Raw genomic sequence first — 57,671 nt, forward strand, 5'->3', positions numbered from 1 at the left:
CGACGGATCCGCCACCACCTGCTCCAACAACCGCACCCAACGCGCCAGCACCGACTCCACCGTCGAGCGGTCGAACAGGTCCGTCGAGTACTCGACCAGCACCTCGATGCCTACCGGGGTCTGTGCCTGGTCCTGGTGCTCGGTGAGCGAGATGAGCAGGTCGAAGCGCGAGGTGCCGGAGCCGAGGACCTCCGCGTGCACCTGGAGGCCCGGGAGTTCGAACTCCTCGCTCGGCGCGTTCTGCAGGACCAGCGCCACCTGGAAGAGCGGGTGGTGGGAGTTCGAGCGGTGCGGGTTGAGCAGCTCCACCAGGCGCTCGAACGGCACGTCCTGGTGCTCGTAGGCGGCCAGGCTCGCCTCGCGCACGCGCCGGAGCAGCTCGTCGAACGCGGGGGCGTCGGAGGTGTCGGTGCGCAGCACGAACATGTTGACGAAGAGGCCGACCAGGTCGTCGAGCGCCTCGTCGGTACGACCCGCGACACCACTGCCGAGCGCGATGTCGGTCCCCGCGCCGAGCCGGGTGAGCAGCGCCGCCATGGCGGCCTGCAACACCATGAACACGGTGGTGTTGGAGCCGCGTGCCAGCGCGACCAGGCCCCGGTGCAGCTCCGGGGTGAACTCGAACATCAACTGGTCACCCGCGTAGGTGGCCTGCGCGGGGCGCGGCCGGTCGCTGGGCAGGGTGACCTGTTCCGGAAGGTCTGTCAGACGATCAACCCAGTAGGCGACTTGCTTGGCATACAGGCTCTGCGGATCCGACTCGTCGCCGAGCATCTCCCGCTGCCACAGGGTGTAGTCGACGTACTGGACGGGGAGTTCGTCCCACTGCGGGGTGCGTCCCTCGACCCGCGCGGTGTACGCCTCCAGGAGGTCGCGGGCCAGCGGTCCCATCGACCAGCCGTCACCCGCGATGTGATGCATCAACAGCAACAGCACGAACTCGTCCGGGCCCAGCTGGAACAGCCAGGCCCGGATCGGTATCTGGGTGGCGAGGTCGAAGGTCTGGCGCGCGGCCGCCTCCAGCTCCTCGGTCAGCGCCGCCTCGGCGACCGGCCCGACCGCCCAGTCGAGGTCGAACTCGCCTGACTCCAGGACCAGTTGGTGCGGCTCACCGTCCACCTCGGGAAAGACGGTGCGCAGCGACTCATGACGCTCCATCACATCGCGAAGGGCCGCCTGCAGCGCCTCCGCGTCGACCTCGCCCTTCAGCCGCAGCGTCAGCGGCATGTTGTACGTGGCCGACGGGCCCTCCAGCTTGTGCAGGAACCAGAGGCGGCGCTGTGCGAAGGACAAGGGGATCACGAGCTGATTCCTTCTTCCTGCCCCAACACTGAGCAAAGCTGAGGCACTGGCGGACTGTCCGGGCCAAGTCGGCAGAAACGTCGAAGTAGAGCCCTCACACAGACTCATGGATCGCACACGCCAGATCGGTTGCGCGAGGGCAGGGCGGAGCGGCTGCCCAGGTGGCAGCGAATGTGCGAAGGCAGGGGAAAGCGCCGAGAGGAACACAGGAGATCCCATGGCGTCTCGGCTGAACGCGGGACGCTTCCCGGTGACCGGGCGAGGCGTGCGATCTCCCGCAGCTACCCGCCGGGGCCATCGGCTCCGCTTCCCGCTACGGGGTCCGGACGGAGGAGGTGATGACGCGGCGCGAGGCGCGAGGGAGCGGCGACGGGCGGGTGAGGATGCGCTGACCGTCCGGCCCAGCAGGCCCTGCGGCGCAACGCGGCGGGCTCATGCAAGGCGCGCCCGCGCCAAACAGCAACCGTACGTAACCATGCGGGCCAGAGCCCAAGCTGACGCCCCGCCATCGACGCCGACCGTGTTCCACCATGAACGCAAACTCCCCCGTCGAGCTTTTGGTGTTCGGTCCAACCGGGCCCGGAACCGGACCCTCGGCGCGAGTCAATCAGGCGATCCACAGCACGTCAAGGCGAGAATCCGCTTGCCGCAGCAGGGAGTTTCGCCCACGGACCACTGCCACCTCCCGATTCGGCGGCCCCACGCCGGGCAGGGTCCGCCGGCGGTCGGCCGCCCCGCCGGCATCAATTGTTCGCATACCCAGTCCAATGTGACCTGGGTCATACTGGATGCCCGAGGTATCGCCTAGCGTGATCGAGCGCTGACCGAGTGAACGTCGCCGCCTTGATCCTCCGTCGCCGCCAGACCTTCGCCTGCCCACTCGCCCGGCCGGCTGCCGTCACCCGTGCCGCAGGCAGCTCCTGCCTGCGACCGACCCGACCATCAGGGACGTGGAAAGCTTCCATGCCAGAGAACAACGCCCGGCGCCGTGCCCTTGACTCACTGGACCTGAAGCAGCGCTTCGACGCCAATCTGGCCAGGATCGACGGCCTTGAGGACTTCGACGCCTCGCTCGGTGTCGAGACCAGCAGCCCGGTGGAGCCCTGGGAGATCCAGGAGGCCGACGACAGCACCCTGGTGAACAACTCGCGCTACTCGCCCACACCGGTGCGCACCATTCGTCAGGCGATCGAGACGGCTGCCGTCGAGCAGGCCGAGGTGTCCTTCGTCGACTTCGGCTCAGGTAAAGGGCGGGTCCTGCTGGTCGCCGCCGAGTACCCTTTCAAGAAGGTCGTCGGGGTGGAGTTCTCCCTGGAGCTCTGTACGATCGCGCGAAGGAACATCGAGCGCCTGCCGCAGGGTCGCGGCAACCGGCCCGCCCTGGAGGTCCGCTGCCAGGACGCACGGGATTTCGAGATCCCCGAGGACGCCGGTTTCTTCTACTTCTACGAGCCGTTCACCCCTGCTGTCGCCGCCGTGGTGCTCGACCGCATCGAAGACTCCCTCGCCCGGGCACCGCGCGCCGCGGTGCTCTGTTTCGTCGGCTCGGCTCTGCTCCCCGTGCTCGACGGGCGCACCTCCTGGTCGCAGGCGGGCGAGACCCTCGCGTCGCCGGACGACCCGTACTTCGAGACCCGGCTCTACCGGAACACCGGCAGCACCGGGGGACGTTGGCGTGGAACCAGCCGCTGACGTGGAACCGCGGGGTGCTCCCGCCGCCCGCTGCCGCTCGGCCGCCGGTCACTCCCCCGCGCGGCCGAGCAGCAGCGGGGAGGCCGGCCGCCGGCCGGGGTGCATCCGCAGCAGCAGGTTGACCACACCGGCCAGGCCCGGCAGCAGACCGGGCGAGAACGCCTCCCTGGCCAGCCCGCCGATCGCGCCGTGCTCCTCCAGGCCGCTGAGCAACTCGGCATCGGCGACGCCGCGTTGCTCGTGCTCCGGGGGCACGGCCGACGGGTCGCAGTCGCGCAGCGCCGTCAGTAGCTCCCACAGGCCCAGGTCCCCGTGGCACAGGGTGTGGGTCCAGCCGAAGCCCTCGCGCAGCGCGGCCGGCCCGGCCCGGCGGGCGGTCTCCAGGTGGGCCGGATCCCCGGTGCGCCGGTAGAGGTCCACGGCGGCCAGCCCGATGCCGGTGGCGCCGTGGCACCACGCGGTGGCGTGCTCCACGCCGCTGGTCTCCCGCAGGTCGGCCCAGGCGCCGGCCGTCGGCGAGTACAGCGATCGTTCGAACCCGAGCGCCTGGTCGGCGAGTCGGCGCCAGCGCTCACGGTCGGCCGGCGTCCCAGCCGGGCTGAGCGCGAGCCTGGTCAGCGCCCAGCCCATCCCGGTGGCGCCGTGCGCGAAGCCGCCCACGGCAGCGGGGAAGAGGGCGGTGGGCCAGTGCGCACCGCGCTCGTCCAGCACCACCGTCCGCTCCAGATGCCGGCCCGCCTCGGCGGCGGCCGCCAGCCAGCGCTGTGCGCCGGTGGTCTCGGCGAGTGCCAGCAGCGGCACGACGGCGCCGGCCGCGCCACCGAGCACGTCCAGCGCCCGGTCCTGGCCGATCCGCTCCGCGTCGAGCAGCCCGGCCCTGGCCTGGGCGCGTTCCAACAGCCATTCCTCGCCGAGGACTTCGTGCAGGGTCGACCAGGTCCACAGCTGGGAGGCAAGGCCGGTGAAGCCGCCGATCTGCCGGGTGGGCAGCAGGTCCTCGGTGGCGGCGAGCACCCGCAGCGCACCTCGCAGCAGTTCGTCGACGCCCTCCACCGGGTCGGCCCGGCCGGCGGCCTGTTCCTGCCGGTACTGGGCCAGCGCGAGGACGACGCCGCCCTGCCCGCTGTAGAGGTCGGCGGTCAGCGGGCGGATCGCCCAGCCGACGTCGGTGAGCACCGGGCTGATCCAGGTGGCCGTGCCGTCCCCGCCGCGCACCGCGGCGGCGGCGATCGTGCGGACCGCCTCCGCAGCCAGCCGCCGCCGGCGCTCCTCGGCCTCTCGCAGGTGCGGATCAGTGGCCGGTTTCGGTATCCGCGAGGGGAACTGACGCTCATTCAGATAGGCGCCGACCAGGGCCCCGCGGATCACCTCCTGTTCCAGGGCGAAGTCGGCCGTGCGCCAGTCGGTCAGCGCTGCCGCCAGCGTGGCCGCGTCCACGAACGTGGTGAAGACCGGCACGTCGCCGAGCAGCAGGTCGTCGATCTCCGCCTCGATCTCCGCGGCCTGCCGGGGCGCGGCCGGGTTGCCCTGCGCGTTGCGGGTCAGGATGTCCCTGGCCCGGTCCAGCGCGGCGGCCGGGTCGTGCAGCGAGGCGGGGTGCCAGAGCATCCGGCCGATCTCCATGTACGCCTGGGTGGGACGGCGGATCACCCGCACCTCGCAGCCCTCGAACCCGCTGAGCGCGCGGCGCAGTTCGCTCCGGTCGTCCAGTCGGCGCAGCCGCGCCGTCAACTCCTCGAACCCGCCCAGGACCTGCTGCCAGTGGCGGCCCAACACCGGTGCGGGGCTGGGGTGGTTGCGAGCCGCCCGGACCTCGACGGCGGTCAGCTCCATCCGGGCGCTGTCCCGCCCGCCGTCCACGATCACCGGCATCGGGATCCGCGGCTGCTGCCCCGGCAGCCCGCCGGCCGCCGAGAGGTCGACCCCGGCCAGGGTGTAGCCGTCCAGGCGCAGCGGCAGGATGCCGGTGCGCAGCACGGTGCTGCGCACCGCGCCGGCGGCCAGGTCGACCGCCTCGCCGCGCCCGCTGGGCTCGGTCGGCGGATCGGGGGTGAACAGGGTCTCGGCGTCGACCACCACCGGTACCGGACCGTGCGCGAGCAGGTTCTCGGCGTGCAGGTCGGTGCCGCCGACCAGCCGCACGACGGCCAGCCAATGGCCCAGGTTCCGGTAGAACAGGGCGAGTTCGGCCTCGCCCTGGCAGTACACGTGCTCGACGTGGGCGGCCCAGCCGTACGGCTCGCCGCCAGGGTCCACCCGGGTCAGCACCGCGGGCACCCGGATCGGCGCGGTGGGCCCAGCGGTGGGCCCGGCGGTCGGCCCGGCGGTCGGCCCGGGTGGGAGCACCGCGTCCAGCAGGTCGCGCAGCGCCGCGTCGACCCGCAGCGAGCGCGGCTTGTACATCACCGTGCCGCCCTCGAAGCGCAGCCTGGCCACCGCGTGCCCGCCCCGGTGCTGGTCGCCGGCGCCGAGTTCGAGTTCGAGCAGCGCCCCGGCGGGCCCGCCCAGCAGCTCGCCGAGCGCCACCCGGTCGGCCGCCAGCCGCCGGGCCAGGGTGAGTCCGGCGTCCAGGTGGAGCCGCCCGGCCGCGCGAACCCGCTCGTGCAGCACGGGGTAGCGCTCGCGCAGCCCGTCCAGGTAGTCGCCGCTGACGGCGCGCCGCAGGAAGCTGTGCCAGCGGTCCCTCCCGTCCGCGCCCGTCAGCTCACCGGCGAGCGCCGCGGCCCGCAGCTCCAGCAGGAAGACCCGGTTGAGCTTGAGCTGGAGCGAGCGCGACAGGCCGGTGCGCAGGGCGGTGGCCAGCACCTGCCGTTCCTCCTCGGCCAGGCCGGTCAGCTCCGGGAGGCGGCGCTCCAGCCCGGCGAGCAGCGGGGCGGCCAGGGCGTGCACCGGCTCGGCGAACCAGCCCTCCTCCAGCGGCACTTCGACGGCCTCCTGCGGCATGGGTGCGTCCTCTCCGGATCCTCGGCCGCGTGGCCGGCGGGCCGACGCACGGACGGGCGGCGCTCCCGTGCCGCGGAACCGCCGCCCGCTGTCGCGGGTTGGGTCAGCAGCAGTAGCTGTGCATCGAAGCGCTACAGCTGCTGCAGTGGGTGAGGATGCCTTCGTGGGACTCGGCGAGCGCGGCCTCGGCGGCGGCGCCGCCCACATAGAGCGGGCCGGCCGGGTTGGCCAGGCCGTCGGCGCCCTCGGCGCCGCCGAGCCAGGCCGCGACCACGGCGTCCGTGCGGGATCTGGTGAGCGTGGGCATGTCACTCAACTCCATTCCGGGGTGGACCAGTTGTCCGGTCACGGTAGGACGGCATCTCCATCTCGGCTGCTGCGAAATCCAGCCATATCCACAGCAGTTTTCCGAGCCCCTCACCCCGCTGTCCGGTGCGGGCAGCGCAGAGCCGTTGCCCGCACCGGACAAGCCCTCGTCGCCTCCCGGCTCAGGCGGTCACCTTCTCGATGAACGCGGCGACATTGGCCACGGTGCGCCGGATCTTCTCCTCCAGGGTGAGCGACTCCTGCAGCCGCGCCCCGGCGCCCGCCTCCTTCTTGCCCCGCACGTAGAGCGAGCAGGCGAGGTCGTTGCAGAGGTAGCCGCCCACCGAGTTGCCCTGCTGCCCGGCCTTGCCCGCCTTGCGCGCCACCATCAGGCAGACGCCGCCGGTGTGGGTGGTCAGGCACATCGAGCACATGCTGCGCCGCAGCTGCCAGGAGGAAGGGCTGGGGCAGCGCAGCGCGACGGCCTGCGGGCGGCCGTCCAGCTCGGCGACGAGGTAGGCGCGGTCGGGCGCCTGTGGATCTCGCCAGCCGAGGTAGTCCAGGTCGTCCCAGGGGCGGTCGGCCAGGTCACGCGGGACGGCCAGCCGCTTCACCTCGCCCTTGGTGCAGTTGACGAAGGCGGCACGGATCTCTTGCTCGGTCAGTGGCTTCATAGAACGCAGGCTAATTTGCCTAAAGGCTTTAGGCAAATGCATAATAGGTTCTGTCGATTGAGAGGCAGGCTATGGCACGCGCAGGACTGACCCCGGAACGCCTGACCCAGGCCGGAGCGGAACTGGCCGACGAGGTCGGCTTCGACCAGGTGACCGTCTCGGAACTCGCCAGACGGTTCGACGTCAAGGTGGCGAGTCTCTACTCGCACGTGAAGAACTCGCAGGACCTCAGGACCAGGATCGCCCTGCTCGCCCTGGAGGAGCTCGCCGACCAGGCCGCCGAGGCGCTGGCCGGGCGGGCCGGCAAGGACGCGCTGACCGCCCTCGCCAACGTCTACCGCGACTACGCCCGCGAGCACCCGGGCCGCTACGCCGCCACCCAGTTCCGGCTCGACCCGCAGACCGCCGCCGCCAGTGCCGGCGTGCGGCACTCCCAGATGACCCGGGCGATCCTGCGCGGCTACGACCTGACCGAGCCGGACGAGACGCACGCCGTCCGGCTGCTGGGCAGCGTCTTCCACGGCTACGTCAGCCTGGAGCTGGCGGGCGGCTTCAGCCACAGCGCCCCCGACAGCCAGGAGACCTGGACCCGGGTGCTGGACGCTCTGGACGCCCTGCTGCGCAACTGGCCCGAGGCACGGCCCCACCCCTGACCGGCAACCCCCTCACCACCACGAACGACAGGCTGAGCCCCATGCCCACCGGCACGCCCGACTGGATCACCACCCCCGTCACCGCCGACCTGCTGCGCGGTGCCCTCGACCTGGAGCACACCGCCCACGGCGTGCTCCCGCACCGGCTGCCCGCCCGGGCCCGCGCCCAGTGCACCGACGGACAGCTCGCCATGGCCGAGGCCCAGCCCTCCGGCGTCCGGCTGGTCTTCCGCACCCGGGCCACCGCCATCGAGCTGGACACCCTGCCCACCAAGCAGGTCTACGTCGGCGCCCCGCCCCGCCCGGAGGGGGTCTACGACCTGCTCGTCGACGGCCGTCCGGCCGGCCAGGGCCGCGTCAGCGGCGGCAACACCCTGACCATCGACATGACCACCGGGACCACCGAGCACCGGCCGGGCCCGCCCGGCACCCTGCGCTTCACCGGCCTGCCCGAGGACGCCAAGGACGTCGAGATCTGGCTGCCGCACAACGAGACCACCGAGCTGCTCACCCTGCGCACCGACGCCCCCGTCGAGCCCGCGCCGCAGCGCGACCGCAAGGTGTGGCTGCACCACGGCAGTTCGATCAGCCACGGCTCCGGCGCCCCGAGCCCGACCGCCACCTGGCCCGCCCTGGCCGCCACGCTCGGCGGCGTGGACCTGATCAACCTGGGCTTCGGCGGCAGCGCACTGCTCGACCCGTTCACCGCCCGCGCGATGCGGGACACCCCCGCCGACCTGATCAGCGTGAAGCTCGGCATCAATCTGGTGAACACCGACCTGATGCGGCTGCGCGCCTTCACCCCGGCCGTGCACGGCTTCCTGGACACCATCCGCGAGGGCCACCCCGACACCCCGCTGCTGGTCGTCTCCGCCGTCCTGTGCCCCATCCACGAGGAGACGCCCGGCCCCAGCCTCCCCGACTTCGGCTCGCTCGCGGGCGGGCAGCTGCGGTTCCGGGCCGCGGGCGATCCGGCGGAGCGCGCGAGCGGGAAGCTGGCCCTGGGCGTCATCCGCGAGGAGCTGGCCCGGATCGTGGCGCAGCGGTCGGCCGAGGACCCGAACCTGTACTACCTCGACGGCCGGGAGCTCTACGGCCGGGCCGACTACGCCGAGCTTCCGCTGCCCGACGAGATCCACCCGGACGCCGCCACCCACCGCCGCATGGGCGAACGCTTCGCCGCGCTGGCCTTCGCCGCCGACGGCCCCTTCGCGGAGCGTCACGGGTAGCGGGGGCCAGGTGGCGGGGGCCGTGAACGGTACCGGGGTCGCGAGCGGGGTGGGGGTCGCGAGCGGCGGGGGCGCGGGCGGCGGGGGCGCGGGCGGCGGGGGCGCGGGCGGCGGTCAGCCCAGCAGCTCGCGCCCCTGCTCGAAGAAGGCCACCACCCCGTCCACTCCCCCGAGCTCGCGCAGCGTGACCGCCGCGCCGAACGGTGCGTTCCAGAACGGCCCCTGCGGCGGCGTCTGCGGGCCGACGAAGGCATACGGTTCGGCCTGGAAGCCGTCCCCCGGCGAGACGCCGTAGTTGACCTCCGCCACGGTCACCGCGATGTCGAAGTGCTCGGGCCAGATGACCGGCTCGGCCTGCGGGAAGAGCCTCCGCAGGGCCGCGTCGCCGACCGCGAAGGCCTGCGCGATCAGCTTGGCGGCCTGCGGATCGGCTTCGATCGCATCGTGCGGCGTGGCGCCGGAGCCGTCCTGGTAGACGCCGGCGGGCGCCCCGGCGCTCACCCCGATCGCGGCCGCGAGGGCGGCGCAGGTGGTCCACTCCAGGTAGAGACGCTCGTCGGCCGCCACCAGCTCGGCGCCGACGACCTGCGCATGCGGCTCGGCGGTGGTGGCGAAGCCGCCGAGGGCGGCGCGCAGCCTGATCGTGCCGCTGGCCCGGTACTGCGGCCCGGCCAGCACCAGCTCGGCGACGGCGTGCAGGGCGCGGCGGGTGCGGACGAGCGTTTGGATATCCATAGTCGGAATGCTCCCCCACCTCGGTGCGCGGCGTCATACCGGGTGGCTGCCGATGCGGCGCACGGGTGGGCGGCGGTGTTGCCGGCCCGCGCGGTTCCCGCGTGGTTCACCCGGGTGGCCGACGGGCCCAGAACAGCGCGTGACCGCCGTCGCCCTCCGGGACGAACTCCTCGGCGACCGGCTCCAGCCCGGCGCCGACCAGCCGGCCGCGACCGGTGGCGGCATCCGGGTGGCTCCACCACATCGCCGCGCCGCCGCCGAGCCAGTTCTCGTCCGTGCCGCTCCACGCCCGGTGCCCGGCCGCCTGCACGGCCCGCGCCACCGGCACCCCGCTGCCGGCACCCCGCTGCCGCACCCGACGTCCAGCACCGAACCGCCGGCCGGCAGCCCGGCCGGCAACTCCTCGATCCAGGGGCCGTACTCGGTCTCGCTGCCGTAGGCGCGATCGTAGTGGTCCGACAGCCGGTCGTATCCGCGCCGGACCACGTCCTTGGGATCCTCGGTCGTCACATTCCGGGAGGCCAGCAATCAACGCCCCGCGACGCGACGACTTTTCCCCAGCAGGGGCAGCCGTGTCAGCGACGCATCATCACGGCGACAGCGCACCGACATACCCTGCGACAGTGACCTGACCTGGAGGTGCACCTGACGCACACTCAAGCAGTGCTGACGCCAGGAACATCGGAGCGGGAAGACCGGCGCGGTCCGGCCTGAAGTCGCTCTCGATCGGCGCTTGACCGGCTCCACCCCGGGGTAGGTCCCGGTCCCACGCTCCCAACCGGAAGGAGATCCACCATGTCCGACATCAACGAGACCCCGAGCTTCGAGCTTCAGGACCTCGACCTCAGCGACCTCACCGTCACCTCGCTGCGCGACAGCGCCGCGCTGCCCGAGGGCGGCGCGTCCTGGGGGTCGAGCTCCTGCCAGGGCTCCTCGTCCTGTGCGCAGCAGAACCCGCAGAGCCCGTACACCGCCGCCTGACCATCGCCACGTCGCGCCCGACAGCCGGCTCCTGACGTCTGACAGGCGACAGCCGCCGGTCGGCGTCAGGACCCGCCACCCGCCTCGGGGCACCCGGCCACCACCGGGTGCCCCGAGGATGTGGCTCGGCCGGCAGATCCGTACGTGCGGTAACGAAAGGCCTGACCACCCAGGACATGTCAACGAAAGCGGGGGTGTGATGACGACGTACGCCACGGAGCCGGCCTGCCCGGCACTCGGCTACGCCGTGCACTGCGCGCCGTACGCCCTGGTGCGCGCCACCGTACTGTGTCACCCCGCCGAGCACCCGCGGGCCACCGCTTTCCGCGCCGAAGCCGCCGAACTCACCGAGACCGAAGGCGAGTTTGCTGCCCTGCGGCCACTGCTCGGCGACGCCCTGCACGACAGCGCCACCGGCCACTCGCAGAGCTTCCATCGCGAGGTGGTCCTACCGCTGCGACGCTCACTGCACCAGCGGCGCGAGCCCCGCCCCGCGCTGCTGCAACGCCTCGGCGACCTGCCCGAGCGGGTGCCCGAGCTGGCCGCCTGGCTGCGGCTGCGCCGACGGCAGGAGGCGCTGCTCGCCGCCGCCGACACCACCGCCCTGCCCGCACTGGCCGCCGAACGGGAGGCCCTGTCGGCGCTCTGCCGGGAGCCCGCACTGGCCCGGGCGGTCGCGCTCACCAGCGCCGACCTGCTGCGGGCCGTCGAGCGCGCCGGGGCCGGCGCCGGCGACAAGCGGGCCCGCAAGGAGGAGCCCGGGGTGCTGCGTTACGCCCTGCGGGCCAGCACCAAGACCAGTCCGCTCTCCTGGTTCACCGCCGTCGGCTGGGGCAGGCCGGCCACCACACCCGCCGGGGCCGCGCAACCGGGCGCCCTCTGCGACGAGTTGGCAGCAGGCCCGCTGACCGCGGTGGTGAAGGTCAACCGGGCGCTGGTCAGCGCGCTCGGCCAGGCGCTGCTCGACTCCCCGCGCCGACGCGCCGAACTGCCGCACCGGATCACCAGCTCCGCGCGGGTCGGCGACGGGCAGGCAGCCTACGCCCGCAGTCGACCGGCGTTCGCCGGCGGGCGGTTCCTGATCAGCTCCGAGGACGAGGTCGCGCTGGCCGCCACCGGGCCGCTCGCCTTCGTCACGGCGCAGTCCCACACCCCGGCCACCCTGGCCGAGTTGACCGAGCTGCTGAGCGCCGCCCTGCCCGGCCCGGCGGGCGGGGTGGCGGCGGCCGGCTTTCTGGAGCGACTGACCGAGGCGGGACTGCTGGTCCCCAGCGAGCCGCTGGATCCGCAGGGCGACCAGCCATTGGCGCGGCTGTCGCAGTGGCTGCGGGCCTGGCCCGAGGACGCCGAACTCGCCGACCGGATCGAGGAGATCGACCGGCTCACCCGGCACTTCACCCTGCTGGCCGCCGAGCGGCGCCCGGCCGCGCTCACCGATCTGGAGACGCGCTGGACCGCCGTGCTGGCCCGAGCCGGCCGCCCGGTCCCCGAGCAGGGCGCGGCGCTGACCGTGCTGTCCGAGGACGTGGTGGCACCGGCCGTACTGCACCTGGACGGACAGCTCACCGCCGCGGACACCGAGGCCCTGGCCGAACTGACGCCGCTCGCCGAGCTCTTCGACACCGGCCATGTGGTCCGCCGGCTCGTCCGCGACCGCTTCGTGGCCTGCTACGGGGTCGGCGGGAGCTGCCCGCACCTGTGGGAGTTCGGCGCCGAGGTGGCCGCCGCCTGGGAGGCCGCCTGGCAACTCCCCGTACTGAGCGATCGGCTCTCCGAACTCCCCGAGAGTCTGGCCGAGTTGGCCGAGCTGCGAGCTGCTGTGGCGAGCACCGTTGCCAGGGGCGGGGCCGCGGCGCAGCGCGGACCGCGGGAGGCGGACGGCGGTCTTCAGGATGCGGACGGCGGCCTGCGGGATGTCGAGCTGCCGACCGCCCTGGTCCGCGGGCTCGGCGCGCGGCTGCCCGGCTGGGCGGTGGAACGCCCGGTCAGCTACTCGTACTTCGTCCAGCGCGACGCGCACGGCGAGCGGCTCTGCGTCAACCAGGTGTACGGCGGCTGGGGCCGGTTCACCAGCCGGTTCCTGGACACGCTGGACCCGGCCGCCACCACCGAGGTCGCCCGGCAGATCCGCCGGGGGCTGGGCCCCGGGGTGCGGGCCGCCCAGGTCCGCCCGGTCGGCGGCTTCAACGCCAACCTGCACCCGCTGCTGCTCCCCGACGAGATCGGCCCCGACCGGCGCTGGGCCTCGATCGGCGAGGCCGATCTGGAGTTGGTCCACGACCGGGCCGGCGACCAGGTGCGGCTGCGGCTGCGTGCCACCGGCGAGTGGCTGGAGGTGGTGTACGCGGGCTTCCTGGCCCCCGTCATGCTGCCCCAGCGGCTCGCCCCACTGCTCTCCGACCAGCCGCACGGTGTCGTCGACTTCCGCGCGCTGCTCCCGCACGCCGAGCTGACGGCACCCGGCGGCGGCCGGGTGCTCCGCACCCCCAGGCTGACCTACCGCCACCTGGTCCTGCAGCGGCGCCGCTGGCACCTGCCGGCCGAGGCCGTCGGGGCGCTCCGCGCCGAGCTGGCCGCCGATCAGGAGGTGCCGGTGGCGACCGCCGCCCGCTGGCGTGCCCTGCTCGGCCTGCCCGAGCAGCTCTTCCTGCGCCCGGCCCCGGCCGTCTCGACCACCTGGACCGCCGACGATCTGCTCACCCAACTACGCCAGCCCAAGCCACAGTTCGTCGACCTCGGCAACGCCCTGCACCTGCGTTGCCTGGGGCGCTGGCTGGCCCGGCTGCCGAGCGGCGTGGTGCTGGAGGAGGCACTGCCCGCACCCGGCGGCCGGGACCGGCCCACCCGGGCGGTGGAGTTGGTGGCCGAGACCTACCGCGCCGGACAGCCTTCGGGGATGGACTCGTGACCTCTCCCAGACCCGGGCCACGATCCAGCACGACCCGCCGCCCCGACCGCCGTGAGCAGGAGTCACCCGTGTCCGACGAGAACGCCCGCGACCTGGTCGCCTACTACCACCAGCCGGCCAAGGGCCCGTTGCTGCGCGAGGCGATCCTGCCGCTCGCCGACCGGTTCACGGCGCAGGGGCTGTCCGTCCAGGTGGAGCGGCACTGGCTGCACGGCCCGCATCTGCGGCTGCGGATCGACGGCCCGCCCGAGCAGGTGGCCGCCGCGGCCGAGCAGGGTGCGACGGCCCTGCGCGCGTGGCTGCGCGCGCACCCCTCGCAGAGCGATCGCAGCGAGGCCGAGCTGCTCGCCGAGGCCGCGGCGGCGGGCCGCATCGAACTGATCGCCCCGCCCTACGGCCCGGTGGTGCCCGACAACACCGTCCGGATCGAAGGCGTCGACCGCTCCGCGCTGCGCGCCCTGCTCGGCCCCGACAGCGCCACCCTGCGCGACGATCTGCTGCGACTGGGCCTGCCCGCCCTGCGCGCGGGTTCGACCTTCCTCGGCGAGCACGGGGACAGCGGCGCCGCCCGGATCCAGCTGCTGGTGGCGGCACTGGCCGCGCACGCCTGCGCGCATCCCGACTCGCTGGTGGGCGGCCACTACTCCTACGTCTCCCACCTGGAGGACTTCCTGGTCCACGACGACCAGGACGGCAGGCTGCGGCAGGCCTTCGAGCAGCGCTGGCACGACTCACGGGAGGCGGTGACCGCCCTGGTCGAACGGATCGCCGCCGGCGACCTGCTGGAACGCGAGCGACCGTGGGCGCGCTGGTCGGCCGACGCCTGGCAGCTGACGCAGCAGCGGCTCGACGCCGGCGCCGATCTGCACGGGCGCCCGGCGGAGTACCAGGAGCGCGCGGCCGCCACCGGGGATCCGGCGCAGCTGGAGCGCTGGAGCCCCGACATCCGCACCACGTACAGCGAGTTCCACCAGCTGCTGGGCCGATCGGACCCGCAGGGGGCGATGTTCCAGCGCCCCGACTACCTGGTCTACCGCGCCTGCACCAACGCCCTGTACCGGCTTTTCACCATCTGCGACATCCGGCCGTTGGAGCGCTACCTGGCCGCCTACCTGGTCGTCCAGACCGTGCCCGTCCTCACCGGGCACCGCTGGCGCGAGCGACTGGACGAGGTCATCACGGCGGTCGAGGCCGCCTCATGAGCACCGCGGTCGAGCACGGCACCGAGAACGGCAGCACTGACCAACCAGCCGACAGCGTCGCCACCCTGACGGCACATCAGCTCCGACCGGGCCTCGCGGTCACCCCGCTGCGCGACGGGCTGCACCTGCGCGGCTGGCGCTCCAGCGTCACGCTGGAGGGCAGCCGCGCGCTCCCCGCGCTGTGGCAGTTGCTGGCGCAGGCGCTGCACACCGGCGACCACGCCGCGCTGACCGAGCGCGCCCCGGTCGGCTCGCCGCTGCGCACCGCACTGAACACACTGATCGGCCACCTGCACACGCACGACCTCCTGGTGGCCCGAAGCGACACCGCCTCGCCCTGGCTGCGCGCCGCGGCAGCGGACCCGGCCGCAGCGGCGGCGGCCATCGCAGCGGCCCGACCCCGCGTGCTGGCCGCCGACCCGGCGGGACCGATCGCCCAGGCCGCCGCCCGGGCACTGCGCCGCGCGGGGGCCGAGCCGACCGTCGCCGCCGGTCCCGCCGGGCTGCTCCTGCTCGCGCAGGGACCGGCGGGGCCCACGGCGATCGCGGCCCTGGTGACGGCGGACGGCGGCTTCGTCACGGCGCCCGGCAGCCCCGAGCAGGCCGCCGCGGACGCCACGGCCCTGACCACCCGACTGGACCTGGCCGCGGACGACACCCCGAGCACGCCGATCACGCCCCCCGCGCCCACCACACTCGGCACATTCGGCACCCTGGTGGCCGCGGCCGCCGCCCAGCGGCTGCTCTGCGCCGTCGCCGGACTACCCGATCCCGCCCACGAGGGCGAGGACGAGCGGGTGCTGCCGGACCGGCCCGCGGTGCTGGTCGCCGACGCCCGTCCACCGCGGGCCGACTACCGCACCTGGCTCGGCCCACGCCTGCTGGACCCCGAGCGCACCACGCCGCTGCCCGCGCCGGACACACTCCGGGAGGCGCTGCGCCGGGCGGCCGCCCTCGGGGACGAACGGGTCGGGCCCCTGCCCCCGGCGCTGCCCGGCGCGCTGCCACAACTGCCCGTCGCGCTGGTGGCCTGCGCGCAGCCCGAGGGCACCCTCCTCGCCGCCGGGGCACGGACCGATCTGGCCCGGCTGGACGCGGTCTGCCGAGCGGCGGAGCTGCGGCTGAGCGACGGGGAGTCCCAGGTGACGGTCGGCGCGACCGCCGACCACGCCTGGAGCCGCGCCCTGCGCCGGGCGGCAACGCGCCACGCGGCCGGCGCCCGCCCCGGCGAGCCACTGCCCGAGGAGTCCTGGGCAGCGCACCCGCAGGCCCGCCACTGGTGGCGCACGCTTTCCGAACGTATCGGCATCCAGGCCGAGTTGACGATGCGTCAGCTTGGTACGGGAGGGCACTCCGCCACCGTCCGCGCGGCGGGCCGACCACTGGGCCGTGCGATCGAGGCGACACCCGGCGACGCGGCCACCTTTGCCGCCCTGGGCGCTCTGGCCCACATCGTCAGCGAGGGGCTCGACCTGACGATCAGTCACTTCTCGCTGCCCAGTGGCGCCTCGGCCCCGCTCGCGGTCGCCGGCCTGGAGCCGGCCGGCTGGGAGGACGAGGGCTGGACGACCGGCTGGCTCGCGGGCCTCGCCGCCCGCGAGGCCACCCTGCGCGCCCACCTGCGCACCGAGCTGCACCGGGCGAGCGCCCCGGACCCGGCACCTTGGACCCCCTGGACCCCCTGGACCCCCGCCGACACCGAACCCGCCGCCCAAGCACTGCTCGCCGCCCTGCACAGCTGCGGCTTCACCGTCCTGCGCACACCCGGAGCCGCCCGATGAGCGCACCGCCCACCCTCCCCGTCCTCACCGGTGCCGCCGCCCTCGCGGCCACCGCGGGCCCGGCCGTCGTCCTGCTGGAGGAGTGGAGCCTGGGCCTGGCCGAGGAGTTGAGCCGGCATGCGCTCGACCACCCCGTGGCGTACGTCCCGGTGCGCCGCGACGGCGCGCTCACGGTGATCGGCCCGGTGCTGCGGCCGGGGTCGGCGGCCTGCCTGTGCTGCACCGAGTACCAGCGGCTGGCCACCACGGGCGGCCGGGTGCCCTGGCAGAGCCCGAAGCTGGAGCTGGCCGGCCCGGCCGCACCCGCTCTCGACGAGGCCACCATGGCGCTGGCCACCGACCTGCTCACCGCCCCGGACGCACCAGCGGACCCGGCAACCGACCACCCCGGGACAACCGACCACCGCGGGACAACCGACCACCCCGGCGCGACCGTTCACCTGCTGCACGGCGCCCGGGCCACCTGGTCCACCCACCGGATCCGCCCGATCGGCGGCTGCCCGGTCTGCGCGCCGCTGCCCGCCGACACCCCCGAGGACGCCGAACTCCCGCGCGTCGCCCGCCCGATGCCCGACCCGACGGTGCTGCGCGGCCCCAACTCCCGCACCAGCGCCGCCGGCCTGCGCGCCGCCCTGCACGACACGCGGTTCGGCCCGGTCCGCCGGCTGATCCGCACCGAGGACTCGGCGTTCAGCCTGACCAGCGCCTACCCCACCGACGGCCGGGCGCTGGACGACGGCGGCTACGGTCGCGCCGGCGACTTCGAGAGCAGCGAACGCGTGGCGCTCTTCGAGGCCGTCGAGCGGTACACCGGAATGCGCCCGACCGGCCGCCGCACCGTACTGCGCTCCTCCTACGAGCAGTTGGGACCCGACCGCGCCGTGGACCCGGCACGGCTCGGCCTGCCCGATCCCGCCTACCACGGGCACCCGGCGAGCCGAACCGTCCCCTACACCCCGCGGCTGGAGCTGGACTGGGTGCACGGCTGGTCGCTGACCCAGCGCCGCCCGCTGGCCGTGCCCGAGCACGTGGCCTACTGGGACGTCCCCGACCCCGACCGGCCACGCGTCGTCTACGAGAGCTCCAATGGCTGCGGGCTCGGCAACAGTCCCCAGGAGGCCGTGCTGTACGGCCTGTTCGAGGTCGCCGAGCGCGACGCCTTTCTGATGGCCTGGCATACCGCCACCCCGCTGCGCCGGATCACGCTGCCCGCCGACGATCCCGAACTACGGCTGCTCGCCGACCGCACCGCCCTGCTCGGCTACCAACTGCTGCTGCTGGACGCCACCAACGACTTCGGCATCCCGGCCGTGGTCGCCGTCTGCCGCTACCAGGGCGATCATCCGGACGCGCCCAGGGTGTTCCTCGCCGCGGGCGCCCACCACGACCCGCGCAGCGCCATCCGGTCCGCGGTGATCGAGGTGGTCACCACCGTCCACGCCTGCGCCCGGCGCGCGCAGAGCGAGGACCGGCCGTACGCGCCCGAGCGGCTGCGGCCGATGCTGACGGAGCCGGAGCTGGTCCTCGGCCTGGACGACCACGTCGGCCTGAACACGCTGCCCGAGGCGCAGCCGCGGCTGGCCTTCCTGTTCGCCGACACGCCGGAGCTGGACCGGCGCGAGGCCTGGCCCGGGGCTCCCGAGCCGGTGCCCGACCTGACCGAGCTGCTGGAGCGGACCGTCCGGCACCTGTCGGAGCTGGGGCTGGAGGTGATCGCGGTGCGCCAGGACGAGCCCGGGGTGCGCGACCGCCTCGGCCTGTACTGCGCGAAGGTCGTCGTACCCGGCTCACTGCCGATGACCTTCGGCCACGTCAACCACCGCACCCGGGGGCTGCCCCGACTGCTGGAGGTTCCCCACCGGCTCGGCCGCACCGAACGCCCGCTGCGCTACGACGAGTTGACGATCCACCCGCACCCCTTCCCGTGATCCCGACAGACCCGAGGACCCTCATGCCCGACTGGGACAGCTACCACCTCCACCTGCACAGCCGGACCGCGGCGGTGGACGGCTTCCTCACCTCCGAACTGGCCCCGCTGCTCGACGGGCTGGTCGCGGACGGGCAGGCGTCGGCCTGGTTCTTCATCCGCTACGGCGAGGGCGGCCCGCACCTGCGGATCCGGGTGCACGGGCAGCCGCCGTCCTCGTCCGCCGAACTGGCCGCCACACTGAGCCGGCTCGGCAAGGCGGTGCCGGCCGTCGAGGGGCCCTGGGAGTCGACGCACGGCGAGCTGCGCCTGGTGCCCTATGCCCCCGAAACCGAGCGCTACGGCGGCGAGTCGGCGCTCCCGGAGGCCGAGGAGGTGTTCGCGGTCTCCTCCCGGGTGGCGGTACTGGCGCTGGAGGGCGAGCCGGGCGCGGCCCAGCGCCTGGCCCTGGGCATCGACCTGGCCCTGACCACCGCGCTGGCGCTCGGCCTGGACCGGCTGGCGGGCGCGCGGTGGCTGCGCCGGCACGCCGCGGGCTGGCGCTGGGTCACCGAAGTCCCGGTGCTGCCGGGCGCCACCGTGCACGCGCGGGTCAACTCCGTCTTCGCCCTTCAGCACCAGGCCCTGGTGCACCGCGCCGAGGCCCTCTGGACGGGCTCCGCGCAGCCGGCCGCCCCCTGGCTCGCGCTGTGGGCGGACCGGGTGCGCGACAGCACGGTGCGCGAACTGTGGGTCTGGGCCTCCCAACTGCACATGCTCTTCAACCGCCTCGGCATCACCCCCGACGAGGAGCGGGCCGTCTGCCGGCTGGCCGCCCGCGCCCTGCTGGACGCGGGCGAGCCGCCGTCCTTCTTCCCCGAGGGCCATCGCGCCCCGGACCACCAGTACCTGGAGCGCAGCAAGTTCCAGGCCGGCCGTCCCCTGGACAGCGCGCTACGGCAGCTGCCGCCGGACGCCCTCACCGAGCTCGGCCGCCCCGGGCCGCGCGACATCGCCCTGCCCGCCGACCCGCTGCCCGCCTACCCGCTGCACCAGGTGCTCACCGAACGGGTATCGGCGCGCGGCCAGTTGACCGGGCCGCTGGCCGTGGACACCCTCGGCACCCTGCTCTGGTCCACCCTCGCCGAGAGCCACCACAGCGAGCGGCAGCTGTCCGACGGCAGCACCCGGTCCGAGGCACACCGGCCGTACCCGAGCGCCGGCGCGCTCTACAGCGTCCGGCTGCGCCTGATCGCCCTGGACGTCGAGGGCCTGGCCGCCGGCACCTACAGCTGCGTCCCCGAGCAGCGCGCGCTGCGACCGATCGGCCCCGCCCCGAGCATCGACGAACTCACCGCGCTCTCCTCCTACTTCTCCCGGCCCGCCGATGATCCCGACCTGGTGGGCATCGCCGAGGTACCGGCCGTCCTGGGCCTGCACCTGGAGTTCGGCCTGCTGCGCCGCCGCTACGGCCTGCGCGCCCTGCGCCTGGGCCTGTTGGAGGCCGGCCACCTCGCGCAGACGCTGCTGCTCACCGCCACCGCGCTGGGCCTGCGCAGCGTCCCGCTGTCCGGCTTCCTCGACGACCTGGCCCACGAGCTGTTCGGCCTGGACGACACGGACCAGCCCCTCCAGTACCTGCTGCCCCTGGGACGCCGCACCGACTGACCGGCCGCCGCCCGGGCCGGCTCCTCCGGCCGCCGCCCGGCCCCGGGCCCTGCCCGGACCGGCGCACCGGTGCTAGGGTCGCGCCATGTCCAAGATCGAGATAGACACGGCAACTGCCGAGTTCTTCGGCGCCTTTGACAACCGCGGCGGCAAGCCCGCCGATGTGGACCGGATCCGCCGGCTGATGCTGCCGGGCGGGGTGATCGTCAACACCGGCGCGAATTTCACCGTCTACACCGTGGACGAGTTCATCGAGCCCCGCCGGCGGCTGCTGAGCGAGGGGCGACTGGTCGAGTTCTCCGAATGGGAGACCTCCGAGCGCACCGACATCGCGGGCGACATCGCCTGCCGGTTCGGCGAGTACCGCAAGTCCGGGACGATGGACGGCGAGCCGTACGGGGGCGTGGGGACCAAGACCTTCCAGTTCGTCCGCACGCCCGAGGGCTGGCGGATCGCCGCGTTCTCCTGGTACGACCAGCCCTGACCGGCGTCCGACCAGCCCTGGCCGCCGTCCACCGCTCCTGACCGCCGTCCGACCGCCCCCGCCACGCCGCCGTCCCGCCGCCCGCCGCCGTCCCGCCACCGCCCCGCCGCCCGCACCGTCAGCGGCGGAACATCGCGGTCAGCGTGCGCCACCAGCCGCGCCGCTGCTCGGGGATGACGGCCCGCGGCCCGGCGCCCGGCCCGTCCGACGCCAGGTGCGGCAGCGCGTCCGCCCTGGCCGCCGGCGGCTCCTCCTCCTCGGGCGTGCGCGGCTCGAAGTACACCGGCAGCCCGGCCAGATGGCGGGAGATCCAGGCCGAGGTGTAGGTCAACTCGGGCTCTTCGACGGAGAGTTGGAGATCCGGGAGCCGGGTGAGCAGGATGTCGATGCCGGTCTCCGCGATCGCCCGGCCGATGTCCTGCCCGGGGCACTCGTGCGGGCCGCTGCCGAAGGAGAGGTGGGAGCGGTTGCCGTGCAGCGGCGTCGACAGGTCGGGGCGCACGACCGGGTCGGCGTTGCCGGCCGCGAGGCCGAGCAGCAGCATGTCGCCCTCCTTGATCCGCCGCCCGCCGAGCTCGGTGTCACCGGTGGCCCAGCGGCCCGCGACCAGCGACATCGGCGGGGAGTCCCAGAGGACCTGGTCCAGGGCCTCGGACAGCGTCATCTGACCGCCGGACAGGTGGGCCCGGAACCGCTGGTCGGTGAGGACCATCTTCAGGGTGTCCGCGATCAGGTTGACGGTCGTCTCGTTGGCCGCGAGCAGCACCACCCGCAGGTGCTCCAGCACCTCGTCGTCGGTGAGCCCGGCGCTGTGCTGCATCAGCCAGGAGACCAGGTCCAAGCCGGGTGCCACCCGCTTGCGGTCCATCATCCGGCGCAGCGTGGCCACGACGTAGTCGTTGCTCGCGATCGCCGTCTCGGTCCCCTTCATCAGGTCCCGGGCCGCCTCCACCAGCCGGGGCCCGTACTCCTCGGGCATGCCGACCAGTTGGGTCATCACGAGCATCGGCAGGTGCTCGGCGAACTGCGAGACCAGCTCGGCCTGGCCGCTGGGCCCGAACTCCCGGACCAGCTGATCGGTGAAGCGGGTGACGTGGCGCCGGATCCCGCGCCGGTCGAAGCGGTTCAGGCTGTCGGTGACCGCCTGGCGCAGCCGCCGGTGCTCCTCGCCGTCCGCGAACACGCACAGCGGCTGCCAGGCGATCACCGGCATCAGCGGGGAGTCCGGGGCGACCTGCCCCTCCTGGAAGGCCTTCCAGCGGCGCGAGTCGCGGGAGAACCGGGAGGGCGTGCGCATCGCGGTGAGGTTCGCGGAGTGGCCGAGGATCAGCCAGGCCGGCAGGTCGCCGTGCAGCAGCACGGGCGCCACCTCGCCGTACTCGGCCCGCAGCTTCTCGTACAGGCCCACCGGGTCGGCCTCGGCCTCGGGCCCGTAGAGCCGCCGCAGGCCGCCCGCACCGCGACCGGCGGTGTCGGACCCGGCGCCGAACCCGGCAACGCCGAACCCGGAGGTGTCGAAGCCGGAGGTGTCGAACGCACCGGCACCGAGTCCGGCGGTGTCGAACCCGCCGGCGCCCAGTCCGGCCTCGAAGCCGGCGGTGTCGAGGCCGTGGGCGGGGCAGCCGGGCGGCGGGGTGAGGGGAGCATCGTCAGAAAACGGGGTGGTCACGGTATCTCCGGGGTCAGCGCGAGGCGGTCGTCGAGCGTGCCGGCCAGGGTGGCGCGGTCACCGCGTGGGCGGGGCCGAGAGGGTGTACAGGAAGTGCATCAGGGCCATCAGGACGTCCCGGCTGGATTCGCGGGTCCGGGCGTCGCAGGCGACGATCGGCACCTCGGCCGGCAGGTCCAGGGCGGTGCGCAGCTCCTCGGTCGGATAACTCGGCGACTCGGGGAAGGTGTTGACCGCGACGACGAACGGCACGCCGCGGTCCTCCAGCCGCCCGATCACGTCGAAGCTGACCTCCAGCCGGCGGGTGTCGACCAGCACGACCGCGCCGAGGGCACCCTCGAACAGCCCGTTCCAGAGGAACCAGAACCGCTCCTGCCCGGGCGTGCCGAACACGTACAGCACCAGTTCCTCGCTGATGCTGATCCGGCCGAAGTCCATCGCGACCGTGGTGCGGGTCTTGCGCTCGACCCCGGAGAGGTCGTCGACGCCCTCCCCGGCCTGCGTCATCGTCTCCTCGGTGGTCAGCGGGCGGATCTCGCTCACCGAGCCGACCAGGGTCGTCTTGCCGACGCCGAAGCCGCCGACGATCACCACCTTGACCGCCATGGTGGCCGAGTCCGGCAGCAGGTCCTCGTCCTGCGGTCCCTGCGCCGCCCGCGGCCCCGGGAGGCCCTGCGGTCCCGAGGGGGCCGGCGACACCGCCACCGGCCCGGTGCCCTCGGGCACCGGTTCAGAGTCGCTGTAGTCCACTGATCACCGCCTCCAACAGGGCGCGTTCGGGCAGGATCGCCTGCGGGACGCACGCGCGGGCCTCGATCCGCTCCTCGGTGAGCAGGTCGGTCAGCAGCACGGTGACCACGCTGGCCGGCAGCCGCAGATAGGCGGAGATCTCGGCCACCGACAGCGGCGAGCCGCAGATCCGCAGGATCGCCGCGTGCTCCGGCGGCATCGCGGGCGTCGGTTCGGCCAGCGCGACGATCAGCGTGACCAGGTCGAACGTGGTCTGCTCGGCCAGGCCGCTGCGGCCGCGGGTGATCACGTAGAGGCGTTCGGGGATGCCGCCGCCCTCACCGCGTTCAGGTGTGCTCATGTGGCCGCCTCAGCACGCTCGGCGGTCGCTGCGCGCGACCCGTACGCTCCGCTGCCCGCGCTCCCCGGGCCGGTCGCGGACCGCCACACGCCCGCGGGCGCCCGCACCGCACGCTCACGCGACCTCGCCCTTGCGGGCGGGCGTGCTGAGGTGCTCGCCGATCCGGGCGACCAGGTCCCGCATCCGCTGGCCCACCAGGCCGGCGTCCACGCCCTCGTCGGCCAGCACCGCGAGATAGGCGCGGGCGCCGGCCGCCATCAGGTAGAAGAAGCCGCCGCTCACCTCGATCACCACCAGCCGCATCCGGCCGTCGCCCTCCGGGAACTCCTGCCCCACCGCGGCGGCCAGGCTCTGCAGGCCGGCGCAGGCCGCGGCCAGCCGGTCGGCGGTGTCGGTGCAGGTGCCGTGCTGGGCCATCCGCAGGCCGTCGGCGGAGAGCACGATGATGTGACGGAGGCACGGGACGCTGTCCGCCAGGTCCTTGAGCATCCAGTCCATGTTGGTCCGCTGCTGAATCACTGCTCGCCCTTCTCTGCCGACTCTTCGCTACTGGTGTGGCCGTTCACGCCCTCGGTGAACGCGGCCAGCCACAGACCGGGCTGGACCTCCTTGGCCGGCTCCGCGCCGTTCGGGGCCCCGGCGGCGCCCGCCCGGGGTGCCTGGCCCGCGCCCATCCGGAAGGGCGCGGCGTGGCGGCGGCGCTGCGGCAGGCCGTTCGCGGTGCGCTCGGTGACCACCGGGATGTCGTCGTCCTGCTGGGACGCCCCGGACCGGGACGGTCCCGGCCGCGACGGTCCCGACCGGGCCGCCGCCGTGGTGCCGAAGGACGGCCGGGCCGAGAAGCCGGGCAGCGTGGCCGACCGGCGCCGCGTCCCCGTCGCGTCCCGCGGCCCGCCGGTGACGCCGATGCCGTGGGCCAGGCCGGTGGCCGGCGCGGTGGTGAGGTACTCCTGCGGCACGATCAGCACCGCGCGCACCCCGCCGTAGGCGGAGGGGCGCAGCGAGACCTGGAACCCGTAGGCCTTCGCCAGCCGGCCGACCACGGCCAGGCCGAGCCGCGGGGTCTCGCCGAGGTCGTTGAGGTCGATGCCGGCCCGGGCCTCCTCGATCATCCGCTCGGCGCGGGCCCGGCCCTCCTCGCTCAGGCTCAGGCCGCCGTCCTCGATCTCGATCGCTATGCCGGTCTGCACCTCGGCGGCGGTCAGATGCACCTTGGTCTGCGGCGGGGAGTAGCGGGTGGCGTTGTCCAGCAGTTCGGCGACCGCGTGGATGAGCGGCTCGACGGCCGGTCCGACCACGGCCACCGCCGAGACCGGGTGCAGCTCGACCCGCGGGTATTCGAGGATGCGCGACATGCCGCCGCGCAGCACGCTGTACAGCGGCACCGCCCGGCTCCACTGGCGCCCGGGGCGGGCGCCGCCGAGCACGGCGATGCTGTCGGCGAGGCGCCCGACCAGCGCGTTGCCGTGGTCCAGGCGCAGCAGGTCGTCGAAGACGGCGGGGTCGTTGCCGTGCCGGTCCTCCATCTCCCGCAGGTCCTGGGCCTGCCGGTGGATGATCGCCTGCACCCGGCGGGCGATGTTCACGAAAGCCCGCTGAGCGGACTCGCGCATGTTCTCCTCGTTGTCGACGGCCTCCAGGACCGAGCGCAGCACGGCCAGCCGGGCCGCCTGGAACTCCGCTCCCACAGCGGGGTCGTGGGACTGGTAGACCTTCAGCACGTCCTCGATGAAGCCGCCGCGCTGGAGCCGGGCGACCGCGTCGGGCAGGTCGGTCTTCGCCAACCGCAGCGTCTCGCTCTCCTGCCGGGCCAGCCGGTGGCGCAGCTCGTGCTCCAGCCGGGCGGTCCGCTCGCGCAGCCCCACCAGCGCACGCCCCCGGCGCGCCGCCTCGGTGGCCACCGCCACCACCCCCACGACGGCGAGCACCCCGCACCAGACCACACCCTCACGGGCGTCGGGGGACACCTGCGACGCGGCGAGGACAGCGGCCGCCACCGTCACGACCGTGGGCAGCAGCCACACGAGAACGGGAGCGGAGCGCCGGCTTCCGGGTGACGTTCCAGCAAGCATTCAGCATCCTCAAAAGCGATCGAAGCGTACGGGAGGGACGGATCCGAACCGGCTCCGGCGGCGAGCAGCATAGCCGGTTCAGAATATTTCTGACTAAATCTCAAAAATCTTGCAGCAAAGCTGATTTGCCATCTTCTTTCGGATCATTCCAGCCCTGTCGCACACCAGTCGCAGACGACGCGGGCCAACCCCGCACCCCACCGCCCCAACCGGCGCTGGCACCAGGTTTGCCACGCCCCGGACTTGTCGTACCGGCATCGCGGCCAGGTTCGCTCATGCGAGGGTTCTCCTCGGCGAAGCGTCACCCGACACGGAGAAGTCGTGCTAAGCGGACCCGAGTTCGAAAGCCACAGATGGGCCCAGGGGCGACGGAAGAGCTCGACGGCGAGTCAGGGGGCAGGAGGTCTGACACCATGCCAAGGTGACTGACTCGGTGCAAAACCACCTTGAGGGTTCGATCGGGATCGCGGTCCAGGGGAAGAACGTCACCCTCCACAACCACCCCCGGGGAGCCGACCTCCCGGACCCGGTGAGCGCAGCAGCGGACAGGCTGGCCGAAAACGTACAAGCCCAGTGGGAGGACGAGGCCAACGTCCGTGGTCTGACCGGCCCCGGCCGCTTGGCCGTGCAGTGGAACACGCGGGGGCTTCCAAGCGCCGCCCCCGCCACCGCCCAGCCCGAGCGCCTTGGTCTTGACGACCTGATCCTCAGGATGCGCGCACTTCGCCCGACCAGACTGGTGATCACCGGCGACGGCGGGGCGGGGAAGTCGTCGATGGCGGTCCTTCTGGCCATTGCCATGCTGAAGGACCGCGCGCCCGGCGATGCCGTTCCGGTCATCCTGTCGCTGTCGGACTGGGATCCCGGGGAGCTCAGTCTCCAGGACTGGGTCATCGAACGCGTCAGCGAGGACTACGGCGATCTCACGACCGGTCCCGAGCCAGGCGTGGTGAAGTCCCTGGTACAGCGTCGGAAGATCATCCCCGTACTGGACGGCCTCGACGAACTCATGCCGCTCCCCCACGCGGTGACGGCGACCGCACTGAGGCGTTCGTGTGCGGACGATGATGCACCGCTGGTGCTCCTGTCCAGGCCCGAGGCCTACGCGGCCGCCGCGGCCAAGGAGTCCTTCCTGCGCACGATGCCGCTGCTCCGGGCCTGTCCGGTGGCGCCGGAAGCCGGACGGGACTACCTCACCCGGGAGTGCGACCCGAAACACGTCGCAGCGTGGGAGCCGGTCTTCCAGGAGATGGTCGACAACCCCGACGGGTCCGTCGCCACAGCTCTCTCCTCGCCCCTGATGCTCTGGCTGGCGGCGACGGTCCACGCGAGCGATGGCACCGAGCCGCGCGACCTGATCGACTCGACGCGACTACCGGCGCGGGAGCACATCGAGGCCCACCTCCTCGACGGGCTGGTACCCGCCGTCTTCTCCCAGGGGCTCGCACCCTCGTACGTCCCCGGACCGGTTCGGCCCTGGGGCTCGGACCGCGCCCTCAGGTACCTGAGGTTCCTGGCCGACCAGCTGAACAGGAGGCGGACTCAGGACATCGCGTGGTGGCACATCCGGACCACGCTGACCCGACCGGTCGTATGGAGCACTGTCGTCCTGATCGCAGCAGCCCTCTGCGGAACAGGTGTGAGCTACGCGGTCGCCGCCCTGCTCTCCCTCGCCAGGCAGTCCCCGACCCAACCCGCCTTCCGGCCCACCGCGGAGGCACTCAGTGCGGTGGCCGGGCTGTCCACGCTGGTGACCGTCTTCGGCCAGCTCTTCACCAGGCATCTCTTTCCGGGCATGGACGATCGCCCCCGCAGGCCGGTCCGAGTCCCGCGCGGTCGCCTGCCGGCTCTACCGGCCGTGGCCATGCTCCTGGCCGGTGCGGGGCTGCTCACCCCGGGCACCCTGCCGGCGGTCCTGATCGCCTTCTTCCTGCCCGGGCTCCTGGGTGTGCTCCTGACCAGGCGGGCCGAGGCGGACACCGCCATCAAGCCCCGGCTGCTGCTCGACGACCAACGCAGGATCGCCCTGACAGATGCGGTGGTCGTCGCGCCCGCCGTCGCGGGGGTCTCGATGGCACTCTTCCGACAGCTCGACCGGCATCCGCTGGTGGCCGTCGCCGGGCTGGTCATCGCCTGGTCGTGCTCGGCCCTTGTGTTGCTCTCCTTGAGCAGGTGGGGGCGCTGGACCGCCACCCGGCTCGCGCTCGCCTGTCGACGGTGCCTGCCACGGGATGTGCTGAGCTTCCTGGAGGACGCCCACCGGCTGGGCGTACTACGGCAAGTCGGCGGGGTCTACCAGTTCCGCCATGCCGGACTGCGGCAGCGGCTCACCGGGTCGGGTCCCGCCCCGGCACCGAGTGCCGCCAGGACGCCCCGCGAGATCCGTCTGAGGAGCAGTTTCACCAGCCTTCGCACCCTGGGGCTGCTGAGCCTCGACCTGGTGATGCCGATCGTCACGTACCTCGTGGTCGTCTCACCCCTGTCCTCGGGCACCGGGTACCGGGCCGACTGGCACCAGAGCTGGGAACTGCTGGTGCGGGACCGGCTCCTGTTCGCGGCGCTGGCAGCCGTGCTCCTCCTGACCGCGCTGGCCCTGCGGGCGGTGGCCACCGAGTTGCGCATCGACTGCGAGACGGTCGAGCTCGACCAAGGCCGCAAGCTTCGGCTGCGCTGGGACGACGTGGCGGATGTCCGAGTCCGAACGGCCGAACCGCCCAGGGCCCTGAGCGCCGTTCTACCCGCCCAGTACCATCTGGCAGTCAAGCCGAAGCACAGCGACGGAGTACCGAAGTCCCGGACCGATTCGCATGGTTGGGTCCGCATCTGGGATCTCGGCCCCACCGGCGTGGTGCCGCTGGAGTTGGAGTTCGCCCTGTCGCACTTCGCCGGAGACCGCTGGGACATCAGGCCCTGACACGGCGTCCCCCGGAGCTCCTGAGATTGCGTCAGAGGCTTCCGGAGCACGCCGGCCATCGCTCAGGGGTGCATCCGCGCCCCCTTGACCACCTTGTCCACCGCGTTCCGCGGGCCATACACGACCAGGCGCACCTCACCCGGCACTTCAAGCGCGTCATCGGCACCACCCCGGGCCGCCACGCCAGGGCCGCGCGTGCCTGACGGCCCACCGCCACGGAGGCGCACCCGTGCCGTACGGCATCATGTGCCGCGTGATCACCATCGGATTCCTGCACACCGCCGACGTGCACGTGCCCACCTTCCGCTCGTTGCTGCGCGAACTCGCCCCCGGGATCGCCGACCGGCACGTGGTGGACCCCGGCCTGCTCGCCGACGCCCGCGCCGGGCGGCCGTACCAGGACGGGCTGCGGGCCCGGCTCGGCGAGTTGGCCGCCGCCGGAGCCGAGGTGATCCTCTGCACCTGCTCGACGATCGCCGGGGCCGCCGAGCGGGCCGCCGCGAACGTCGTGCGGATCGACCGGCCGATGGCCGAGGCCGCCGCCCGGTACCCGCGGATCGGCCTCGCGTACGCCGTCGAGTCCACCCTGGCCCCGACTCGCGCACTGCTGGCCGAGGTCGGCGCCGGCGACCGCGTGGTCGAGATCGCCTGCCCGGCAGCCTGGCCGCTCTTCGAGGCCGGCGACCTGCCCGGCTACCACGCCGCCGTCGCTGACCGGGTCCGCGCCGCCGCCGGGACCGTCGACGTGGTGCTCCTGGCCCAGGCCTCGATGGCGCCCGCCGCCGCCCTGCTCGCCGACCTCCCCGTCCCGGTGCTGGCCAGCCCCGCCCTCGCGGTGCGCGAGGCCGCCAGCCGAGCGCGACGCCCGCTCGCCGACCGGAACGCGTAGCCGCCCCAGCGCACGCTCCCGCGGCCCGAGCCCGCAGCGCGGCGCAGGAGCGCAGCCCAGGAGCGCGGCCCGGGCACTACCGTGGCTAGAGGGACCCGCGCCCCGGGTACCGCCCCGAGCCGATCAACCCAGGGCGCTCAAACCCAGGTCGATCAACCCAGGTCGATCAGCCCTCAGCCGATCAGGGAGGCCTCCGATGGCCGAAGCGTACGAGCTCGTCTTCGCCCACGACCCGCACGGCCCCGGCGAGGACGATCAGGATGTCGTCACGGTCCGCCCGACCGGCGCCACCGGGCCTGGCGGTCACCCGATCTACGCCGACCCGAGCGGCGCCGTCCGGGCCGAGATCAGCGACCGGGGCGAGGTGCGGATGCTCGCCACCACCGGGCACCAGGACTCGCTCTCCCCCACCGCCGTGCGCCCGGTGCCCTGAGGCTCCGCTCGCGCTCAGGCTCCCGCGCGCTCGGGCCCCCGTTCCACGGACGGGTGATGTACGGCCGCCGACCACGGCGCGCCGTGTGCGCCTCACCCCGTGGCGGCGGTGCCGCTCGCTACGGTGGCAACGCCCTGCGACCCACAGCGCAGGGCCACTTCAGCCATCGAGCAATGCATCGAGCACGACATCGAGCACCGGAGGAGACCCGTGCGTTCCAGCATCCTGTCCCTGGCGGCCGCGGCACTGGCGCTGGCCGGCACGACCGTGGTGGCGCCGACGGCCTCGGCCACCGTCGCCCCCGCCCAGCTGCGCGACAACAGCGGTTGCAGCGGCGACGTCTGCATGGCCATCGACGGCACCACCGGCACGGTGACCGTCAAGGCCTGGGCCTACGACCGCACCTTCACCGGCCACTTCCAGCTGCTCCAGCCCAGCGGGCACGAACTCAACGGCCGGGACGGCACGTTCGGGGCCGGCGACGTGGCCGGCGGGTCCTCCTGGCGGGTGCACGCGGATGCCGGCAACTACTGCGTGGTCGGCTGGGACGGCGTCAACGGCCACTTCGACAAGATCGGCGAGCCCTGCCTGTCCCTCTGACCACTGACCACTGACCGGCACCGGCCATCACCGCCACCCGCCGTCGCGAGCGCGGCTCAACTGGACGACGGCGGGAAGGTGGCCAGCAGCGCGATCAGCAGGACCAGCGCCGCCACCGCGATCAGCACCACCAGCACCGCGGGCCAGCGGCGGGCGAATCGACGGGCGGGGTCGGTCCTGGTCATGGCGGTCACTCCTCCCGGTCCCGGGCACGCCACGGGGCCGTCAACTCCAGCATCCCCGTGCGGTGCCCGCGCGGCCACCGCACGCGCCCGCACACCGGGCCGCCGCACCGGGCCCGCACCTCGCCGGCCAATCCGGCCAATCCGGCTACTCGGGCTACTCCGGCCGGACGATCACCACCGGGCACGGCGCGTGCTGCGCGCACCGCTGGCTGACCGAGCCGAGCATCGCCCGCGCGAACGTCCCGTGCCCCCGGCTGCCGACCACCAGCACCTGCGCGCCGCGCGACGCCTCGATCAGCGCCTCGGCCGGATTGCCCCGCACCAGCAGCTCCCGCACCTCCACCGGCTCGCCACCGGCCAGCGCGGCGGGCAGGACGGAATCCAGTTCCTGGCGGAAACCGCGCTTGGCCGTGTCCTCGTCCAGGGAGGTGTCGACCACCGGCGCCGACCAGCCGTAGTTCATCGGGATCTCCACCACGCCCACGGCTTCGACCACCGCGCCGATCAGCCGCGCGTAGTCGATCGCCCATCGGGCGGCCGCCCGCGACGAGGCCGAGCCGTCGATGCCGACCACCACCCTGCGGGTGCCCTCCTGCCCGAGGGCTCCTTCCTGCTCCGCCACCGCGATCACCTCGCTCGCCTCGGATGCCCTCTTCCACGCTGCGCCCTGCACGCCCACCCCGCCAGCAGAGACACCACACCCGGCTGCCCCCGCCCCCGGACATGCCCCGGACACGGCCTACGGGCGGGCCGCTCCGCCGCGCGCCTTGGCGCGGTCGAGGAACCAGGTGCCCAGACCCACCAGCACGGCCGCCCCAGTCGCGTACACCGGCAGCCACAGGGTCGTGGTCGACGCCAGGCAGTCGGCGACGGCGTCGTGGCTGTGGATGCCCTGCGCGGAGGCCAGGGCGGTGCCGTCGCGGCCGGCCAGGCCCGCCAGGGCGGCCTCCACCCGCAGGCTCTCGCACCGGCCCAGCTGACGGCACTCGTCACGGGTACCCGGCATCGGGAACAGCCACGCCCAGCGCTGCATCAGCGGCGTCAGCACGAGCGCCACACACAGGCCCACGACCAGCGAGTACGCCGTCCGGCCCGCCAGGTACGCGGAGCGCAGGACGAGCGTCCAGGCCGGGCGGCGGGCGAACGAGAGGACCACCGCGAGCAGGGTCAACCAGATGTAGCCGACGAACCACTGCCAGGAGCCCTGGGCGAACGCGGCCGCCAGCACGGCGGCCAGCGCGATGCCGATGACGCCCGCCTGCGGCGTGGGCCTTCCGCCATCGGCAGCCGAGGCTCCACGGGTTCCCTGCCCACTGCGGTCGTCCACGGTCTCTCCTGCCTGCCTCCGCGCTTCCGTGACCGCCAGTCTTCGCGGGCCGCACCCCCGTGCCCCGCCACCATGCCGCGCCACCCGCCGACCCCACCCGGCTGGCGGGGTTGCCGGGTGAACCACGAGTCCAACAAGTCTGGTCAGGAAGAACGACGATGACGGCCGGCCCCGCTGACGCTGTGGCCGACCGCCACTTCACTACCGGTCACTCTGGACGGCAACTGCGTCCAGTCAGACGAGGTGGTCGAACGCACCGGCCTTGGCGCCGAGGATCATGGCCTTGATTTCGTCACGGGTGTATACCAGCGGCGTCTGCTCGGGCCGCTTGGAGTCGCGGACGGCGATGAACTCGCCGGCCACCCCGAACTCCACGCAGTTGTCGTTGCCCCCGCTGAACGGGGACTTCTCCCAGGTGACACCGGAGAGGTCCAGCTCGGCGGGGTTGGGCTTGGTGGTGCTCACGCTTACAGCTCCTTGAGGATCTTGTTGATCTGGCTGCGGGTCTCGGGTGGGCCGAGGGCACGGGCCCGCAGGTGGTCGAAGACCTCGGTGTAGCGCTCCACATCCTCAGACCCCTCGAAGTACACCGAGTTGGTCAGATTCTCCACCCACACCACACCCGGGTTCGGCTCGGGGAAACCCATGAGCATGAACGACCCGTACAGCCCAGGGTGGAAGCCGGCCGCGAACGGCAGGAGCTGGAGCGTGATGTTCGTGCGGGGCGAGACGGCCAACAGGTGCTCCAGCAGCCCCTTGAGGACGACCCGGCTGCCCTCGACCCGCCGTATGGCAGCCTCGTCGATCACCGCCCACAGCTTTGGTGCGTCCTCGCGGCCCAGCACCTTCTCCTGACGCTCCATCCGCACCTTCACCAGGGCATCGACTTGCTTGGCGGTCAGGTCCACGCGCATCTCGGTGATCACCTGCCGCGCGTAGTCCGCGGTCTGCAGTAGGCCCGGCATCAGCTGCGGCTCGTAGGAGCGGAAGCTCGTCGCACTGGACTCCAGTGTCAGATAGCCCCCGTACTGAGTGGTGTTGATGACCGCTGAGTACTTCTTCCACCATGGCTGACGCTGAGCCTGATCGGCACGGACCAGGTCGAGGATGTCCTCGCGTTCCAACGGATCCGTGACGTCGTAGCAGTCCAGCAAGGCCTTCACCAGCAGCGGGCTGGTGCCCCGCTCACCGTTCTCGATCCGGCTGAGCGAGCTCTGGTTGACCTCCACCACCTCGGCAACCTCAGTCAGCGTCAGCTCCTTGGCATCCCTCAATTCCTTGAGTCGGGAGGCGAGCTGACGGCGGTACACGGACTGCGGGGCCGGGTTCCTCTTCGCCATGGGCGCCAGTCTCCACCTCGCCCGGGGAGTGCGGCAACTAATTCGAGGGAATTCCGTCTGGGCATATTGCCCAGCACCTGGGTTCAGAGGCATGCTGACGATCGGTAGCGAAGTGTGACCATCCCGTCGCGCTTCGTGGCATATGCCATTGCCTGCCTTGCGCCGACTGCCGGGGGCCTTCTTCTGCCCCGACGCCGACGTGCCTGCCGAACCCTTGCGCGAGCCCCATGTCACGACCGTGGCCGGTGGCTTGCTCTGTCATCTGGGGAGCCCGCCATGCACGAAGACCACATCCGCCCGCCCCACGAACCCGAGATCGCCGCGTGCGGCTTTTTCCTGGTGCCCCGCCCCGACGGCTTCGTCCTGCACATGAGCGCGAGCGCCGAGCACGTGAGAGCGATGCGCTCGCACGTGTTCGTGGCCCTCGCCTCGGCCGGAGCGGCTGAGGAGCTCGCAGAGGCCGCCCGCCTCGTGGCCAGCGAACTGGTGGGCAACGTGGTGCGGCTGTGCGGCCCCTGGGCCCCGGTGATCGTCCAAGTCGCCTGCTCCGACGACCGGATCCTGGTGCAGGTCCACGACCCCGAGCCGTCCGCACAGCCGAGGCGCCACCCCGAGCCGCCGGACAACGCGCACGCCAAGAAGGGCCGCGGTCTGTGGATCCTCGACGTCCTCGCCCCGGGCTGGACCGTGGATCCCACCCCCGTGGGCAAGCAGATCACCTGCGTGCTGCCCCGCGAACAGCGCGCGGCGACCTGACCTCAGCTTCCAGTGCAGGAGCTGCCCTGTCCGCCCCGGACGTGCTCCTCGTGCCGGGCCGCGCAACCACTCCCGGCCCCTGGGAAGCGAAGCACGGTGGCTATCGCCCTGTCACTTCCAGCCCGAGTAGTGCCCCTACCGGGCTGGCCACCCCCTGGCCCACAACTGACCAGCACCACCCTGCCCATGCCCACTGCTATGGAGGCCCCACCATGAAGCTCGTCCCCACCCCTGTGACCGGCCTGGCCGTGACCGTCCGCCCAGGCCGACCGCTGGCCGGCCTTGTGCGGGTGGACGGCTCGAAGAACGCCGCCCTGCCGCTGCTAGCCGCCGCCGCAGTGATCCGCCGACCGGTCCACCTGGACAACGTTCCCGACAGTGCTGACGTGCAGCAATTGCTGACCCTGCTTCAGCTCTCGGACTGCCATCTCGCCCGCCCGGTCACCGACCCCCGCACAGTGGCCCTCATGCCGGTGGAGGGCCGCCTGCCGGTGCCCGAACTCCCGGACGCGGCCAGGATCCGCGCGTCCTACTACCTGGTGCCCGCCCTGCTGGCCGCCTGCGGCCAGGCCCGGCTCCCGTGGCCTGGCGGCTGCCGGATCGGCGAGCGGGGCATGGACCTGCACTTCACGGTGTATGCGGCCTTCGGCGACAAGGTCGAGTCCGACAAAGCCGGTTACCAGGTGACCGCCTCGGGCGACAGCCCCGGGCATGTGGTGATCGACCTGCCGTTCCGCTCCCGGGGTGCGAGCGTCGTCGCTGTGCTCCGAGCGGTCGCTGGGGGCCATCGGCTGCTGCTGGGCAATCCGAACATGTCGCCGGAGTTCACCGGCATGCTGGAGTTCCTGCGCCAAGCCGGCTGGCGGGTGGAACTCCGGGAGCGCACGCTCGCCGTCCAACCGCCGACCCACGCGGATCAGACCCGCCTGACCTGGGCGGTGCCGGGCGACAAGATCGAGGCGGGGACGCTGGCCTGCGCGATCGCTGCTACCGGTGGCAGTGGCCGCATCGTGGGCGTGCGGGGCGAGGACACCGTCCACGTCACGGAAGCCCTGAACTGGCTCGGCATCCCTGCTCTGGCCGAACCCGACGCACTCGTCCTGCCTGGCGGCGGTGCCCCGAGCGGCACACCGCTGCGGGCAGTCGCCTCACTCGCCCCGGACGGCTTGGACGCCGACTTCGAGCCCGCCCTGATGGCGCTCACTCTAGGCCTGCCGGGCACCCACCTGTGCGCCGACGAGATCAACCCCGGCCGGCACGGCAACCTCATCCCCCAGCTCCGCACGCTGGGTGCCCAGATCGAGGAGCTCTCGCCCACCCAGTGCCGCCTGACCGGCCCCCAGCGGTTGACCGGCGCCGGCGTCCGGGCCACCGACATCCGCACCGGTACCGCGCTGCTGATCGCAGGCCTGACCGCGCGCGGCACCACCACCATCACGGGCCTGGACCAGCTCAGGCGCGGCCACGCCGACCTGCCCGCCAAGCTCCGCGCCCTCGGCGCCGACATCACCGAGGTCACCCGATGACCACGACCACAAGGACGCTGAAGCGCATCATCGCGACCACCGACGTCCACTCCAGCCTCACCGAGGCATCGGGAATGCTCGCCCGCCTGTACGCCGAGCGCGAGCGGTCGCTGGTGGTGGACTGTGGGGACTTCTTCGAGGGCACAGGCTTCTACCAGCTCGGCCACGGCAGCGTCGAGCGGCAGATCCTGCTGTCGCTGTACGACGTGATCGCGCCGGGCAACCACGGCTGGAGCCACCACTTCGAGCAGGGCCTGCGCGAGCTGACCGTGTGTGCGAACGCCGTCGACGAGGCAACGGGCCGCCCGCTGTTCCGCCCGCTGCGCATGGCGGAAATCGGCGGCCGGAGGGTGGCGGTCACCGCGGTCATCAGCCCGCAGGCGTTCGCCGCGGTCCCGCTCGACCAGCGCGCCGGACACCAGGCCACCGACCCGGTGCGGGCCCTGCGCGAGTTGCTGCTGGCCCACCACCACGAGGTGGACGGCTGGATCCTGCTGTCCCACTCCGGGTTCGAGCAGGACTTGTCCCTGGCCGGCGAATGCCCGTTCCTGGACGTCATCTTCGCCGGGCACTGCCACAGCAACCACTACACGCCCGAGTCGGTCGGCAGCACCCTCGTCGTCAAGGGCGGCGAGCTCGGCGCCGGGTATGCGCTCGCCGAGCCCGTCGGTGTGGGCTGGGCCACGCACACCTGCCGCTTCCCTGAAACGGTCCAACTACCCGCCGAGTTGGAGGCGATCGGCCACGCGATCGAGACGATCAGCGCGAGGCTGGCCGCCCCGCTCGGCACCGTATCCGAGCGCTGGCAGCACGCCATGCCCGACCGGCGCGCACTCCTCGCAGCTGCCGCCGCCCGCCTGCACTCCGGCCTCGGCGCCGAAGCCGTGATCCTCAACGAGACCGCTCTGCGGCCCGTCCGGCTCGGTGAAGTACTGACCCTGGCCGACCTGCTGGCCATCGAGCCGTTCGGCAACCAGCTCGTCCACGCTCCCCTGCCGGAAGCGGTCTCGGCCGACCTGCCCGGTCTGCTGGCCCACCTCACCGAACGGGCCGGACCGCTGCTGACGGCCCCCGATCCGCTGCCGCCCGGCATCCGCAGCGTGCTCACCACCGACTACCTCGCCGAGACCGTCCTGGCCGGACGCACGCACGAAGCCGGGCTCCAGCTCGGCCAGGCCGTCTTGCACGTCCTTGCCGACGCCCCGTCCGACCACGAGGAAGGAGACGCCGCGTGATCCTCACCGGACCGGAGATCAACGCCGCCGTCCACGACGGCAGGGTGCGCATCGCCCCGTTCGAGCCCGCCCAGGTCAATCCCAACAGCTACAACGTGCGCCTCGGCTCCACCCTGCTGACGTACACCGGCGACGTCATCGACGCCCACCACCCCAACCCCACCCAGGAGATCGAGATCGGCCCAGCCGGGCTCGTCCTTCGGCCCGGCGAGCTCTACCTCGGCCACACCATGGAGGAGGTCGGCTCCGACACCTTCGTCCCGCTGCTGTTCGGCCGTTCCTCGGTCGGCAGGCTCGGCCTGTTCGTCGAGATCACCGCCCCGATCGGTGACATCGGCTTCCACGGCCAGTGGACCCTCATGCTCTCCCCGACCCGCCCGCTGCGGGTCTATCCGGGCATGAAGATCGGGCAGATCATGTTCTTCGTCTCGATTGGCCCAGTCGACCTCTACAGCGGGAAGTACCAGGCCGCGCTGGGCCCGCAGCCCTCCGGCTACTGGCGCGACCAGACCGGCACCGAGGCGGTGGCCCGATGATCCTCACGGCAGGCGCCATCGCTGCCGCCGTCGCAGCAGGCGAGATCGCCATCGACCCCTTCGACCCGGCCCGGCTCTCTCCAAACGCCTACGACTGGCGCCTGGGCGAGACGTTACGCGTATGCGCCGGCGACCTGGACGCCGCCGCACCCACCACCTTCACCGAGACCACCATCCCCGCCCATGGCCTCGTCTTGGAGCCCGGCGTGCTCTACCTCGGCGTCACACTGGAGCGGACCGGGTCCGAGCGGTACGCTCAGATGCTCAACGGCGACCACACCACCGGCGCGCTCGGCATCTGGGTCCACGTCTCCGCACCGCTGGGCCACGCAGGCCACGCGATCCGCTGGACGCTGGAGATCCGCGCCGCCAAGCCCGTGCTGGTCTACCCCGGCATGACCTTGGGAAAGCTGATCTTCCTTCAGACCTTCGGTGCCCCGGCCAGCTACCAGCAGCTGGGCCTCAAGTACACGGCCAGCGACGGCATCGACATCTCCCGCCTCTATGAGGAGATCTCCGGAGGCGCCCGATGACCACCCCCGATCATCAGCCACTGGTCGCCACCTGCCTCGACCTGCCCGCCGACAGCCCCGGCGGCAGTGTCGAACTCTTCCGTGACCTCTACACCGGCGAGCAACCCCTCATCCCCGCCAGGGCCTTCATGCTCCAGCCCGCCGGGCGTCGTCCCGCAGTCCCGGCCGGGCTCGAACTGCTGGCCGTCAGCGGCAAGGCCTTGGAGGGACCCGCCTTCCGGCGGTACATCGCCGCACTCGGGCAGGCCCTGGCGCATGCCCTGACTCCGGAACACATCGGAGTGCTGCACCTGCAGCACCTGGCCTTCGGCGCCACCCCGGCCCTGATGCGGGCCCTGCCCGAGCACCCACGAATCGCCCTGGTCCACGGCACCGACCTGCTGTTCGCCGGGCTGCACCGAGACCAGTTGCGGGTCCTGCGCGAGACCGCCCGCCTGGCCGACGCGATCGTGGCCCCCACCGCAGCCATGGCCGACCACTTGATCCGGCTCGCACCCCAGACCAACCGGCGCAAGATCCACCACATCCCGTGGGGCATTCCCGACCACCTCCTTGACTGCCCGCCCATGGCGCCCGAGCGGACCCCGGCCAGCCATCTGCGGTTGCTGTACGCCGGGCGGCTCACCGCAGAGAAGGGCGGTGACGTCCTCCTCAGAGCGCTGACCGCCGCCCAGGGGATCGAGCTGAGCATCGCCGCCCCCATCGCCGAGTTCCACGCCTTGGCCCCGCTGATGCGCCGGGCCGGTATCCACTCCCGCTACCTCGGCTGGCTCCGCCGCCCCCAGCTGTGGAAGGCGTTCGCCGAGCACGACGCGCTCGTCATGCCCTCCACCACCCTGGAGACCATGGGCCTGGTCGCCCTCGAAGCCCAGGCCTGCGGCCTGCCCGTCCTCTACCAGCCCGTCCCCGGCCTGCACGAGGCCCTCGGCGGCTCCGCCCTGGCCACCGACTTCACCAACACCACCGCCCTCGCCCGCGACCTCGACCGACTGCGGACCTCACCCAGCCTGCTGCCCGCACTGCGAAACGCCGGCCGGGCCAATGCGGCCCGCTACCCGCTCAGCAGCACCGCAGCCGCCCTGACCGACCTCGGCAAGCAACTCGGCTGAGCACGGCTTCGCGCCGAAGCCCACCCCGCCCCGGCCAGCTCACTACGCTGGCCGGGGCGGGGACGTCCACAGCGAATCGGGGAGACGATGACACCCAGTTCCGACCACATCCACCAGCTCCTGACGGACGGTGTCCGCAACCAGACGTACCCCGGGGCCGTGTGGGCCGTCGGTGACGCGGGCGGGGCACGGGCCAGCGGCGCCGTCGGCGTCCTCGACCCCGCCGAGCCGGACGGGCCGATGCTGCCTGACACCGTCTTCGACGTCGCCAGCCTCACCAAGATCCTCGCCGTGTGGTCCACCATTGGCTCCCTCTGGGAGGCCGGCCAACTTCCGCTCGACGAAAGGCTCGACGACTTCTGGCCCGAGGTCACCGGCCACCCCCTCGGCCAGGCCACCGCGCACAACCTGCTGACGCACACCGCCGGCCTCCCACTGCGGGCTCAGCTGCAGAACCTCTACGGCACCGACTCGACCGCTATCCGCGCAGGCGTCCTGCACGAGGCCCTGCACCGCCCGTCAGGCGAGGCCGTCGAGTACACCGACCGGGCCGCTCTCATCCTCGGCTATCTCGCCGAATACCTCTCCGGGCAGCCCCTCGACCAGCTCGCCACCGAACGCATCTGGAAGCCCCTCGGCATGAATTCCACCCGCTTCGGCCCGCTGCCAGCCGACCGGACCACCCGAACCGCCCCGACCGAACTCGACCAGGACACCGGCTCCCACCTCCGAGGCACCGCCCACGACTTCTCCGCCCGTCTCCTCGGCGGTGTCTGCGGAATCGCCGGTGTCTTCTCGACCGCTGACGACCTCGCCCGCTTCCTCCAGTACATGCTCGACCCCACAGCCGCCCCCGCACGGCCTGGCTTCGGCCCCGGCTGGACCGAGGAGTCACTGACCGTGCACACCGGCACCATGGAGCCCGTCCGCGGCCTCTTCTGGCACCCCGCCCCCGGCACCCACCACGCCGACCGTGTCTGGGTGCACTACGGCTTCACCGGCACCGGCATGTGGATCTCACCCAAGCAGGACCGCTGGGCGATCCTGCTGACCAACAAGCTCTACCACACCCGTGATCGCCAGCCGCTGACAGCGGTCCGAGACGCGTTCCGCGGGCTCGTGTTCGACTGACTTCCCTCTACTTCAACGAGGTTGACGTAGGCCACGCCAAACCTCACGGGTGATCGAGGCCGACACACGGCAGCGGTGCGATCTCGATCCGTGTGGGAACCCGGCGAGTTGTGTGCTGGTCTCTGGTGCTGCCGGCCTGGCAGGATCGGCTCGTGACCAAAACCTCGGTGACCCTGCGCGAGCTCGTTGTCGGTGACTGGCACGCCGTCCATGCCTTCGCCGGCCTGCCGGAGGCCTGCCGCTACCAGGTGTGGGGGCCGAACAGCGCGGAACAGACGCGGGACTTCGTCCGGGGCGCGGTGGCTGCCCGGTTGCGGTCCCCGCAGGTGAGGTTCGTGTATGCGGCCTGCCTCGACGGTGAACTCGTCGGTATCGGCGAGCTGAAGGTCCGTAGCCTGGCCCACCGGCAGGGCGAGATCTCCTATCTCGTGCATCCTCGGGTGTGGGGGCGGGGCGTGGGCACAGCCATCGGCGGGGAACTGCTCGCCAGAGGGTTCGGGCCGATGGGACTGCACCGGATCCATGCGACCTGCGATCCTCGCAACGTCGCATCGGCCCGGGTGCTGGGCAAGCTCGGCATGACCTACGAGGGCCGGCACCGGCACACCGCGCTGCTCCGGGACGGCTGGCGTGACTCCGAAGTCTTCAGCATCCTCGACCAGGAGTGGCCGCACCGGCCCGGGCCGCAATGACCGGGGCGTCGGTGCTCGGGCTCGGGCAGCCGAGCCGGCGGCGGATGCCGAGCCGCCGGCCCGCCCGCGCCGCGGTCAGGAACGCGGCTGCGCCGTCGCGCACTCCGGGTGTCCCCAGCTGCTGCCGACCTTGGTGATCGTGTCGCCCTTGGCGTAGGGGCGGCTGCACGGGCAGGTGCCGGGGAACCGGGCGGCCAGGGTGCGCGAGCCGCCGGTGGAGCCGCGCTTGGCGGCGGACGAGGCGGACGAAGCGGCGGACGAGGCCGCGGCGCGGGTGGCGCGCGGGGCGGCGGTGGCGGCGGCCGGGTCCGGCACCGGGAGGTCGGCCGCGGTGCCGCCGGCGCTCTGCTGGGAGCGGGCGGCGTCGCTGGCGGCCTGGTCGGCGATCGCGTTGAGCGGGTCGCCGCCGACCTGGTGCGCCGGGACGTACACGAAGGTGACGTCCCGGCCCTGGAGCAGGGCGTCGATGCGCTGGATCAGTTCGCGGTTGGCCACCGGCTTGCCGGCGGCGGTCTTGAAGCCGTTGCGCTTCCAGCCGGCCAGCCACTTGGTCACCGCGTCACGGGTGTAGGTGCTGTCGAGCCGGACCTCCAGCGGTGTGCCCGCGTCGGTCGAGGCCAACAGCTGCTCCAGCGCCGTGAGTTCGCCGATGTTGTTGGTGCTGTGCCCGAGCGCGCCGGCCTGCCAGCGCTGCGGGACACCCGCACTGTCCGCGACCACGAAAGCCCAGGCCGCCGGCCCGGGGTTGCCCTTGGCCGCTCCGTCACACGCTGCGATGATTCGTTCCACCATGCCCCCATGATCGCAGGTCGGCGGCGGAGGCCGGTACGGCGCGGGCCCCGCGCGAGGAGCGATGCGCGGGCCGGCCAAGAACTGACGGTCCGTCAGTTCGCCGGAACGCCGGGCGGGCACGGCAACAGCCGCCGCCGTTGCCGTGCCCGTTCGAGGTGGCGCCGGGTCAGTACTGGGTGCTGACCGTCACACCGCTGAAGTCGGTGTTGGCGTAGAGGCTCAGGTAGCGGTACCCGGCCGTCGTGTTGGTGACGGTGAGGGACTGGGTGGTACTGCCGGGGTTGGTGGACGAGGCGGTGAAGGTGCTCGGCGAGGCCCAGGTGTTCGGGTCGTAGTAGAGCGAGGCGGTGCCGGTCCCGCCGGAGGTGGACACCTTCAGCGTGGTGGTGCCGGCCGGCAGGTAGACGTACAGGTAGTCCGTGTTGCCGGCGCTCTCGGTGAGGCCCGTCCGCGAGCAGTTCTGGCCCATCGCGTCGGTGCGTGCATCGGTGCAGGTGGGCAGGGTGGTGGTGCCGCCGGTGGTCACGACGGCCGAGGCCGGGGTGCTGGCGCTCTTGCCGTTGCTGTCGGTGGCCGTCAGGTCGACGGTGTAGGTACCGGCGGCCGCGTAGGTGTGGGTCGGGTTCTGCTGGTCGGAGGAGGTGCCGTCGCCGAAGGTCCAGTGCCAGGAGGTGATCTTGGCGGAGCTGCCGGTCTCGACGGACTTGTCGCTCAGGCTGACCGTGGCGCCGTTGACCGACAGGTTGTACAGGGCCGTCGGACCCTCGGCGTAGCAGGCGCCGGCGGCGCAGCTCGTGAGCCAGCTGTCGAAGTCGGCGTCGTAGGCGGTGCCGATGCTGTTGTAGACCGCGTAGGCGCCCTGGAAGTCACCGGCGCGGAAGTGGTTCAGCATGGCGGTGACGTCGGCGGGGTGCTTCTCGAACATGTACCGGACGGCGAGGTAGCCCCACGGGTAGGTGCGCACCGAGTCCGAGTTGTCGTAGGTGTTCTGGAAGATCGTGCTGAGCTTGTAGGTGTGGTTGGCCGCCTCCTGCATCGCCTGGGTGTCGGTGGTGCCGCGGTAGGCGTAGGACTCGTACTCGGCGACCCCTTCGATCCACCAGATGTCCGGGACGGACGTCTCGGTGGTGAAGTTGCCCTTCATGTCGTAGATGCCGTCCATGTAGTGCGTGTACTCGTGGTTCAGGTTCCACACGTTGGCGGTGAAGCCGTCGTTCCAGGACTTCTGGTACATCACCGACACGGCCTGGTTGTTCGGGTCCGTCGCGTCCATGACGGTCTGGCCGCCGTTGTCGGTGGAGTTGCCGAAGATCGCCCAGGAGTAGTTCACGTAGTCGGCCTGGTTGGCGAAGATCCCCAGCGTGATGGTCTTGTCGTACTGACCGGGGACCGGGCCGCTGTCCTTGACCATGGTGTGGAAGAAGGTGTCCTCACCGCGCAGGCTGGCGCAGACCGCCGCCAGGTCGGAGGGCGAGAGGGCCTCGGTCTCGATGGTGCGGTTGTCGCAGACCAGGGTGTCGGGCAGGATCGCGGCGGTCAGCTTCGCCGGCAGGTCGCAGGTGTTGTAGTACGAGCACTGGGCGCCGTCGAAGGCGTCCGCCTGGTAGGCGGTGTGCACGTACAGCGGGCCGGTGCTGCCGGTGATCCGGGCGGAGTCGAGCACCGTCTTGACCAGCGGCCTGGCCGCCGCCTCGATGGTGGCGTTGTCACCGGCCATCCGGGCCAGGTCGTTGCCCGCGTTCTCGTCCAGGAAGGCGTTCGGGCCGGTGAGCAGGGACTCGTGGCCCAGCGCGAAGGTGCTCAGGGTGTTCAGGATGCTCGGGTCGGCGGTGACCGCGGTGACGAAGTCCGGGTTGTAGTTGCCCCGCCACAGCGGCGCCGACAGCACCGAGTTGACCGCGTTCACCAGCTTGGGGAAGGCGTTGTAGGAGTCGTTGTAGCCGCTCAGGACCTGCTTGTAGACGTTCAGGTAGTCGGATTGCAGGTTGGCGCTGTCGGTGAGGACCAGCACGTCGTAGAGCACGCTGCCGTTGTTGTCGTTGACGTCGGTCCAGTGCTTCCCGGCGAAGAAGGCGTCGAGTCCGGCCTTGGTGGCGCTGGTGAGCGCGGCGTCGTAGCCGCCGACGGCGCCGGCGTTGTAGGACTGGACGTAGTAGCCGGCCCGCAGGAAGAGCACGAGCTGCCAGATGCCGGTGGAGTCGTCGCCGGTGTAGTTGGTCGCCAGGCTCTGGAAGGCCTGGGCGACGGTGAGCATCTGCTGTTCCTTGAAGATGCTGCCCGCGTCGGTGCCGGTGACGTTGAACAGCGTGTTCACGCAGTCGGTGGTCGAGCTCTCCACGAAGGAGACCAGGCCGGCCCCGGTGCGGCTGCCGAAGTCGGCCGGGGTGCAACTCTGCGCGGTCTTGGCACCATGGGGAGTGGCGCCGTTGGCAGTGGCACCGTTGGCAGTGGCGCCGTTGGCGGTGGCGGCGTTCGGCTTGGCGGGGGCGGGCCTGGTGGGGGCCGCGTTCTGCTTCGCCGGACGCGGCGTGGTCTGCACGGCGGTGCCGGCCGGCTGGCCCATCACGACCTGGCCGAGCAGGGCCGACGGCAGCGGTGCGGCGGTGGGGGCGAAGTCGTCGGAGCCGGCGGCCACGATCGGCCCGAGCGGCTTGGGGACGGCGGAGACCGATGCCGCGGATGCGGCCGCGGCCGGCGGCCTGGCGGCGGCCGGCCCGGCCGCGGCCAGCGCGGGCACCGGCAACAGGGTCGCGGCGGTGGCACAGCCGGCGACGACGCCGGCCATGAGGGTGGGGAGCGGTATGCGCAGACGCACTGCTAAAGCCCTTCTCCTGTGGGGGGAGTTGACTGAACATCAAGTGACGCCAGGGAGTTGACGTGCATCCTGCCACCAGACGGGCTTCTGTACAATGTCACGCGTCATACATTTCTCGACAGGGCTCTCCACGGCGGCCCGGACGGAACGCCCGGGGCGACCCGACGGCGGCACCTCCGACGCGACGAACCGGCCCTGCCGCGCGGGTTCGCGCGGCAGGGCCGGTGAGCTGTCCTGCCCGGGCTCAGGCCATGGACGGGCCCGCCGTGGAGTTCACCCAGGCCCAGTCGGACCAGGTACTGAAGCCGGTCTGCCACTTGTGATAGACGCCGGCGCCGCTGGTGCCGAAGACCTCGATCCGGCCGTCCTGGTTGTCGGTCGCCTGGACCTCGGTGCCGCCGGTGCCGAAGGTCTCCCAGTTCGACCAGGCGCCGTTCACGCCCGTCTGCCAGACATGGGTGGCGGTACTGCCGTTGATGGCGAACACCTCGACCCGGCCGTCGACCGAACGCGCCGAGGACAGCTCGGAGTTGGCCGCCCCGCCGCCGGTGGCGGCCCAGTCGGACCAGGTGGTCGGGCTGGTCTGCCACTTGTGGAACACCCCGGCCGCGCTGGAGGCGAACACCTCCAGGCGCCCGTCGGCGTCGTGATCGACCGTCAGGCCCGTGCCGCCGCCACCGAAGTCCTCCCAGGCCGACCAGCCACCGTTGACCGCGGTCTGGTAGAGGTGGGCGAAGGTGGTGTCCGACAGTGCGAACACCTCCAGCCGGCCGTCCGGCGCGTTCTCCATCTGCAGCCGCGCGTTGGCCGGACCGCCGACGCCCGCCCAGTCGGCGAAGGCGCTGTTGGGTGCGGTCTGCCAGGTGTGGAAGACGCCGGCCGCGCTGGAGGCGAACAGCTCGATCCGGCCGTCGGCGTTGCTGCCGGCCGCGATGCGGTCCCCGCCGCCGCCGAGCCGGGCCCAGGCCGACCAGTCGGCGCTCGGCGCGTTCTGCCAGAGGTGGTCGAGCTCGGAGCCGTTCACCGCGAACAGTTCGAGCCGGCCGTCCTGGTTCGGCGCGATCGCCAGCTGCGCGTTGGCCGGGCCGCCCATGGTGGTCCAGTCCGACCAGCCGCCGTTGACCGCCGTCTGCCAGGTGTGCCAGACGCCGTCCGGGCCCGCCGCGAAGGTCTCCAGCCGACCGTCCGCGTCGCGGCCGGACACCACGCGGCCGGACGGGTAGGGGTGCGGCTTGGCGACGCTGTCCTCGATGACGTTGTTGTAACGGCGGGCGGTGTAGGAGCTGTTGGGGTGTCCGTCGAGATAGGCGTCGTTGATGTTGGCGGTCAGGTGCTGGACCGGTGTCGAGCCGAAGGTGTAGTAGGAGAACCCGCCGTTGGCATCGAGCCACTGGTCGAAGAGGAAGACGTGGTCGCTGTAGTCGTCCATGATGTCGCCGGGGCGCAGGTCGCTGCGTGCGATGGTGGAGGAGTACTGGTCCGACAGCGACCCGGTCCAGCCGTTGGCGTTGAGGTGCCAGGCCATCGACACGTAGCCCGAGCAGTCGCGGCGGTAGTCGAAGTCGCCGCCGGGGCCGGGTGAGTAGCCGCCCTGGTCGTAGGGGCCGGGCTGGTTGTCGACCCAGTACTGGGCGCGCGAGATGATCTCGCTGCGGGTGATCGGGCCGCCGAGGGCCGAGTCGGCGGCGGCGTGGCCGGCGCCGGCGAGGCCGGTACCCGCCAGGGCGAGGACGAGCATGACGGCCGTCAGCAGCGCGCGGACCAGCACGGCCGGCTCACGCCGGACGGGGTGGGTGGAAGTGGACATCGGGATCTCAACCGCTCCTCTCGAAGAACTCACGGGAACTCACTGCCTCTCACACGCCGACCCAGGCCGCGCCGCCGAAGGTGCCGTCACCGTTCCAGGCGCTCCAGCCACCGTTCGGTGCCGTCTGCCAGACGTGCGAGATGTTCGCGCCACCGGGAGCGAGGGCGAACACCTCCAGCCGCCCGTCCGCGTTGTGACTGACGTTCACGGTCGCGGCGGCGCCGCCGAAGGAGCCGTTCCAGGCGCCCCAACCCGCCGACGGCGCCACCTGCTCACGCTCCGCGATCGAACCACCATTGGGCCCCAGCACGAAGACGGCCAACCGCCCATCGGCCTCATGACCCACCACCGGCACCCCACCGGCCGCCCCACCGAAGACGCCGTTGCCGTCACCGTTCCAGGCACTCCAACCACCGTTCGGTGCCGTCTGCCAGACGTGCGAGATGTTCGCGCCACCGGGAGCGAGGGCGAACACCTCCAGCCGCCCGTCCGCGTTCTCCCCCACCGTCACACCGGCGGCCGCGCCGCCGAAGGAACCGTTCCAGGCGCCCCAACCCGCCGACGGCGCCACCTGCTCACGCTCCGCGATCGAACCACCATTGGGCCCCAGCACGAAGACCGCCATCCGCCCATCGGCCTCATGACCCACCACCGGCACCCCACCGGCCGCCCCACCGAAGGCACCGTTGCCGTCACCGTTCCAGGCGCTCCAACCACCACCGGGTGCGGTCTGCCAGATGTGCGAGATCGAGCTGAGGTCGGGCGCCACCGCGAACACCTCCAGGCGGCCATCCGCGTTCTGGCCCACCGACAGGCCGCCGGCCGGTCCGCCGAAGCCGGTGTCCCAGCTGCTCCAGCCACCTCCCGGGGCGGTCTGCCAGATGTGCTGGATGTTCTTCTTTCCGGCGCCCAGCACGAACAGTTCGAGGCGTCCGTCGGGGTCCCGGCCGACCACCGGCAGGCCGCCGACCGGACCGCCGAGCTGCTGCCAGGCGCCCCAGCCGCCGGACGGGGCCGACTGCTCGCGGTAGTACAGCCCCTGCTGGTCCGGCGAGACCGCGAAGGCGATCATCGCGCCGTTCGCCTCCCGGCCGATCGCCGGGTTCTGACGTCCGTCGCCGAAGTCGTCCCAGCCGCCGCCCGGGGCCGCCGTCTGGACGTCGAGGTAGTCGGCGTCCAGGTTGATGGTCACGCCGCCGTAGGTCTCGTTGTGGCCGTTGGTGTACTGGTGGATCCGCTGGTGACCGGCCCACTCGTTGTCCGGGATCGCCGGGTCCGCGGTGCTGCCGCCGCCGCTGCCCGGCCAGGAGGCGAAGTCGATGAGGTCCGGCATCGGCGCGGAGGAGTAGTTGGCCACCAGGTTGGTGATCGTGCTGCTGACGCTGCCGTACACCCCGGACAGGTAGCCGCGGGCGTGCAACTCCGTGGTCCAGGCGGACAGGTAGTCCAGCACCAGGCCCGAGTACGACGGGTCGTAGGCCTCGGAGTCCATGAAGACCGGCGTGCCCACGGGGAATCCGAGGGAGGACAGCTGCGCGATCGCGTCGTCGGCGTCGGCCGTGCCCTGGGCGGCCGAGGGGATCGAGGCGCAGCCCTTGCAGGCGCCGGGGGCCTGGTAGCCGACGTAGAGCGGGAAGAAGTGCCAGCCGATCGAGGCCTGTTGGGTGACCCAGTCGGCGGTCAGGTTCGGCTGGTCGCAGGTGCGGTTGACGCCGCCGATGTAGAGGCCGATGGCGCCGTACGGCGAGGGGCCCATCCAGCTGCTCATGGCGGCGGAGCTCGGTGCCTCGCAGGGATCGAAGCCCTGGCCGTTGAAGTTGGTGCTGCCCGCGCCCACCGCGGCGGCGCTCGCCCCGGCACTCGCCCCGGCGCCCGCCCGGGCGTTCGCCGCACGGGCGGCCGGTGCGGCGGGCCGCGCGGGTGCCCGGCTCGGCCGGGGCAGGCCGGCGCTGTCCAGGATCGCCTGCGCGGCCGGCCGGTCGGTGCCGTAGGTCGCGGTGAGGGTGAACGCCGCGGTGCTGACGGTGATCTCGTGGGAGGCGGTGTCCTCCTGGGAGCCCTGGAGCCCGCCCGGGGCGGCCGGCTGGACCAGCACCGCCTCGGTGCGTCCGCGCAGGTGGGACGGGCAGTTCTGGTCGGCCCCGGGGTGACCCAGGTAGACGGCGTGCTGGTCGAACCGCACACAGGTGCCCGGCGCCCGGTCCAGGTCGACGACCGGCCAGGAGGCCGGCACCCGCAGGCTCGCGCCGTGGTACCGCACGGCCTTGCTGCCGATGCCGACGCCGGGGCCGGGGCCGGCGCCTCCGGTTGCCGCGCCGGCCGGTGCGGCCGCCGTGAGGCCGGCGGTCAGGAAGACCAGGGCGCCGGTCAGCGCCCTGGCCAGGATGCCGAATTTCAAGGGGACTCCTTCGGTCTGACGACTCCGGTCGCACCGGCGCACCGGCGCTTCACCACGACAGCGCTCCGGTGCTTCAGCACGACAGCGCTACGGCTTGATCCCGTCGTACTGCAGCACCCGGTAGGCGCCCTGCTGGGTCCACTGCGAGACGATCAGCGTCAGCGAGGTGGCGCTCGCGCTGCCGGGGTGGATGTAGCCGCCGTACGGGCTGTCGAGCTGCGGGCGGAGCCAGTGGTTCGGCGGCCAGCTGGTGTTCGCGACGATCTGCGGGGTCGGCGCGGACCACGCCGCGTCGGGCCTGGCGGCGGTGCGGGTGGAGATCGAGCCGTCCACCAGGTCGAGGTAGCTCATGCAGTAGGTGTTGTCGATCCGCTTGACGGAGAACTCGCCGATGTTGTTGCCGGGTGCGAAGAGCGGGGTGGGCGGGGTGCCGTCGGTGGCCCAGTACCAGCTGCCGTTGTAGGTCCAGTTCTGCTGGGCGCCGAAGTTGCCGGCCCGGAACTCGTCGGGGTTGATCCGGAAGAGCTGGATCGCGCCCTGGTCCGCGGTGTTCTTGTGGCTGCCGTTCCAGCGCTTGGAGAAGATGTACAGCCAGCCGTCCGGGTCGATGCCGGCGAAGGACCACATGCCGTACATGGACTGGTTCACGCCGCGGTACTGGCCGTCCCAGTGGTAGGGGTAGTCGGTCCAGGTCGCGCCGAAGTCGTCGGAGTAGGCCACCCCCGACATCAGGGAGCCGTCCTCGCCGGGCGGCAGGTCGGAGCTGCCGATGCCGTTGTGCACCGAGGTGTACTGGAGGTAGGTGCGACCGCCGAACTCGATGCAGTCGTTGGGAATGCGGGTGCTCTCCTGGCCGTAGCCGTTGTCGACCCCGTGGGTGTAGTTGAACAGCTGGTCGGCGGTGCCGTTCGGCATCGCGTAGGTGAACGCGATCGGGGTGGCCCCGGAGCGGTCGAACGTCGCCTGATTGAGCATCACCGGGGAGCCGATGTAGGTGTTGCTGGTGTCGTTCGAGTCGCCGAACACATAGCCCCAGGTTTTGTCGTGCTCCCGGTAGTAAGGGATGCACAGGTCGCCGCTGCCCAGCCCCTGCCGGCCGGCCGAGTCGCCGGGCTGCTGGCAGAGCGGCGCGCCGGTCTGGCCGATGCCGTTGGTCGCGGCGGCGGGCGTGGCGCGCAGCAGGCCGGAGCCCACGGTGAGACCGGTGCCCAGGGCCAGGCCGGCGCCGAGCACGGAACGCCGGGTGAACTCGCCGTCCTGGCGGGGTGAAACGGACATCTTCGTCTCCTTCGAATGCGATCGCTGGTGGAGTCCGGGAACAGGCCCGGTCAGGCGGTGGCCGGGAGCCAGACGATCCCGCTGCCGCCGTCCTGGCCGATGGTCTGCGTCATGACGTTGCCGTCCTGCCAGTAGCGCGGGTGCTGCTGGAGGAAGCCGGCGAAGGAGTCCAGGCCAGTCGCGTCGCAGACCCCGTCGGTGTGGATGCAGAAGCGCTGGACCGGCACACCGGGGAAGTCCACCGGGCCGGTCCCCGGGGACACCGCGACCAGCGGCAGCGGGACGCCCGCCGGGAGCAGGTGCCAGAAGCCGGTGCCGGGCTGCAGCGGGTCGGCGTAGAGCATCCCGTCGACCTGCGAGCGGGGCACGGTGGTGCCGTTGCCGGAGACCGTCTGGAGCAGCAGGTCGCCGACCCAGGCGCCCTGGGAGTAGCCGACGACGGTGAACCGCGCCGTGGGGTCGGCCCGGTAGGTGTTCTGCAGCGCGGTCAGGGCGTTCTGGTAGCCCTGCTGCACGCTGTCGCCGAAGCTCGGCGCGAGCGGGGCCGGCATCTCGTTGTGGCTCCCGACGAACGGGCCACCGCTGGCCGGGTAGCAGACCGGCACCGGGATGCCGCCGTTCAGGTGCTGGTTCGCGTACTGGTAGGAGCCCGTACAGGTGGGCGCATCCGCTGCCGCTCCGGTGCCGCCGATCTCGATGTAGTAGTGGTGTTGCGGGGCGTCGGCGTGCGCGGCGCTCGGGACGGCGGCGGCGGCCAGCGCCAGCGCCGCGACACCGAGGACCGCCTTGCAGCGGCTGATCACCTTGTGCAGCTTCGTGTCGGACACGTGTCGGTTCCCTTCGAGTGGGGTGTGGGGGCGACAAGCCCTAGCCGGGCAGCCCCGGCCGGCGGTGGCGTGCGGCCGCCAGGATCAGCAGCAGCACGGCGATCACCGCCAGCGGGAGGCAGCCGTGCCCTCCGTTCGGCTTTCTTCGGTTCACTTCGACGTGGCCGCCGGGAGGAATGCCGGGGTGGCGCCTGGCGTAGTGCTCGATCTGCTGCTGCTCGCCCTGGGCCTGGCTGAGCCAGGGCGTCTTGAATCCGCACTCACCGCACCAGTAGCGGTAGGCCATGTCGGCTCCTCCGGATGTCGCCGCGGGGATGGTCATCGGGCGCGCGGCCCGGCAGGCCGCGCGCCCGAACGCCGACAGACTCACCGGGCCGACGAACTCACCGGGCCGACGAGACGGCCCACCCGGCCACCCGGCACTGATCGTCGCGTTCGCGCTGCTCAGCGGACAGGCCACCGCACCGGCCATCGGTGACCGGCCATTGGTGACCGGCCGTCACGGTAGGCTCACCGGCGGCTGTACTGGCAAGTAGGAAGGCTGACCCGGTGACAGATCAGCTCGGCACGCTGTTGCGCCGACTGCGCCACCAGTCGGGACTGACACAGGAGCAGGTGGCGGAACGGTCCGGGGTGAGCGTGCGCACCATCCGCCGGCTGGAGACGGGCAAGTCCGCCGACCACCGGCTGGGCACCGTGAACCTGCTGGCGGACGCCCTCGATGTCGGACCCGAGGACCGCCAACGGCTGGCGGCCACGCTCGCGAGAACGCAGCAGGCGGCGGTGGCCGAGGCGGCATCAGAGCCTGCGCCCCAGGCGGGGTCCGAGCCGGCGCCCGAGGCATCGGCGACGCCCCCCGCGCCGCTGCCCGAAGCGCCGGCCGCACCGCTGCCCGCGCCCGTCCCCGTCCCCGCCGCGCTCGCCGACGCCGTGCAGGAGCTCGCGCGGGAGATCAGGCGGCGCTGGCGGCGCGAGGAGGAGCAGCGCCGGGTCCACGACCCGTTCCCGCTGCCGGTCCGCTGGCAGCCGGCGCCGCCCGGCCTGACGGACCGTTCGGAGAACATCCAGCGCCTCGGCCCGGGGGCGGTGCCGCGCCAGGTGGACCTGAGCGGCGACCTGCGGAGCGTGGCGGAGGTCTACCGGCGGATCTCCTCCGGACGGCTGGTGGTGCTCGGCCGGGCCGGCTCCGGCAAGTCGATCCTCACCATCAGGTTCGTGCTGGACTTCATCGAGGCCGGGGCCGCCCCCGGCCGGGTACCGGTCATCTTCAGCCTCGGCGCCTGGGACCCGACCACCACCGCGCTGCGGGACTGGCTGATCGGCCGACTGCTGCGCGACCACCCGCACCTGGCCCGCCGCAGCCCGGGCGGCTCGACGCTGGCCGCGGCCCTGGTCGACGCCGACCTCGTGCTGCCGGTGCTCGACGGCTTCGACGAGATCGCGGAGGGCCTGCGGCAGGAGGCCCTGGAGGCACTCAACGCCACCTCGCTGCCGCTCGTCCTGACCAGTCGGCGGGCCGAGTTCGCCGAGGCCGTCCAGGCGGCACACGCACCGCTGGTCTGGGCCGCCGGCATCGAGCTCACCGATCTCTCGCCGGACGACCTGGCCGGCTACCTGCCGCGCACCGTCCGGGAGGTGACGCGCGGCGCCACCGACGGCCGCGGCACCACCGACGGCTGCGGGGACGGGGACGGCCACGGGGACGGCGGGCGTGCGACGGCCTGGGACGGCGTGCTGACCGCCGTGCGCGCCGGCGGGACCCAGGCACAGGCGAACCTCGCCGAGGTGCTGACCACCCCGCTCATGGTGATCCTGGCGCGCACCATGTACAGCGAGACGCCCGACCGGGATCCGGCCGAACTGCTGGACGCCACCCGCTTTCCCACCGCCAGGTCGCTCGAAGAGCACCTGCTGGCGGGCTTCGTCCCGGCGGTCTACCGGCGCCGGGTGCCCGAGCAGGCCGCGGGCCGGGGCCGGCCGCGCAGCTGGGAGTCGCAGCGCGCCCAGCAGTGGCTCGGCTACCTCTCGCACCACCTGGTCCGGCTCGACCACGAGCAGCAGGACCTCGCCTGGTGGCGGATCGGCGACTCGCTGCGGCGCTCGACCCGGGTGCTGGTCGTGGTGCTGGCCACCACGCTGTGCGTCACCCTGTCCGACTGGCTGGTCGCTCCGCTCCTCACCGGGCTGGGGATCGGCGAGGTCCTGCTCCAGGGGATCCTGATGGGCCCGGTCGCCGGCCTCGCCTTCGGCTGCGTGTACGCGGCCATGATGCGCTACGGCGGCGGGGCCGTCTTCGAACCGGCCCAGGTGCGGTGGCGGCTGCCCGGCACCCGCACCGGCGTCGGCCGCCGGCCGCTGCACACCTTCGCCGTCCGTTTCCGGGACGGTCTGCTCGGCGGCTCCGTGATGGGCGTCGGCTACGCGTGCGCGATCAGCCTTGAGCGCGCGGTGTCCTGGGGGCTGCCGCTGTCCGATCCCGCCGTCATCAACGGCACGCTGGTCAACATGCTCTGCTTCGGGCTGATCTTCGGCATGGCCGCGGGGTTGGTCTTCGGGCTCACGGCGGCGCTGGAGGCGCCGGTGGACGTCGCCTCCGCGGCCACCCCGGTCAGCCTGCTCGCGGCCAACCGCGCCACGGTGGGCCGTCAGGTCCTGGTGCTGGTACCGCTGTTCGCGCTCCTGGTCGCCACCGGCGGGCAGCTGGTGGTCTTCCTGCTCCAGGACGTGCTCGGACCGCTGACCTGGCGGCTGGCGGACGGGCTGCTGATCGGTGTGGTCGGCGGGCTCGGCGGTGCGGCCTCCTACGCCCTCGCCTTCACCGCCTGGGGCCAGTGGGCGGTGCTGTCCCGCGTCTGGCTGCCGTTGACCGGCAAGCTCCCCTGGGACACGGTGGCCTTCCTGGACGACGCCTACCACCGTGGCGTGCTGCGCCAGACCGGCGCGGTCTACCAGTTCCGCCACGTCCGGCTGCAGCACCACCTGGCCCGCAGCTTCCGCCAGCAGCAGCCCCACTACCGGCCGGCCAGCTTCCCCACCGTACCGAGCGGCACGCCCTGAGGCCTGTCCTCAGCGGCCCCGCTCCCCCGCTCCCCCACTCCCCGCTTGCCCGGGGGACGGGGCCGGGGGACGGGGCCGCCAGGCGGTCGCGGAACCAGCGGTGCCCCGGGCCGGCCCGACGCAGCCGCTCAGCCGCCGAGGTCGACCGTGCGGCCCGAGGCGGCGGAGCGGCGGGCGGCCTCCAGCACGGTGAGCACCTCCACCGCGTCGGTGGCGTCGACCGGGGCCGGCGCACCCTCGCGCAGCGCGGCGACCAGGCCGGTGTAGAACGCGGGGTAGTCACCGGGCAGGGACGGGTGGGGCCCGGTGTCCTCGGGGGTGCCCAGCAGTCCCCGGTCCGCTTCGGGCACCGTGCCCCAGCCCGCGCCGGGGCGCAGCCCGGCGCGCAGCGCCGCCTCCTGCGGGTCCAGGCGCGGTGCGGTGTAGGCCGCCCGGTCGCCCAGGACGCGCAGGCGCGGGCCCGGTTGCCCGGCCAGGGCGCTCATCCACAGGTGGGAGCGGACCCCGCCGGTGTGGGTCAGCGCGAGGAAGGCGTCGTCGTCCACCTGCGCGCCGGGCCGGCGGGCGTCGATCTCGGCGTAGACCCCCTCGGCCGGGCCGAACAGCCGCAGCGCCTGGTCGACCAGGTGGCTGCCCAGGTCGTGGAGGATGCCGCCGCCCCACGCGGGGTCGGGGCTCTCCCGCCACCCGGGGGCGGGCGCCGGCCGCCAGCGTTCGAAGCGGGATTCGAAGCGGTGCACCGTCCCCAGCGCCCCCTGGGCCAGCAGGTCCTGGAGGGTGAGGAAGTCGGCGTCCCAGCGGCGGTTCTGGAAGACCGTCAGCAGCAGGCCCAGCCGCCGGGCCTGCTCGACCAGGTCGCGCGCCTCGGCTGCGGTCGCGGCGAGCGGCTTGTCGACCACGACGGGCAGCCCGGCCGCCAGCGCGGCCCGGGCCACCGGCACGTGGGTGTGGTTGGGGGACGCGACCACGATCAGGTCCAGCTCCCCCGGGTCGGCGAGCAGCCGTCCGGTGTCGGCGACCACCCGGACGCCCGGGTGGTCGCGCTGCGCCTCGCCGCGGCGGCCGGGGTCGGCCGTGACGACGGTGTGCAGCCGCAGGCCGGGCGTGGTGGCGATGAGCGGGGCGTGGAACGCGCGGCCGGCCAGGCCGTAGCCGACCAGGCCGACGCGCAGTGGGGTGCTGGTTCCGGTGGGCGTTGCGGTGGGAGTAGCCATGCGGCACAGTTAAACAACACTGTTGTCTAAGTGCAACGGGCGCCGGGTCGGCCGGGGCCACGGCCACAGAATGGTGTCCATGAACACACCGCACGCCGGTACCAACCTGACCGGGCTCCGCGACCACAACACCGCGCTGGTCCTGAGCCTGCTGCGGGCCGCCCCGCAGGGCAGCAGCCGGGTGGAGCTGGCGGCCGGGACCGGCCTCACCCCGCAGGCGATCAGCAAGATCGTCGCCCGCCTGCTGGCCGCGGCGCTGGTCGAGGAGGACGGGCGCGGCGCGTCGACCGGCGGCAAGCCGCGCACGCTGCTGCGGCTGCGCCCGGCGGCGGGCTTCGCGGTCGGCGTCGAACTCGACCGCCACCGGACCACCGTGCTGCTGGTGGACCTGCGCGGCGAGATCCGCCACCGCGTCACCGTGCCCACCGGCCTGGCGGACGCGGCGCCGCGGCGGGCCGTCGAGCTGATCGCCGCGACGGTGCGCGAGGCCGCCGCGACGGCTCCGGCCGGGGCGGACCTGCTCGGCGTCGGCGTCGGCTGCCGGGGCCCGCTCGACCACGCGGGCGGCATCCTGCACCGCCCGGCCGGCCTCACGGCCTGGGACCGCTTCCCGTTGCGCGACGCGCTCGCCGAGCACCTGGCCCCCTGGCCGGTGCGGCTGGACAAGGACACCAACACCGCCGCACTCGCCTGCGCCGAGCCCGGCCACACCGCCTACCTGCACTTCGGCGACGGCCTGGGCGCCGCCCTGCTGCTGGACGGGGCCCTCTACCGCGGCGCCCGGACCAACGCGGGCGAGTTCGGCCACCAGGTGGTCCAGCTCGACGGCCCGGCCTGCACCTGCGGTTCGCGCGGCTGCCTGGAGGCGCTCTGCCTGGCGGCCCTGGCCACCGGCGACCACCGGGCGGTGGCCCGACTGCTGGCGGTGGGGGCGGCCAACCTCGTCCAGCTGCTCGACGTCGACCGGGTACAGCTCGGCGGAGAGGTGGTCTTCGCCCACCCCGAGCTGTACCCGGCGGAGATCACCGCCGGGCTCGCCGCACGGCTGCCGGACCGGGAGTGGCAGCAGGTCCCGGTCTCGCTCACCCCCGCCGGCCCGGCCGCCGTGGCGCTCGGCGCCGCCGAACTCGCCCTCGGCCCGCTCTTCGGACGCCGCGGCTGAGGACACCCGCCGCGCACCGGCCGGGAGCCGAGTTCGGCACTGAACTGTCATGCCCATATCAGTTCAATTCTTGATGAACCATACCCAGAGCGGACCCCGGCTTGAGCCGGGAATGACGGCAGTTATGCTCTAGTTCTCAAAGTCGAACTGGACAATGGCGTCCCAGTCAGATTCATTACCTGAACGCCAGAAGTCCTGTCACCTTCCCCAGGGACAAGGAGCGTTCAGGTGACCAGCACCGCCCAAGCGCCGCAGGTCCGCAGGCCCGGAGCCTCGGACAATCTCGGACACGTCATCTTCATCACGGCCGCCGCGGCAATGGGCGGGTTCCTCTTCGGCTACGACAGCTCCGTGATCAACGGTGCCGTGGCCGCGATCCGGGACAAGTACCACGTCGGCTCGGGCGCCCTCGCCCAGGTGGTGGCCATCGCCCTGATCGGCAGCGCGATCGGCGCGGCGCTGGGCGGCCGGCTGGCCGACCGCCTGGGCCGGATCCGGGTGATGCAGATAGCCGCCGCCCTGTTCACGGTGAGCGCGGTCGGCTCGGCCCTCCCCTTCAGCCTCTGGGACCTCGCCCTGTGGCGGGTGCTGGGCGGCATCGGCATCGGCATGGCCTCGGTGATCGGCCCCGCCTACATCGCCGAGGTGGCACCGCCCGCCTACCGCGGCCGGCTCGGCTCCTTCCAGCAGGCGGCGATCGTGATCGGCATCGCCATCTCACAGCTCGCCAACTACGGCATCCTGCAGGCCGCCGGCGGCAACCAGCGCGGCCACGTGCTGGGCCTGGAGGCATGGCAGCTGATGCTCGGCGTGATGGTGCTCCCGGCCGCGCTCTACGGGCTGCTCTCCTTCGCGATCCCGGAGTCGCCCCGCTTCCTGATCTCGACCGGCCGCATCGACCGGGCCAAGGCCGTCATCGCCGAGGTGGAGGGCGCCGGCAGCGACCTGGACGCCCGGGTCGCCGAGATCGAGCACGCCATGCGCAGCGAGCACCGCTCCACCTTCAAGGACCTGCTCGGCGGACGGTTCGGCCTGCTGCCGATCGTCTGGGTCGGCATCGGCCTGTCGGTCTTCCAGCAGCTGGTCGGCATCAACGTCGCCTTCTACTACTCCTCGACGCTGTGGCAGTCGGTGGGCATCGACCCCAGCTCCTCGTTCCTGTACTCCTTCACCACCTCGATCATCAACATCGTCGGCACGGTGGTCGCGATGGTCTTCGTCGACCGGGTCGGCCGCAAGCCGCTCGCGGTGGTCGGTTCGGTCGGCATGGCGATCGCGCTGGCCCTGGAGGCCTGGGCCTTCTCGGCCCGCACCGGCGCCGACCACGCACTCCCGCACGCCCAGGGCCTGCTGGCGCTGGTCGCGGCCCACGCGTTCGTCTTCTTCTTCGCGCTCTCCTGGGGCGTGGTCGTCTGGGTCATGCTCGGCGAGATGTTCCCCAACCGGATCCGCGCGGCCGCGCTGGGCGTCGCGGCCGCCGCGCAGTGGGTCGCCAACTGGCTGATCACGGTGACCTTCCCGACCCTGTCCGGCTGGAACCTCTCCGGCACCTACGTGATCTACGCGGTGTTCGCGGTGCTCTCGGTTCCGTTCGTGCTCAAGTTCGTCCGGGAGACCAAGGGCAAGTCCCTGGAGGAGATGGGCTGATCGCCCCTCCGTCCGCCGGCCACCAGCCCGCCCCGGTCCCGTTCACGGCACCGGGGCGGGCTGCCGTTCACTCGACGGCCCGCCGGTAGACCTGCTCCTGCTCGCGCCCGGGTCCGACCATCAGTCGGGCAGTCCGGCAGACGAAGCAGACGGAGCAGTCGGCGCGGACGGAG

Annotated in this window: 50 protein-coding genes (1 of these 50 running past the window's edge); 25 read left to right on the top strand and 25 right to left on the bottom strand. The window is 72.8% G+C overall.

Annotated elements, in window-relative coordinates; all coding sequences use genetic code 11:
• Positions 1-1,302 (bottom strand): condensation domain-containing protein (locus ACFZB9_RS24910; RefSeq protein WP_391450580.1); only part of this gene is annotated, 1,302 nt, incomplete at its 3' end.
• A gap of 963 nt (positions 1,303-2,265) precedes the next feature.
• Here ACFZB9_RS24910 and ACFZB9_RS24915 point away from each other — a divergent pair.
• Entirely contained in the window at positions 2,266-2,994 is a 729-nt protein-coding gene (locus ACFZB9_RS24915) for a methyltransferase domain-containing protein (RefSeq protein WP_391450581.1), read from the top strand.
• A gap of 48 nt (positions 2,995-3,042) precedes the next feature.
• Here ACFZB9_RS24915 and ACFZB9_RS24920 read toward each other — a convergent pair whose 3' ends face one another.
• The 3 genes from ACFZB9_RS24920 to ACFZB9_RS24930 form a co-directional block, all read right to left on the bottom strand.
• Positions 3,043-5,937 carry a type 2 lanthipeptide synthetase LanM family protein gene (locus tag ACFZB9_RS24920; protein WP_391450582.1) on the bottom strand — a complete coding sequence of 965 codons (2,895 nt, stop codon included), beginning with the start codon at positions 5,935-5,937 and terminating at the stop codon, positions 3,043-3,045.
• A 103-nt stretch (positions 5,938-6,040) separates the two neighbouring features.
• The gene (locus ACFZB9_RS24925) at positions 6,041-6,244 is read right to left on the bottom strand and encodes a DUF6229 family protein (protein WP_391450584.1); all 204 of its coding nucleotides are present in this window, start codon (positions 6,242-6,244) and stop codon (positions 6,041-6,043) included.
• 181 nt (positions 6,245-6,425) lie between these two features.
• Positions 6,426-6,917 carry an FBP domain-containing protein gene (locus ACFZB9_RS24930; protein WP_391450586.1) on the bottom strand — a complete coding sequence of 164 codons (492 nt, stop codon included), beginning with the start codon at positions 6,915-6,917 and terminating at the stop codon, positions 6,426-6,428.
• A 71-nt stretch (positions 6,918-6,988) separates the two neighbouring features.
• Between ACFZB9_RS24930 and ACFZB9_RS24935 the strand changes: the two genes are divergently transcribed.
• On the top strand, positions 6,989-7,570 hold the full coding sequence (locus ACFZB9_RS24935) for a TetR/AcrR family transcriptional regulator (RefSeq protein WP_391450587.1): 582 nt from the start codon (positions 6,989-6,991) through the stop codon (positions 7,568-7,570).
• A 41-nt stretch (positions 7,571-7,611) separates the two neighbouring features.
• Entirely contained in the window at positions 7,612-8,799 is a 1,188-nt protein-coding gene (locus ACFZB9_RS24940) for a GDSL-type esterase/lipase family protein (RefSeq protein WP_391450589.1), read from the top strand.
• A 114-nt stretch (positions 8,800-8,913) separates the two neighbouring features.
• Here ACFZB9_RS24940 and ACFZB9_RS24945 read toward each other — a convergent pair whose 3' ends face one another.
• Together ACFZB9_RS24945 and ACFZB9_RS24950 are read right to left on the bottom strand one after the other, a co-directional pair.
• Positions 8,914-9,534 (bottom strand): hypothetical protein, encoded by a 621-nt coding sequence (locus tag ACFZB9_RS24945; protein ID WP_391450591.1) that lies wholly within the window; start codon positions 9,532-9,534, stop codon positions 8,914-8,916.
• Between the two features lie 106 nt (positions 9,535-9,640).
• A complete protein-coding gene (locus ACFZB9_RS24950) occupies positions 9,641-9,889 on the bottom strand; it encodes a hypothetical protein (protein WP_391450593.1) in 249 nt (82 codons plus the stop codon).
• A 440-nt stretch (positions 9,890-10,329) separates the two neighbouring features.
• Here ACFZB9_RS24950 and ACFZB9_RS24955 point away from each other — a divergent pair, with 440 nt between their 5' ends.
• From ACFZB9_RS24955 to ACFZB9_RS24985, 7 genes are all read left to right on the top strand, one after another.
• Complete coding sequence (locus ACFZB9_RS24955; RefSeq protein ID WP_391450594.1) at positions 10,330-10,515, top strand: thiazolylpeptide-type bacteriocin; 186 nt, start codon at positions 10,330-10,332, stop codon at positions 10,513-10,515.
• A gap of 199 nt (positions 10,516-10,714) precedes the next feature.
• Complete coding sequence (locus ACFZB9_RS24960; protein ID WP_391450596.1) at positions 10,715-13,423, top strand: lantibiotic dehydratase; 2,709 nt, start codon at positions 10,715-10,717, stop codon at positions 13,421-13,423.
• 68 nt (positions 13,424-13,491) lie between these two features.
• Positions 13,492-14,625 (top strand): lantibiotic dehydratase C-terminal domain-containing protein, encoded by a 1,134-nt coding sequence (locus tag ACFZB9_RS24965; protein WP_391450597.1) that lies wholly within the window; start codon positions 13,492-13,494, stop codon positions 14,623-14,625.
• Positions 14,622-16,406, top strand: coding sequence for a hypothetical protein (locus ACFZB9_RS24970; protein ID WP_391450599.1), 1,785 nt, complete (start codon positions 14,622-14,624; stop codon positions 16,404-16,406). The genes ACFZB9_RS24965 and ACFZB9_RS24970 overlap by 4 nt, the downstream gene beginning before the upstream one ends.
• Positions 16,403-18,334 carry a TOMM precursor leader peptide-binding protein gene (locus ACFZB9_RS24975; RefSeq protein WP_391450600.1) on the top strand — a complete coding sequence of 644 codons (1,932 nt, stop codon included), beginning with the start codon at positions 16,403-16,405 and terminating at the stop codon, positions 18,332-18,334. The genes ACFZB9_RS24970 and ACFZB9_RS24975 overlap by 4 nt, the downstream gene beginning before the upstream one ends.
• A gap of 23 nt (positions 18,335-18,357) precedes the next feature.
• Positions 18,358-19,980 (top strand): thiopeptide-type bacteriocin biosynthesis protein, encoded by a 1,623-nt coding sequence (locus tag ACFZB9_RS24980; RefSeq protein WP_391450602.1) that lies wholly within the window; start codon positions 18,358-18,360, stop codon positions 19,978-19,980.
• 85 nt (positions 19,981-20,065) lie between these two features.
• Entirely contained in the window at positions 20,066-20,464 is a 399-nt protein-coding gene (locus ACFZB9_RS24985) for a nuclear transport factor 2 family protein (RefSeq protein ID WP_391450604.1), read from the top strand.
• A 118-nt stretch (positions 20,465-20,582) separates the two neighbouring features.
• On the opposite strand, the gene ACFZB9_RS24990 is transcribed toward ACFZB9_RS24985, so the two are convergent.
• The 5 genes from ACFZB9_RS24990 to ACFZB9_RS25010 form a co-directional block, all read right to left on the bottom strand.
• On the bottom strand, positions 20,583-21,911 hold the full coding sequence (locus tag ACFZB9_RS24990) for a cytochrome P450 (RefSeq protein WP_391450866.1): 1,329 nt from the start codon (positions 21,909-21,911) through the stop codon (positions 20,583-20,585).
• A 279-nt stretch (positions 21,912-22,190) separates the two neighbouring features.
• Complete coding sequence (locus tag ACFZB9_RS24995; RefSeq protein ID WP_391450867.1) at positions 22,191-22,832, bottom strand: ATP/GTP-binding protein; 642 nt, start codon at positions 22,830-22,832, stop codon at positions 22,191-22,193.
• Positions 22,833-22,863: 31 nt separating this feature from the next.
• The gene (locus ACFZB9_RS25000; RefSeq protein ID WP_391450605.1) at positions 22,864-23,223 is read right to left on the bottom strand and encodes a DUF742 domain-containing protein; all 360 of its coding nucleotides are present in this window, start codon (positions 23,221-23,223) and stop codon (positions 22,864-22,866) included.
• Between the two features lie 114 nt (positions 23,224-23,337).
• Complete coding sequence (locus ACFZB9_RS25005; RefSeq protein WP_391450606.1) at positions 23,338-23,742, bottom strand: roadblock/LC7 domain-containing protein; 405 nt, start codon at positions 23,740-23,742, stop codon at positions 23,338-23,340.
• Entirely contained in the window at positions 23,739-25,295 is a 1,557-nt protein-coding gene (locus ACFZB9_RS25010) for an ATP-binding protein (RefSeq protein WP_391450607.1), read from the bottom strand. The genes ACFZB9_RS25005 and ACFZB9_RS25010 overlap by 4 nt, the downstream gene beginning before the upstream one ends.
• 433 nt (positions 25,296-25,728) lie before the next feature.
• Between ACFZB9_RS25010 and ACFZB9_RS25015 the strand changes: the two genes are divergently transcribed.
• The 4 genes from ACFZB9_RS25015 (at position 25,729) to ACFZB9_RS25030 (ending at position 30,131) form a co-directional block, all read left to right on the top strand.
• Complete coding sequence (locus ACFZB9_RS25015) at positions 25,729-28,209, top strand: hypothetical protein (RefSeq protein WP_391450608.1); 2,481 nt, start codon at positions 25,729-25,731, stop codon at positions 28,207-28,209.
• 253 nt (positions 28,210-28,462) lie between these two features.
• Entirely contained in the window at positions 28,463-29,098 is a 636-nt protein-coding gene (locus ACFZB9_RS25020) for an arylsulfatase (RefSeq protein WP_391450609.1), read from the top strand.
• A 196-nt stretch (positions 29,099-29,294) separates the two neighbouring features.
• The gene (locus tag ACFZB9_RS25025; RefSeq protein ID WP_391450611.1) at positions 29,295-29,531 is read left to right on the top strand and encodes a DUF6296 family protein; all 237 of its coding nucleotides are present in this window, start codon (positions 29,295-29,297) and stop codon (positions 29,529-29,531) included.
• A 210-nt stretch (positions 29,532-29,741) separates the two neighbouring features.
• Entirely contained in the window at positions 29,742-30,131 is a 390-nt protein-coding gene (locus ACFZB9_RS25030; RefSeq protein WP_391450612.1) for a hypothetical protein, read from the top strand.
• A 56-nt stretch (positions 30,132-30,187) separates the two neighbouring features.
• Here ACFZB9_RS25030 and ACFZB9_RS25035 read toward each other — a convergent pair whose 3' ends face one another.
• The 5 genes from ACFZB9_RS25035 to ACFZB9_RS25055 form a co-directional block, all read right to left on the bottom strand.
• Entirely contained in the window at positions 30,188-30,316 is a 129-nt protein-coding gene (locus ACFZB9_RS25035; RefSeq protein ID WP_391450613.1) for a hypothetical protein, read from the bottom strand.
• Positions 30,317-30,470: 154 nt separating this feature from the next.
• Entirely contained in the window at positions 30,471-30,938 is a 468-nt protein-coding gene (locus tag ACFZB9_RS25040; protein ID WP_391450614.1) for a universal stress protein, read from the bottom strand.
• Positions 30,939-31,055: 117 nt separating this feature from the next.
• Positions 31,056-31,643: a hypothetical protein gene (locus ACFZB9_RS25045; protein WP_391450615.1), complete on the bottom strand. Its 588-nt coding sequence runs from the start codon at positions 31,641-31,643 to the stop codon at positions 31,056-31,058.
• A gap of 234 nt (positions 31,644-31,877) precedes the next feature.
• A complete protein-coding gene (locus ACFZB9_RS25050) occupies positions 31,878-32,108 on the bottom strand; it encodes a DUF397 domain-containing protein (RefSeq protein ID WP_391450616.1) in 231 nt (76 codons plus the stop codon).
• 2 nt (positions 32,109-32,110) lie between these two features.
• Positions 32,111-32,983: a helix-turn-helix transcriptional regulator gene (locus tag ACFZB9_RS25055; protein ID WP_391450618.1), complete on the bottom strand. Its 873-nt coding sequence runs from the start codon at positions 32,981-32,983 to the stop codon at positions 32,111-32,113.
• Positions 32,984-33,259: 276 nt separating this feature from the next.
• Between ACFZB9_RS25055 and ACFZB9_RS25060 the strand changes: the two genes are divergently transcribed.
• The 8 genes from ACFZB9_RS25060 to ACFZB9_RS25095 all read left to right on the top strand — a co-directional run bounded on the left by ACFZB9_RS25060 (position 33,260) and on the right by ACFZB9_RS25095 (position 40,501).
• Positions 33,260-33,739: an ATP-binding protein gene (locus ACFZB9_RS25060; protein WP_391450620.1), complete on the top strand. Its 480-nt coding sequence runs from the start codon at positions 33,260-33,262 to the stop codon at positions 33,737-33,739.
• A gap of 212 nt (positions 33,740-33,951) precedes the next feature.
• On the top strand, positions 33,952-35,265 hold the full coding sequence (locus ACFZB9_RS25065; protein WP_391450622.1) for a UDP-N-acetylglucosamine 1-carboxyvinyltransferase: 1,314 nt from the start codon (positions 33,952-33,954) through the stop codon (positions 35,263-35,265).
• Positions 35,262-36,500, top strand: a complete 1,239-nt coding sequence (locus ACFZB9_RS25070) for a metallophosphoesterase (protein WP_391450624.1) — start codon at positions 35,262-35,264, stop codon at positions 36,498-36,500. Before ACFZB9_RS25065 ends, ACFZB9_RS25070 begins: the two co-directional genes overlap by 4 nt.
• Entirely contained in the window at positions 36,497-37,036 is a 540-nt protein-coding gene (gene dcd / locus ACFZB9_RS25075; protein ID WP_391450626.1) for a dCTP deaminase, read from the top strand. Before ACFZB9_RS25070 ends, dcd begins: the two co-directional genes overlap by 4 nt.
• On the top strand, positions 37,033-37,569 hold the full coding sequence (locus tag ACFZB9_RS25080) for a deoxycytidine triphosphate deaminase (RefSeq protein WP_391450628.1): 537 nt from the start codon (positions 37,033-37,035) through the stop codon (positions 37,567-37,569). The genes dcd and ACFZB9_RS25080 overlap by 4 nt, the downstream gene beginning before the upstream one ends.
• On the top strand, positions 37,566-38,678 hold the full coding sequence (locus ACFZB9_RS25085) for a glycosyltransferase family 4 protein (protein WP_391450629.1): 1,113 nt from the start codon (positions 37,566-37,568) through the stop codon (positions 38,676-38,678). Before ACFZB9_RS25080 ends, ACFZB9_RS25085 begins: the two co-directional genes overlap by 4 nt.
• An 87-nt stretch (positions 38,679-38,765) precedes the next feature.
• Complete coding sequence (locus tag ACFZB9_RS25090) at positions 38,766-39,809, top strand: serine hydrolase domain-containing protein (protein WP_391450631.1); 1,044 nt, start codon at positions 38,766-38,768, stop codon at positions 39,807-39,809.
• A gap of 167 nt (positions 39,810-39,976) precedes the next feature.
• Positions 39,977-40,501 (top strand): GNAT family N-acetyltransferase, encoded by a 525-nt coding sequence (locus ACFZB9_RS25095; RefSeq protein ID WP_391450633.1) that lies wholly within the window; start codon positions 39,977-39,979, stop codon positions 40,499-40,501.
• Positions 40,502-40,576: 75 nt separating this feature from the next.
• Here the strand turns inward: ACFZB9_RS25095 and ACFZB9_RS25100 are convergent, their stop codons facing one another.
• The 7 genes from ACFZB9_RS25100 to ACFZB9_RS25130 form a co-directional block, all read right to left on the bottom strand.
• Positions 40,577-41,293: a ribonuclease H gene (locus tag ACFZB9_RS25100; RefSeq protein ID WP_391450635.1), complete on the bottom strand. Its 717-nt coding sequence runs from the start codon at positions 41,291-41,293 to the stop codon at positions 40,577-40,579.
• A 166-nt stretch (positions 41,294-41,459) separates the two neighbouring features.
• On the bottom strand, positions 41,460-44,108 hold the full coding sequence (locus ACFZB9_RS25105; protein ID WP_391450637.1) for a collagenase: 2,649 nt from the start codon (positions 44,106-44,108) through the stop codon (positions 41,460-41,462).
• A 244-nt stretch (positions 44,109-44,352) separates the two neighbouring features.
• Positions 44,353-45,915 (bottom strand): hypothetical protein, encoded by a 1,563-nt coding sequence (locus tag ACFZB9_RS25110; protein WP_391450640.1) that lies wholly within the window; start codon positions 45,913-45,915, stop codon positions 44,353-44,355.
• A gap of 49 nt (positions 45,916-45,964) precedes the next feature.
• Positions 45,965-48,313, bottom strand: coding sequence for a glycoside hydrolase domain-containing protein (locus ACFZB9_RS25115; protein ID WP_391450641.1), 2,349 nt, complete (start codon positions 48,311-48,313; stop codon positions 45,965-45,967).
• Positions 48,314-48,400: 87 nt separating this feature from the next.
• A complete protein-coding gene (locus tag ACFZB9_RS25120) occupies positions 48,401-49,591 on the bottom strand; it encodes a DUF4185 domain-containing protein (RefSeq protein WP_391450643.1) in 1,191 nt (396 codons plus the stop codon).
• 50 nt (positions 49,592-49,641) lie between these two features.
• Complete coding sequence (locus tag ACFZB9_RS25125; protein ID WP_391450645.1) at positions 49,642-50,418, bottom strand: PE-PPE domain-containing protein; 777 nt, start codon at positions 50,416-50,418, stop codon at positions 49,642-49,644.
• Between the two features lie 40 nt (positions 50,419-50,458).
• A complete protein-coding gene (locus ACFZB9_RS25130; RefSeq protein WP_391450647.1) occupies positions 50,459-50,704 on the bottom strand; it encodes a hypothetical protein in 246 nt (81 codons plus the stop codon).
• Positions 50,705-50,967: 263 nt separating this feature from the next.
• Here ACFZB9_RS25130 and ACFZB9_RS25135 point away from each other — a divergent pair, with 263 nt between their 5' ends.
• Positions 50,968-53,475 (top strand): helix-turn-helix domain-containing protein, encoded by a 2,508-nt coding sequence (locus tag ACFZB9_RS25135; protein WP_391450649.1) that lies wholly within the window; start codon positions 50,968-50,970, stop codon positions 53,473-53,475.
• Positions 53,476-53,603: 128 nt separating this feature from the next.
• Here ACFZB9_RS25135 and ACFZB9_RS25140 read toward each other — a convergent pair whose 3' ends face one another.
• Positions 53,604-54,689: a Gfo/Idh/MocA family oxidoreductase gene (locus tag ACFZB9_RS25140; RefSeq protein ID WP_391450651.1), complete on the bottom strand. Its 1,086-nt coding sequence runs from the start codon at positions 54,687-54,689 to the stop codon at positions 53,604-53,606.
• Positions 54,690-54,768: 79 nt separating this feature from the next.
• Here ACFZB9_RS25140 and ACFZB9_RS25145 point away from each other — a divergent pair, with 79 nt between their 5' ends.
• Together ACFZB9_RS25145 and ACFZB9_RS25150 are read left to right on the top strand one after the other, a co-directional pair.
• A complete protein-coding gene (locus ACFZB9_RS25145; protein WP_391450653.1) occupies positions 54,769-55,851 on the top strand; it encodes an ROK family transcriptional regulator in 1,083 nt (360 codons plus the stop codon).
• 228 nt (positions 55,852-56,079) lie between these two features.
• A complete protein-coding gene (locus ACFZB9_RS25150) occupies positions 56,080-57,498 on the top strand; it encodes a sugar porter family MFS transporter (protein WP_391450655.1) in 1,419 nt (472 codons plus the stop codon).
• Between the two features lie 120 nt (positions 57,499-57,618).
• On the opposite strand, the gene ACFZB9_RS25155 is transcribed toward ACFZB9_RS25150, so the two are convergent.
• Positions 57,619-57,671, bottom strand: partial view of a LysR family transcriptional regulator gene (locus tag ACFZB9_RS25155; protein ID WP_391450657.1) — the end only. The gene runs 868 nt beyond the window's last position; 53 of the gene's 921 nt are visible here — the last part of the coding sequence; the start codon falls outside the window, past its right edge; the stop codon is at positions 57,619-57,621.

Origin of the sequence: Kitasatospora sp. NPDC008050 (assembly GCF_042957465.1) — a bacterium.
Taxonomy (GTDB): Bacteria; Actinomycetota; Actinomycetes; order Streptomycetales; family Streptomycetaceae; genus Kitasatospora.

Coding starts and splice junctions, on each gene's coding strand:
- ACFZB9_RS24915 (WP_391450581.1), top strand. CDS start 2,266: ATGCCAGAGAACAACGCCCGGCGCCGTGCCCTTGACTCACTGGACCTG.
- ACFZB9_RS24920 (WP_391450582.1), bottom strand. CDS start 5,937: ATGCCGCAGGAGGCCGTCGAAGTGCCGCTGGAGGAGGGCTGGTTCGCC.
- ACFZB9_RS24925 (WP_391450584.1), bottom strand. CDS start 6,244: ATGCCCACGCTCACCAGATCCCGCACGGACGCCGTGGTCGCGGCCTGG.
- ACFZB9_RS24930 (WP_391450586.1), bottom strand. CDS start 6,917: ATGAAGCCACTGACCGAGCAAGAGATCCGTGCCGCCTTCGTCAACTGC.
- ACFZB9_RS24935 (WP_391450587.1), top strand. CDS start 6,989: ATGGCACGCGCAGGACTGACCCCGGAACGCCTGACCCAGGCCGGAGCG.
- ACFZB9_RS24940 (WP_391450589.1), top strand. CDS start 7,612: ATGCCCACCGGCACGCCCGACTGGATCACCACCCCCGTCACCGCCGAC.
- ACFZB9_RS24945 (WP_391450591.1), bottom strand. CDS start 9,534: ATGGATATCCAAACGCTCGTCCGCACCCGCCGCGCCCTGCACGCCGTC.
- ACFZB9_RS24955 (WP_391450594.1), top strand. CDS start 10,330: ATGTCCGACATCAACGAGACCCCGAGCTTCGAGCTTCAGGACCTCGAC.
- ACFZB9_RS24960 (WP_391450596.1), top strand. CDS start 10,715: ATGACGACGTACGCCACGGAGCCGGCCTGCCCGGCACTCGGCTACGCC.
- ACFZB9_RS24970 (WP_391450599.1), top strand. CDS start 14,622: ATGAGCACCGCGGTCGAGCACGGCACCGAGAACGGCAGCACTGACCAA.
- ACFZB9_RS24975 (WP_391450600.1), top strand. CDS start 16,403: ATGAGCGCACCGCCCACCCTCCCCGTCCTCACCGGTGCCGCCGCCCTC.
- ACFZB9_RS24980 (WP_391450602.1), top strand. CDS start 18,358: ATGCCCGACTGGGACAGCTACCACCTCCACCTGCACAGCCGGACCGCG.
- ACFZB9_RS24985 (WP_391450604.1), top strand. CDS start 20,066: ATGTCCAAGATCGAGATAGACACGGCAACTGCCGAGTTCTTCGGCGCC.
- ACFZB9_RS25000 (WP_391450605.1), bottom strand. CDS start 23,223: ATGAGCACACCTGAACGCGGTGAGGGCGGCGGCATCCCCGAACGCCTC.
- ACFZB9_RS25010 (WP_391450607.1), bottom strand. CDS start 25,295: ATGCTTGCTGGAACGTCACCCGGAAGCCGGCGCTCCGCTCCCGTTCTC.
- ACFZB9_RS25025 (WP_391450611.1), top strand. CDS start 29,295: ATGGCCGAAGCGTACGAGCTCGTCTTCGCCCACGACCCGCACGGCCCC.
- ACFZB9_RS25035 (WP_391450613.1), bottom strand. CDS start 30,316: ATGACCAGGACCGACCCCGCCCGTCGATTCGCCCGCCGCTGGCCCGCG.
- ACFZB9_RS25055 (WP_391450618.1), bottom strand. CDS start 32,983: ATGGCGAAGAGGAACCCGGCCCCGCAGTCCGTGTACCGCCGTCAGCTC.
- ACFZB9_RS25060 (WP_391450620.1), top strand. CDS start 33,260: ATGCACGAAGACCACATCCGCCCGCCCCACGAACCCGAGATCGCCGCG.
- ACFZB9_RS25065 (WP_391450622.1), top strand. CDS start 33,952: ATGAAGCTCGTCCCCACCCCTGTGACCGGCCTGGCCGTGACCGTCCGC.
- ACFZB9_RS25070 (WP_391450624.1), top strand. CDS start 35,262: ATGACCACGACCACAAGGACGCTGAAGCGCATCATCGCGACCACCGAC.
- ACFZB9_RS25080 (WP_391450628.1), top strand. CDS start 37,033: ATGATCCTCACGGCAGGCGCCATCGCTGCCGCCGTCGCAGCAGGCGAG.
- ACFZB9_RS25085 (WP_391450629.1), top strand. CDS start 37,566: ATGACCACCCCCGATCATCAGCCACTGGTCGCCACCTGCCTCGACCTG.
- ACFZB9_RS25090 (WP_391450631.1), top strand. CDS start 38,766: ATGACACCCAGTTCCGACCACATCCACCAGCTCCTGACGGACGGTGTC.
- ACFZB9_RS25100 (WP_391450635.1), bottom strand. CDS start 41,293: ATGGTGGAACGAATCATCGCAGCGTGTGACGGAGCGGCCAAGGGCAAC.
- ACFZB9_RS25110 (WP_391450640.1), bottom strand. CDS start 45,915: ATGTCCACTTCCACCCACCCCGTCCGGCGTGAGCCGGCCGTGCTGGTC.
- ACFZB9_RS25120 (WP_391450643.1), bottom strand. CDS start 49,591: ATGTCCGTTTCACCCCGCCAGGACGGCGAGTTCACCCGGCGTTCCGTG.
- ACFZB9_RS25130 (WP_391450647.1), bottom strand. CDS start 50,704: ATGGCCTACCGCTACTGGTGCGGTGAGTGCGGATTCAAGACGCCCTGG.
- ACFZB9_RS25140 (WP_391450651.1), bottom strand. CDS start 54,689: ATGGCTACTCCCACCGCAACGCCCACCGGAACCAGCACCCCACTGCGC.
- ACFZB9_RS25145 (WP_391450653.1), top strand. CDS start 54,769: ATGAACACACCGCACGCCGGTACCAACCTGACCGGGCTCCGCGACCAC.